Source organism: Bradyrhizobium sp. Ken64 (assembly GCF_055807555.1).
Window position 1 is genome coordinate 165,544 of sequence record NZ_JBVVPA010000011.1, and the last position, 56,923, is coordinate 222,466.

A 56,923-nucleotide genomic window follows, 5' to 3' on the forward strand; every position below is an offset into this window, starting at 1 on the left:
CGGGATTGTGAAAAGGTATGATACCTACTTCGCCGATGCTGCGCCGAACTTAGTGAAGGTCGAGAAGACCACTAATTACTTCGAGAATGAAGATGCGCGCATGCGGTTCGCGCGCTTGCTGCCGAAAGCCAAGCTGATCATATTGCTGCGCAACCCCGTCGATCGCGCCTATTCCAACTGGCTGTGGTCGCGTAAGAACGGCCTTGAGACCCTGAGTTTCGAGGAAGCGTTGAATTTGGAGGGCAGGCGGTCCAGTCCGTTGCCGCCAGGCCGCGAAGCGGCACGGCCGTTCGACTATACGACGCGCGGCCGGTACGGTAGCCTGGCGAGAGCCTGGATCGACGCGTTGGGCGGCGAGCGCATCGGCTTTTTTATCTTTGAAGATATCCTCTGCCGTCCGGAGCATTTCGTTGCGGGAATCCAGGCGTTTGCGGGACTGGAGCAGCTGCCTTGGTCCGCGCTGCAGACAGGTCGCGTCAACGCGACGGAATCGGATAAACCCATCGATCCCTGGACAGCCGAGCGGCTTCGTGAACGCTTCGCATCGGAAATCAAGGATTTTCACGAATTGACAGGCGTTGATGTCTCCGCCTGGAGCGTTTAGTCGATGACCTACTAGCCTGCAACCGGCACGCGCTCGCAGCGAACCGGTCTGACTGCTAAATTGATACCTGCGCATCGCGCGCTGAGGTGGATGGCGGTACAATGACAATCGGAATTGGACTGGTGGGCTATGGCTACTGGGGGCCAAACCTATTTCGAAATTTTCGCAACAATGCGGATTGCCGGGTCATCGGAATTGCCGATAAGAAAGTTGAGACCCGCGAGCATATAGCGGCTGCATTTCCGGATATCTTGGCATTCGAGGACGTGGAGATGCTCATCGCACTTCCTGGGGTTGACGCTGTTGTTGTTGCTACTCCTGTCGCAAGCCACTACGATATCGCGCGCCGCGCGCTCGATGCCGGGAAGCATGTGCTGCTTGAGAAGCCGATGTGTGCAACGTCGGACGAGGCCAGCGATCTTATTGAGCGGGCGAAGTGGAAGTCTCTCGTCTTGATGGTCGACCACACCTTCCTGTTTACCGGAGCGGTTCAGATGATCAAGGAGCTGGTTGCTCGTTCTGCCCTTGGTCAAGTGTGCTACTTCGATTCGCTCCGCGTGAACCTCGGTCTTTTCCAGCCAGACGTGAATTGCCTTTGGGACCTGGCGCCTCACGATCTGTCGATCATCAATTATCTGATCGATGACGAGCTGATTGATGTCGAGGCTTCTGGCTATTGTCACGTAAATCAGGTTGCGCCGGACATGGTGTATCTCACGCTGCATTTCCGGAAGAATTGTATCGCGCATCTGAATCTGAGCTGGATGTCTCCTGTCAAGATCCGCCGCTTTACGATTGGTGGAACCGAAAAGATGCTCGTATGGGACGATCTGGACGAAGACCAGAAGATAAAGATTTACAGCTCTGGCATCCATTTTCAGCCCGAAGAGCAACGCTCGATGATCATTCCGCAGTATAGAATCGGCGACATTCATTCACCGCGGTTGCGAAAGACAGAGGCGCTCAATGGCGTTGCCGAACACTTTGCCGACGTTATTCAGGGCAAGGTGCCGTCGATCATGGCCGGAAACGAAGGCTTGAAAATCGTGCGGACCCTGGAATTAGCCCAAGCGCGCCTTGACAACAATTTGGAGCGGGTGCGATCGCAGCGGGATAAGCCGCTATGACCGCGCGAATTCTCGTAACCGGCGGGGCCGGATTTATTGGAAGTCACCTCGTCGATCAGCTTGTGGAACAGGGAAGGCCGGTGACTGTCCTCGACGATTTCTCTGTCGGCCACGAAAGCAACCTCGTCGAGGCGAACGGGAATGGTGATGTTCGCATTGTGCGCGGCTCCGTGACGGATCGCGAGGCGGTCGCGAATGCATTCCAGGATTGCGAGGTGGTCTACCATCTTGCAACACAATGTGTCCGTCGGTCCCTCACCCGGCCGATGGAATCGCACGATGTGAATGCGACCGGAACGATCACTCTTCTGGAGGAAGCGCGGCTGCGCAGCATCCGTCGCTTCGTGTATTGCTCCAGCTCGGAAGTTTACGGAAACGCGTCTCGCGCGGAGTTGCGCGAAGACGTTACGGTCTGCTGTCCGATGACCGCTTATGGCGCGTCGAAGTTGGCAGGCGAGTTGTATACCGAAGCGTACATGCGGACCTACGGTCTGCCCACGACCGTTGTGCGCCCCTTCAATGCCTATGGTCCGCGCGCCTATCAGACCGGCGTTCGCGCCGAAGTCTTGCCGCGGTTCGTCGGCCGAGTGCTGAACGGGCTCCGTCCGGTTGTGTTCGGAGATGGCACCAACGCCCGCGATTTTACCTATGTAACTGAGATTGCACGCGGAATCAGGCTTGCCGGCGAAGCCGGTGCCGTCGTCGGTCAACGAGTCAACATCGCACGCGGGATACCCGTCACGCTGAACGATCTGGCCCGGGAAGTCCTGACGGCCCTGTCGCGGAATGATCTGACGATTGAATATCGCGGTGATCGTCCGGGCGACGTGGCCTATCTACACGCCGACACTGGCAAGGCAAAGAGCTTGCTTGGCTATAGCGCGGAAATTGGGCTGCACACGGGCGTGCGCGACTACATCGATTGGGTTCTAGCGACGATCAATTCAAAGGATCTGTTAGAAGAAAAGATCGAAAATTGGGTAATAGATGGCGATGCCGATGTCATCCGCTCCTGATCTTGCATTCAGCCGCCCGTGCTTCGGAATTGAGGAGGAAGAGGCCGCGGCATTAGCGATCCGCAGCCGGTGGGTGGTTGGTGGACCTAGCCTAGCCGAATTCGAGAAACTGTTTGCCAAAGCCTGTGGCGCCGAGAACGCCGTGGGGGTTTCGTCTTGGACAACAGGGGCCTTTCTGCTGCTGAAGGCGCTAGGCATCGGTCCAGGCGATGAGGTCATCGTACCGTCGCTGACGTTTATCGCCTCCGTCAATGTCATTGTGCACGCCGGCGCCACACCCGTTTTCGTGGATATCGATCCGGCGACATTCAACGTCGATCCGAATGACGTCGAGCGAAAGATCACGCCGAAAACGCGCGCCATCCTCCCGGTCGATCAAATCGGCTTGCCGTGTGACATCGACCGCTTCTTAGCGCTCGCGGCTGCCAAGAACCTCATCCTCATTCAGGACGCCGCCTGTTCATTCGGGAGTAAATTCCGCGGGATGCCCGTCGGTTCGCATTCGCCGTATTCGGTTTTCAGCCTTCATGCCCGCAAAGTGATTACGACAGGTGAGGGCGGCATGATCGTTACCAATGATAGCGAGCTGTCTGGCAAGCTGCGCCGTCTCCGCCATCAGGGAATGTCGCTCAGCGACTATCAGCGGCATGCGAGTTCGCCGACCACATTCGAATCCTATCCGGAAATCGGCTATAATTTTCGAATCACCGATGTCCAAGCCGCGATCGGAGTCGCGCAGATACGGAAATTCGCCGCGTTTCTTGCGCGCCGCCAGGCAATAGCGCAGGCGTACCTGAGTGGATTAAAGAATCACACTATCGTCGTCGCTCCGAGTGTTCCGCAGCACGTCACCCCGAACTGGCAGTCGTTTCAGGTCAGGGTGCGCGACGGCAAATCAACAACGCGAAACGCACTGATGGAGCACTTTTATCGACGTGGCGTGGCAACGCGACGTGGCGTAATGGCCTCGCATCTTGAAGAACCCTATCGTCATATGAATGCCAGGCTGCCTCATACCGAAGCCGTGGCTGCTTCTTCGCTGCAGCTGCCGATTTTCCCCGAAATGATGGACGCGGACGTCGAACGGGTTCTGAAAGTGCTATCGACTTTCGCGAATTGATTGCGGCGACTCGGCGCGTGCGTTCGGCGCCGCCTGATTACCTTTCACTCGCCGACATCTTTCGCATGAAAACCAGCAGGCGATGGATCGGCTTGAGGATCGATGCCCGCGGCCAGTTTATATCTTCGACCAAATCGAGGCCTGCGGTTTGCATTTGCCCAATCCATTGGGGTCCGTGCAGACGTTTAGGAATGATACGTAGATAGCCAACGCGTTCCGCGATGATCTGGGCGGGCTCTCTGGGGTGGATGGTCCGAGCGATCCGGACGGCGAGCGAGTCGGCGGCTGGCGGCATTGCGCGCCAGAGATGTCGTTGTAGGATCAAAATCCGATTCGTTAGATTGTCCTGCGGCATAGTCGCGATGATGACACCACCTGGAGCTAGGTCCGTCGCAAGCTTTGCAGCAAGCCGGTCGTGATCACCGACGATGAGGTGGAGCACGCTTTCCGCTAGGATCACATCGAACCCATCGAATCGAGCTTGCAGATAGTCGGAAGCCTCCAATCTCAAATCCCCATGGCCGTTCGGGTCAGCTTTTGCTCGTGTTACGGCGGCCTGGATATTCAGAGGCGAGATGTCGACGCCGGTCAGGATGGCGCGAGGCCGGTCGCGGCGAAGCGCGAGCAGAAGATCGCCGGCGCCGCACCCCAGATCCAGAATACGAAGCGTGTCGCTGTCCGGTAAGCGCTCGAGTGCGGCATCGAGGAACAGGCGAATGCTGTCCTCGCGGCCGGAGAAGGCCGCTTTTTCAAACGATCGCCCGGCTTCGCCCCTCACGCGGATTGCCGATCCAAGCGTTCGACAAGATCAATCGGCCGCAGGAATTCGAAGCTGCTATCAGCCGCCATTCGTTCGATGAATTCCCGATAGATATTGAGCATCGGAGGATTTCCGGAAAAGCCGCGCTCGCAATGGGTTAGGAGACACACGATGCCGCCGCTGCTAGCGATCAGGCGCGCCCCGTCGATCCATGTCGACATGATCCTGGCAGGACTGTAGCCGAGAAATTGCAGGCTGCCGTCGCGTGGCATCGACAGCGGAAGCTCCCACATGGTTCCGATTTTCCATGGCCGAGCGCTCGCGCACCCGTTGTTGGGAACGGGAAATAGCCCACCGGATGTGGGGATGCTGCTGTCATATCGGTAGTGTGATGCGAGCTCCTCGATCATGAGCTTGGTACGCACCAGCGACGGTGCGCGATAACCGGCTGTCTTGAATTCAGCCCCGACTTGCGCTCCGGCGGCGAGGCGTGTGTGCCGTTCTGCTGCAGGCGCGAAGGGCGTTCGGTTCGAATGGTCGTACCCATGAATACCGATTTCGTGACCGCGACTGGCGATCTCCGAGGTCAGACCTCTATCGATCGGCCAGGCACATGGCACGATATAATTCGCTGACCGTGCACCGTTGACTTCTTCGATCGGCAAAAACAATTTGACGAGGTTGGTCAGCCCTTCCGCGCTATCGATATCGTGGGTAAGGAGCACTGGCGTGCGCGGCGGCCTTTGAAATGGCAGGCCGCCGAGATCGGCTGCCGCATCGGCCGAAAGGTCCACCGGCCAGCCCGGGAAGCGCGCCCACTGGGACTGCCGGTAGCGCTGCATCCGTCCAATGCCGCGTCCAATCGCGCGCCGGAGCGGCCCCGGAATAGTTCGGTAGTTCACCGGTAATCGTGCCGATGTAGGAGGCCTCGACAGGTAGGCGTTCCGTTCTCGGAGATGCACCGCGCTCTCTTGCGCTTGCGACCGCACCGCGTCCTCGCTCCAGTCGACGCCGCCATTGCCGAAGAGGGCGGCCATGTTCGCCGGCAACATGATATCAAGTCCATCGGCCCAACGCGCCGCCGCCGGCAGCTCACGCGCGTTTAGCCGGACCTTGATCAGCGAGGTCTCAGACATCGGTCGGTAATCGTCTGGTTCGCTTTGAAACAAAATAAAGCGGACGCCTCTTCGTCTCAATGAAGATGCGGTACAGATACTCCGCAAGCATGCCGACCATCATGAACAGCAATCCGAACAGCACGGTCATCATGGTCATGATCCCGGTCCAGCCGGGTTCCACATCGGTCATCGACCAGCTTATCAAGAGGTAGAGCAGAAACAGGATGCTGCCGGTGAAAACTGCGAACCCGAGCATAGCGACGAACTTTGCGGGAACCGGTGAAAAGCCTATAAAGACGTCATACGCAGTATTCAGCATCTGGCCGAACGACCATCGCGTGGTACCGTGGACGCGAGCTTTCCGGTCATAGGGAACGGTGGCTTGGTTGAAACCGGTCCAGGCGACGAGTGCAAAAGTGACCCGGTTATGCTCGCGGTATTGCAGAAAGCAGTCGAAGGCAGTGCGATCCATTAGCAGGAAGCTGCCTGTCCTGAAGCGCGAGTTCTTCGGCATTGCATAGCGCGTCAAAACATAATTCAGAATATGCGACGCAGTTTTGCGCGACCAGCTATCGGCCCGCTCGCGGCGCGCGCCCCAGACGATATCGGCGCCGTGACGCCATTCCCGCATGAAATCGAGAACTGTTTCAGGCGGATCCTGCAGGTCGCAAGCAAGCGTAGCAACGGCGTCTTGATCGGGCTCGACATGATCGAAGCCAGCCGTCAGCGCGTAATGGGCGCCGAAATTCCGTGACAGCCGAACGCCTGAAAACCGCGACGAGGTCCGGGCTAGCGCTTCGATTTTGGCCCAACTGTCGTCAGATGATCCATCGTCAACAAAAATGACGTGGGCGTAGATGTCGGGATCGGCGAAGATAACACGGGTGACGGCCTCCGCGCATAGATCGATACTGGCCGATTCATTGAATACCGGCGTGATCAAAGTCAGCCGTCCTGGGCGTGGTCGCTCGCTGGTCATCATGAACCGTACGGAATGTACCTTGGCGGCCTCTGGAATGAGCCTCTGCATAACTTTCAACTGCGGCCGAGTCCATCGCCTTAACGGCACAATCTTTGTACGCGCTAGGCGCTCTTGATTCGCGGGAGCAACCATGCTGCAATGCGAGATGCGGCTTCGGTCACGTCTTCGGATTTCCTGATGTGGATGTCCGGCCTTTCCGGCGGTTCATAGGGCGAATCCACTCCCGTAAAGTTTTTGATCTTGCCGGCAAGGGCTGCCGCGTAGAGTCCTTTTGGGTCGCGCTGGATGCAATCCTCGATCGGCGTGTCGACGAATATCTCGACCAGTTCATCCGGGCCGACGAGCTCACGTAAGCTGTCCCGCTCGGCCCGGAACGGCGAAATGAAGCAGCAAATGACGATCAGACCGGCATCCAGCATAAGCTTGGCGACCTCCCCGACACGTCTGATGTTTTCCACGCGATCAGCGTCGGTGAACCCGAGGTCGCGATTGAGGCCGTGTCTGATGTTGTCCCCGTCGAGCAGGAACGTGTGATAACCGAAGTCGTGGAGTATCTTCTCGAGCTGATTCGCAATCGTGGATTTCCCCGAACCGGACAGTCCCGTGAACCAGAGAATGGTCGGCTTTTGCTGTTTGAGCGTCGCATGCTGGGTTTTGCCGATCAGATGATCATGATGGTGGATGTTGGTAGCCCGGCGAAGCGGAAATAATATCATGCCAGCGCCGGCCGTAGCGTTGGTCGACCGGTCGATCAGGATGAATGATCCGGTGCGCCGGTTATGGGCGTAGGGATCGAATACCAGTGAAGCCGATGTCGAGATGTTGCAGATTCCGATTTCGTTGAGCCTCAACGTACGGGCAGCTCTCTGATCGAGCGTGTTGATGTCGATCTGATGCTTCAGCGTTGTAATCCGTGCCGGAATCTTCTGGGTTCCGGATTTCAGAAGATAGGATCGTCCGGGTAGCATCGGGTCGTCATCCATCCAGATCAGCTTGCATGCAAACTGATCGGCGACGGCCGGTCTGTCCTGCGGGTCGACCAAAACGTCCCCGCGCGCAATGTCAATTTCGTCGCCGAGCACGAGAGTGATCGAGTCACCTGCTGCCGCCTCTTCGCGTTCGCCATCGAACGTGACTATTTTTGAGACGACTGTTTGGCGGCCCGATTTCGCCACGACCACGTCGTCGCCGCGGGCCACGGATCCGCTTGCCACAGTACCGCTATAGCCGCGAAAATCCGAATGTGGGCGGCTAACGAGTTGTACTGGCAAGCGGAATGGCTGAGCGTTGGCCTCCGCGGAGACATCGACATGTTCCAGATGGTCCAGAAGGCTAGGACCCTCGTACCAAGGGGTCAACGGTGATGGGCTAACGACATTTGCGCCGAAACGGCCTGATATCGGAATTGCTATGACTGAACCAAACTCGAGAGGCTGAGCGAACTTACCATAGGCCTCTACAATCAAGTCGAACGTTTCGCGTGAATAGCCGACGAGATCCATCTTGTTAACGGCGAGTACGACGTCCCGAATGCCGAGCAGCGAGCAAATAAAACTGTGTCGCTTGGTCTGAGTGAGGAGGCCTTTGCGGGCGTCGACCAGAATGATCGCAAGATCGGCCGTCGAGGCACCCGTCGCCATATTGCGTGTATACTGTTCGTGGCCGGGCGTATCCGCAACGATGAAGCTGCGATTGCGTGCCGCAAAAAACCGGTAGGCTACGTCGATCGTGATGCCCTGTTCACGTTCGGCCTCAAGCCCATCTAGCAGTAGCGCGAGATCGACTTCCTCTTCGTTTGTTCCATAACGGACCGAGTCGCGCTCAGCGGCGGACAACTGATCCTGAAAGATAGATTTCGAATCGACAAGCAGGCGCCCGATTAGGGTGGATTTACCGTCGTCTACTGATCCACACGTCAGAAGGCGGAGCAGTCCACGTCTAGGCGTGGGTTCGCCATCCGATGCTTCTTTAAAGGGCTTTATAATCAAAAATACCCCTCTCGCTTCTTCCGTTCCATCGATGCGGCCTCGTCGTAGTCGATGAGGCGCCCCTGACGCTCTGACATCGTCGAGGTCTCCATCTCGACGATGATGTCGTCGACGTTCACAGCTCGCGATTCCATTGCGCCGGTAAGTGGATAGCATCCAAGAGTTCGGAACCTAACGGGCATCATCTCAGGCGTTTCGCCCGAATTTAATGGCATGCGTTCGTCGTCTCTCATGATGAGAGCGCCCGAGCGACGAAGGACGGTCCTTAAGCGGGAAAAGTAGAGGGGGACGACCGGAATTTGTTCGAGCTTGATGTAAGTCCAAACATCCAGCTCGGTCCAGTTCGACAACGGGAAAACTCTGAGCGATTCACCTTCCTTAAGTCTGGTGTTGTACAGATTCCAGAGTTCGGGCCGTTGGTTACGAGGATCCCACGCATGAGAAGCGTTGCGGAACGAAAAAACCCGTTCCTTGGCGCGGCTTTTTTCTTCGTCGCGGCGGGCGCCGCCGAAGGCTGCATCGAACTTCCACTTGTCCAAGGCTTGACGCAGACCTTCCGTAGACATGACCTGTGCATGCGTGCTTGCACCGGAAGTGATCGGATTGATACCGCGTCGTAAGCCGTCTTCGTTGGTATGGACTCTCAGTTCGATACCAAGCGCGTCCGCGATTAGATCGCGGAACGTGATCATGTCCTGAAAATCCCAGGTCGTCGCGATATGCAGAAAGGGAAACGGCGGCTTGCCCGGGAAAAAGGCTTTTCGAGCGAGGTGAAGCATCACCGTCGAGTCCTTGCCGATGGAGTAAAGAAAGACTGGGTTGGTCATTTCGGCAACGACTTCGCGCATGACCTCGATCGACTCGGCTTCGAGCCGGCGGAGGTGCGGAGTGAGATTGCGACCGCGGGGGGCTTCTGCACCTTGCCTTGCATACCGACAGATAAGATCTGCAAGAGGCGTTTCCGCCGTCTGCAGTGTCAGCGGGTCCCGGCTGATCATGTGACTTCCACGTGCTTCGTCTTGCGCGTTACCGTAAAAATGGTGGGTGCAACCCGGAGCATGGAACTGCGCCCGACGAACGCAAAGTCCAGGAACTTGATGGGGAAAAAAAAGAGACAAAAAACCAGGTACAAGAGTGCCTTGAGCCGCTCACTGCCTAGTGAAAAAGTCGCGGCTAGTACCTCGATCAAAAGCAAAGTCAGCAAGGTAAAGGGCCCCGTCGCGTTACGTTGTTCCAGAAGTTCGAAGCCCGGAAAGAGATTAGCGGCGCCCACGTGAGTGAGCCGCTGATAATCATGAGGAGAGGCGTGGAAAGGAAACATAAATGGAATCAAATGGGCGGCCAAGCCGCCCTTGCGCGTTGCTCGTGCGAGATGTTTGCAAATTTCAGACAACCCGGGAACGTGCTCAAGAACGGAACGCGATATGAAGGCATCAACGGACTCATCCCGGAATGGCAGGTTGCTCAGGTCGCAAACGATGTCGGTCGCGGCGTAATCGAACAGGTCTATCGTAAGGATCCGCGGATCTATTCGATGGTTGCCCGCACCGATATCAACGACAAGCTGTTTGTCGGGGTCCGCTAGACGTAGCACCGCGGCACGATAGTTAAACGGAAAGGTCGGCGCGAAGATCGTGATTCCCCAGGCATAGTAGAACTTTCCCAAGGCTTTCTTTAGCCGATACTTAACAATGTCGAGTTCGTCCGTCGCTTCAGGAACGTCGATGAAGTAGATTTTTCCGCCTCTGACCGGGTATTCTGCTGAGCATGAGGAGCAGCGCAGGGATCCTGCTGTGTCGAAGAGATCGGCTCGGCAAGCGGGACAGCAGAGTGCTCGTCGCGCTTTGGCCATACGCACATCCTGTTTGCTGTCTCGCGTTTCCACTCGCAACGTTCAATTCCAATTTTCGCAGGGCTGCGCCTCGGTCCGGGCTGGCGGGAGCGGGCTAATCCTCGGCCAATACCACAGAATCGTTTGATGTGGAATATTTTGCAATCCGATTCATTTCAGCCTAACAAAGGCTCTACATTTAGCTCGGGTTGCTGTCGGGCGGCCGTGGCCGAGCCAGTCACGACAGGAATACGCGGCGTGGGTAAGAAATCGCATTCCGTTGAAGAACATTGGATTTGGAACTGCTGGCGTATCGCTGGCTATCTCTTTGCGGCCTTGAATGTTGTTCTGTTCGTCTCCCTCTTGACGCGTGGTCTCGATCTAACTGATGAAGGTTTCTATCTGAATTGGATCAAGAACCCCTGGGAGTATTCTTTCTTCCTAACGGCAACGGGCTTCTTCTTTCACCCGCTCGCGCTCATCTTTCCAGACAACATCGTCGCGTGGCGGTTAGTCGCGGGCGTGATAGTGCTGGGATTTGGCTTTGCGTTCGGCTGCAGCATTAGCGCATATGCATGCAGATGGTTGCCCGAGAAGCCGAAGGTCTCAGTGTCTGCGGGGTTGTTTCTATCGATCGCGGCGCTTTCTTTCTATAGCTGCTGGCTGCCCTCGCCGGGGTACAACCTCCTCAATTTTGCCGGCTGCCTCTCGTTCACCTCGGGCTTGCTGTTTAGCGCTGGGGGCCAAGTTGATGCCCACCGCCGCCGGATCGTGTCAAGTGCGGCAATGATCAGTTTGGGTGCGGTTGCAATCTGGATGGCTAGACCTTCGACCGCATTTCCGATGGCGCTCTTCGCCCTGATATTCCTTGTTGTTCATCGGCAACGCGAAGTCTTTTGGTCATTGATCTGGGCGGCGGTTTCGACCTTGATCGTCAGCGCGGCAATCGTGATGGTGATTGGCGGTACCTTTCAGGGTATGGTTGATCGCTACCGTCTTGGCTTCGAGCTGATAGGCCTCTTGAGGCCTCCGTTCTTGCTGTCCGTGAAGGATCAGTTCCGGGGCACGTTTTCGCATTTTGAATGGGCGTTCTTTCTCGTTGGGGGCGCCATCGTCGTTGCGATCGTGCAATTGGGTTGCCTGAACAGACTTCACCGAGCGCTCCATTTAGTCGTGGCGTCCGCCCTTATTGCAATAGGCATTTGTATAGGAGCAGAGATTGTTGCTGATGATGGTGGTCGATCGGTCGCTCGTTTATGGCCATTAGCAGCGGTGATCGCACTTCTCGTTGCATACCTTTGTCAGGCTCGGGTAACGGTTCTCGCTGTCACCCTTCCTGTGGTGTCGGTGCTAGTCTGGCAAAGCGTTTCGTCTGTGCTGACGATGGTAATCTTCGCTACGTTGATGCTTGGGATAATCGGTCGTTCGGTTGATAGCTGCAGAGCGCGAGCATGCTGGACGGCGCTCCTACTTTGCTGGGTTCCGATCGCTTTTGGATTTGGCAGCGGAAATTCCATTGAGCTCATGAGTGGGCTTGCTTCTGTATTCTGGGTAGCGGCCGTGATGCTAATGGTAATGACCCTATTTTCGAGCGTTCATGGTCGGCTCGTAGAGTGGATAGGAGTAGGATTTGTTTGCGCGACGTTTGCGGCGATGATCGGCGCGGCATCACGGCCCTATCGTTTGACGCACCCGCTGTGGCAGCAAACCGAATGCATCGTGATCGGACGTTCCAGTCTACCGATATGTCTCGATCCTGCCTCGGTCAGTTATTTGCAACGGATTAAAAAGGCTGCGCTTGAATCCGGGTTCATCAAATCTACCCCGATTATCGACCTGACCGGAACGGCCCCGACGACGATTTTCTTTTTGGAAGGGTTGCCAATCGGCTCGGCATGGCTGCTAGGTGGTTACCCAAATAGTGAAGAGTTCACGCGACGGGCGCTTGAGACCGTTCCGCGCGAAGACCTTAATCGCTCTTGGGTGTTAAGCGCGCCGAAAGGGCACCGGCCGATTCCCGCAATGGTCATGAGTTCGATGGGCTTGGACTTTCCGTCCGACTATGAGGAGGTCGTCCAGAGCCACACTGAATACGAGAATGAAATTCATATTCTTTGGAGGCCGAAACCCAAGTAGATTATGAGCATGGATGTCCACGTCAACTGCACACAACGATAGAGCGCTCCGCCTGCCCCGATTGCGGACAGGTTTGATCGCAAGGTGGCTTTGACGCGGGCATCGTCTGCAAAGCGGGCCCACAATGCTTACCGGTCTATCTCTGCTCTGGGTGCCGCGCTTGCAGTTCGCGCAGACCCTGCGGGTGCGGCCACCGATTGCCGTGCACCATTTCGAACGGGGAAGGTGAGCTAAACTGCAGTTTCCTGTCCCAAAACAACGGCCGATGCCTTCGCAACTATCGACATTCGCTGCGCTCTCATTCTACAGCTTTTGGTCGCTTCCACTATGCTGCAATTTACTTAATTCTCCTTTTCGCGGCTGATTTCCTCTTTAGTGCCGGTAATGCTGGCGGCTACTACTACTTACGATGTAAAGTCTTTATGTCGAACAGCGCGTCGTTGAATCTTCACTTACTCGAACGCTGAGCGGTAAATTCTTGTGGACATAGTCGTCGATGAAGAGGCGCCAAGTCGTTTCGCCATCCTCTTGCGTGCCGGCCTGAACGAAACCGAGCCTACTGAAATGATCGCGAACTAGGCCGTTCTTGGCGGTCGGAATGTAGCGCCCCGTGATCGCACTGATCCCCCTCAACCGAGCCTGTTCGACCAGGTATTGAAGGATGGCCTCCTCCACGCGTCGGCCGAGCACGCGGCACGACATGATCCAGCTGTCGACCTCCCAAGCTTGGCCGGTCCTACGGCATATAACCGTCGAAATCATTCCGCTGTCGCCGAAAATATCCTCAAGCCGGGCCTGTATCGTAAAGACGTCGAGCCTTGATTCCAGCGCTGCGATTTCGGCATCGCTGTAGCGACGGGTGGTCAGGTTAAACTGATTTGATTTCGAGATCAGTTGGGCAATCCGCTTGCGGCCGGCGCCGTCGAACGGCGCGATCGACAGCGTCATTCCAAGCGAACGCAGATAGTCGTTATGATCACCGATCCGCTCGAGCTGGGCGGCGCGAAGTGCGTTCGCTTTGTAGAAGCCTGCGCGGAGCTGGTCCTCTTTTGAAAAGCCGGCTTGCTCGAAATATCCCGCAGCCTGGAACACCGGGAGCCAGTCGCTTGGATCTTCCGGCAGTTCGGGCACGGCCACCGCCGGCAGCGCATCGCGGACGCGTTTCCGTTCGGCCGGGTTGTCGTCGAGGAACACAAAAGAATCGAGACCAAGGTCCAGCGCATCGGCGATCGCCTTGATATTGGCGGCCTTGTCTTCCCAATTGACTCGGAAGGCGACGATGTCGTCTTCCTTCAGGATCATTTCGGGGTGGTTGCGAAACGCGTCGAGCGCTATGGCTTCATCGTTCTTCGAGGAAACGCACAGGATGATCCCACGCTCCTTGAGCGAAAGTGCCATCCGCTGCAATGCCGAATGGGCTTCGCCGAGCGCGCTGCCATTGCCCAGCGCGAGCCCTTCGATGCCTTCGTCACCGACGATGCCGCCCCACATGGTGTTGTCGAGATCGAGAACCAGGACCCGACGCGACCGTCCCATTTGCGCTGCCAGGATTCGCATGACATTGTCGGCATAAAGCGGGATCATGGCGGTCGCGAACGGATACTTCGCGGCGTACCAATAGCGTCCGGCAGACCATGCCGACTGCCCGACTAGCCCGGCCAGCGCGTTCACGTCAAGCACCAGCCGGGATTCCTGCCGCGAAAGATGCGCTAGGCGGCGGTTGAATTCGCTGGCCAGATAACGCGGGCTGCCCGCCAGGCCAAGGTCCATGTTGAACTGAACGGCGTCAGGATCGGCGGCGAGCGTTTGCAGGATGATGGGACGGCCTGTCGCCGCCTCGGCCACTTCGGCAATTCTTCTGATCCGCCCGAGCGCCGCTTCGACGATCTGCGCCGCCACAGCCTCATCGCCGAGCGGAGAGGCGAGCCTGAGCATGCGATTGTCGGAAGCGACCAGCACGAAATCCGGCGGATTCTTCTTCAATGCAGCGCCGTTCCTGTCAAGCCATGGCTCCGGCTCTTCATACTCCGCGATCGTGACGTCGAGCAGGAATTTGAACCGGATCGCGGTCCCGATCAGGGCATCGGACATATGCGAGGCGGTGCTAGCCGACAGGATCAGTATGCGGACTGGCAGTAGGCCGTTCTTCCGCGCTTCAGCAGCGAAATTCGCGGGCGCAGACTTCAGAATGCCGTTGATCTTCCGGCCGAGAGCGCGGAGGTCGGATTCGTCCCACGCCGCCTGCGCGAGCGACTGCAAGAATTGCAGCGCCCCCAGAGGTTCGGCCGGCAGCGAAGCAAGCCGTTCGCGCATCTTTCCCGAAGGCCGCGTCAGCCAGGGCAGTGCCTGCAAGGACATTTTCGTCGCCCGGCTCGTCGAGACCTGCGGTTCACTCACTGCAAGCGTTCCTCAATCAGCTGAACAAACTGCCGGACCGACATGATCTGTTCGATCTCGGTGAGATTGAATTGAATATCGAACTCACTCTCGATGCCGCTCACCAGCCGGATATGCGCCAGGCTGTCCCAGGTCTTGAGAGTCTTCTGGCTCGTCTCCGGCCCGATCACCAGGTCTTCATCATCGAGTTCGGCGCGGAACACGTCCTGAACTCTGGCCAGTATGGCATCCGACGAATTCACTCTTTCAGACGCTTGCACCATCAGATCATCGACCCTTCGAAGAGAAAAAAAGTTCCGGCCTCGGAACGGGCTGGATATACATCGTGATACCCCTGCGACCAAGGGTGACCGCCCGTTCGATAAACGGCTTAGCATCGGCGGCAAGTATCCTCAAATTTGATAATTTGGCCTCGACGCAGATATCCGGGCCGAAATGCCGGCGCAGCCGCTGCGGCCTGATGTCGCCTATCCGCCGCATGTATTCGTGTTCGCCGGTTTCGCCGCCGGCTCTTTTCCAGCGGTATTTGATCGTGCCGTCGAAGACGCTCCGGAAGAACGGGACTTCGTCGAACAGCAGACATTCGGCGGTGTGCAGGTGAGTTAAGAAGTTGAAACCGGCGCCGATTCCGAGGATGCGCCCATCCAGCTCCGCCAGCCGGCAGAACGGGCTCTCCTTGCCCCAAGGCATCAAGGTGAGATGATGATCCCGCACTAGAAAATCAGCGTTGGGGCCGACCGCGCACACAGATGAAGACAGGTGTATGCTTCTGCGTGCGTCGGGAGAGCGACGGAAGACTTCGCATAGCAGGCCAGTATAGACCGGCGCCCTGTCGACGAGAAAGACCTTGTCGGGATTGTGATCCATCGGAAACGCGGGCATGGCAAGCGTTCCGCCCGGGCCGAGCAGGTCACGCATTAAATCAATTATTTCACTTGGGCGTAGGGCAACGTTGTAAAATTCGTTCCATGAGGAATGGACCCAGAGGGTCCTTCCGGGCGTCACCCCCAGATCGATCAATTGTTGTCGCAGTTTGGCGATCGAAACGGGGCGCCGGTAAATTTTTTTCGAAAGCCACAATTTTTGTTGGCGCAGGAAACCACGTACGTCGCTCCGGCCTATGAGCTTCTGGGCAACGCGTTTGACGGAGCTGCGGACGGTGCGAGACATGTTTGGAAGCACAATAGTTGGTTAATGCGCTGTATTTCGGGGGCATGATGGCGCTTCGGGCCGGAAGACCTCAGCCGCGCGGTGCCGGCTCAGGCCGCGCCGTGCGCTGCACCTCATATACAATGGGGAGCATCACGTCCAATGCGTTGTCGGCGCTCGCGACGCCAACGGTTGCGGTTTGATCGGTCAGGATGCGGGGCAAGCGGCGGGAGATGATGTGAATATTGCTCGTGAATTCATTCAGGTATTTCGCGAGGATTTCTCCGGCCATTTTCGCCATCGCATATTCCGCTGTAGTGCTGACGCCTTCGTCGATCGCAACGGTTGACGGGTAGAATAGAGCGAGCTTTGCCGGCCCGTCATGAACCAGGGCGGTGCACAGATCGAAGAAGCCGTCGGCATAAAAACGCATGAAGGTGCGCAGCTTGTCCGGCTCATAGAGTGCGGATTTGCGCTGAAATATTTTCGCCGTCGCGAAGTAGTAGCAGGAATCGACCGCGCCCAGCTGCTGTAGTTGTTCGCTCGCCGGCATCAGCGCGTCGTAACGCAATATCTCGCATTGGCCTCCGGCGCCGAGAATCTCGGCTGAGACCCGCTCGGCCTCATGTTGGCCGTCCCTGTAAGTAATGAGAGGGCGTCCGCCGCCGGCAGCGACGATCTTCGCCGTCACTTCGCCAAGGCCTCGCGAGCCGCCGACAATGAGTGATCTCTGTCCGGCGAAGGGGCTTCCAGCGACGTGCAACGATATCTCGGTCATGCTTGACTGGGACGGCGGAGTCGGCCGGGCAAAGGCATCCAGCCGGCCTGCGATGCCCGAGCCCGAAACGTCGATTTGCAGTGATCGAAACCGGGCGTCGACCTTCTTGACTGCATAGGCGAGCGCGCCATCCCGCTCGGTGTCCAGAGCGCAATTCACATTGAGCCCGGAGAACAGCGAGTGCAGTCCCGGGCACGCCATCCCAACAATTTGAGAAGTCGCAAGCAGCGCCTTGAGGGCCGCAATGCCGATCGTTTCCGAAAGCGCGGGGAATGGCGATTGGACGTCGCCATCCCCCGTCGCTACCGTGCCGGTCTGATCGGCGAGCTCGTCGAAGCGGAGATCGGCAGGCTGTGAAATCTGCGCTGGCACGGACGGTGCCAATAGTGTGCTTCGGGCCAACGCCTTTCCGGGTTCGGATGAAAGCCTGATCAGCGCCACCACCGTATTTGCGGCGACGACCTCAAATTCGACGTGCCGGTCGCTGCGATCGCGAATTCGGACCGATGCAAGCTCGTTGAGGTACAGCGGCTGGAGAAACCGGGCGCGGATATTGGCAACCTTGAAGGGAAAGCGAAATAGCACGGCATCTGCCGCCCATGCGAGATTGTGAATCCCATGCACCACGGGCGTACCCACCTGGGTGCGACGCGCGAAGGCTTCATCCAGATGCATCGGATTCCAATCCCACGAGAGCCGGGCGAATGCGATCTGATCGTTCAGGCTGAAGCTTCGGCTGGCAAGCTGCTCGTCACTCATCATGGCCCTGCAGTTCTCTCAATGCGCTGGCGAGGGCGCCGATTCTACCAAGCGCTGCTTTGGGTGCTCCAAATCCTCAAACGCGTTTCTTACGCACCCGGCAACGGCGGGCCCGATCTGGCCGGGCTCAAAACGACCCGACAAGCCGAAGAATGGCTGGAATCCCTCGACTTCGTAGCCACCTTCCGGAACCTGTGTTGTTGTGGGAAGATAGCCGAATAACGCGCCTAGGTATCCTGAATAAAGGCGTATCAACCCGGATCGGGGCGGCACCGCCTCATCCAGAATGCGTTCCCATTCGACGCTTGGCTCCGCGGACAACGCCACAATCTCCAGTTCCTGATCAATTCTGATGACCTGGGCCACCAGCATCTTGTCGGGAAAGGAGCCCTTGAAAAAGTCGCCGAGCGGAATTCGGGCTGATCCAGTCTGAAGGCGTGTGGGTGAAAACGTTTTGACGGGATTGCCTTGTGCGATGTCGCCCACGCCGGCCGCCAGGCCGCGGCTCCAGCGCATCCAGTCTCCGGTCGACAGGGTCGGAAATAAATTGCCGAACGCCACCACGCGGATTAGTTTGCGAAATCGCTCGCGTAAGCCGATCTTTTGCGGGGAAGCTTGGATATTCGGTCTGATATTGCCGCAAAACCCTTGTATAAACAGGCATGGAATATCGCCAAAGCGCTCGCGTAGCGCCTGGCGCACCGCGCCCGGATAGTCTGCACTGATGACATTGTCCGGCATAACAGCAGTCGGGTGGCAGGTGTAGTGCCAGATCGCGCCGAGCACGCGCTGGTCGTCGGCCTTCCGCAAAAGGATAACGGTCGCCCACTCGTCCTTGGGACCTGAAGGGTTTGGCGAGAAAGCGATGCTCGTTAGCTGGAAGCCATGCATTCGTCCAATGGTCGGAAACGGCCAATAGCGCCGTCGGTTGATGGAGTGGTTCAGCTGTCCCTGAGAGACGCTCAGACTGACTTCTGAAGGTTCTTCTTGTTGAATTTGGCGCAGCAGAGTTTCCGCCGCTTCGGCGACGCTGTTCACGAATGCGAGGTCCGGCGTTCCCAGAGGCTCGCAAGCCCGGTCGGTAGCGGGAGCGTTATGGGTGTGCGACGCCAGCAGCACGACTTCGTCGGCCCTAAATCCCATTCGTTCGAGCTTCATGAGGATCATATTTTGAAGTTCCGAGCCGACGATCATGAGATCGAAGCTGAAGAGCAGGCAGCGTCCCTCCGAGCATTCCAGCAGCACCGCTGACATTTCGATTGGGTCGAGGACCTCCGAGACCGGCGCCTTGCGCAAAGCATAGCCTGCCAGCGGGACCGGATGGTCGCGCGGGGTCAAGTCGCATGAGGCTGAGCGTGCAAACAATTTCGCCGCGGCGCCCTTTTGATGGTAAAACTGTGCTTTCGCGGGCATCCTTCGAATCTATGAGCTTATGGCGCTGGAATAGAGGGCCTCTTGCCTACTACCGCTTCGCACAATAATGCTTGGTCTTAGGTACCGGCCATGAGGACATATGTCTAGCAAACGTGATCTAGTCGGACGCCTTTTTCCGAAGGGCGTCCCTTTCTCCGAGAGCATAAACGACAATGCGGTGTTTGTTGCCGTCCGCCGGGAGCGGTTCTCGAACTGCCCGGAGTTCGGCGTCAGGCTCGACCTTTACAAGCATCTTGCTTCGATCGTCGGCAACGATCCGATCGACTACCTCGAATTCGGGGTCTGGAAGGGGGATGCCATTGATGCATGGCGAAAGCTCAATAAGGCAGCGGAAAGTCGTTTTGTGGGGTTCGATACGTTCGAAGGCCTGCCGGAGGATTGGGAAGAAGGGCATCCCAAGGGAACATTTTCGACGGATGGCGCGACGCCCCGCATTGACGATCCACGAGTTTCGTTCGTGAAGGGGTTGTTTCAGAAAACGCTGCCTGGTTTTCTGGAGAGGGTAAAACTGCAGAACAGGCTGGTCATCAACGTCGACTGCGATCTTTATTCGGCGACGCTGTACGTGCTAACGATGCTGGATAGATATTTTCAGCCTGGTACGATCATCATCTTTGATGACTTTTACTCAATGAGCCACGAGTTCAAGGCCTTTGTCGATTACGACAGATCGTATGGACGCCAGTGGCGCGCGATTGGGCGCATGCCTCATTGCATGAAGACTGCGATCGAGATTTGCTCGTAGTTGGCCGAGCAATGCCGGGCAGATGGTCTGCGACAATAATTTCTGCGAGGACATGTGACGGTCCCGACCTCGAGCCGCGCGCGTCGTATTTTTGGCGGATGGTCAGCCAGCGTCGTGCAGGTGTTGCTCGCCCTGACGCAGCAAATCGTTCTCATTCCAATATTTTTGAAATACTGGACAAGCGATACCTTATCCGCCTGGCTGATAATTTTTGCCGCGGGTAGTCTCGTAGTTGCCGCTGATGCCGGCTTGCATGCTTGGTCGGTGAACCGTTTTCTTTCATTCAAATCGCGGATTGATTGCGACCGTCGGACCAGGCGATATTACGGTGCCACATTTCGGCTTTTCGTCTGGTTCACCGCGCTGATGGCGGTTTTGCTCCTGACGGTGGTTCAACTGGTTGCACCTTCGAGCGTGCTTGGATTTTCTCAAGAGCCGAATTTCGACCTTGCTTTTGCGGTGATGACCTTAGGTCAGATTTTGACACTGCCGACGAATTTGGCCGGCTCGCTATACCGCGCGCGCGGGCTCTATGGACGAATAGTGATGGTTCAGGCGTGGGGCACCGCGCTCGGACAGCTCGGCCAGCTCGTTGGAGTAGTCGCAACCAGCAGCCTGTTGGTTGTCGTCACAGCATATGTTGTGGGTCAAATTTTGACGATGATATACATCCTGTTCATCGATCTACACCGGCAATTCCCATTTATCAGAGATATTCGTCGTCGGATCTCCTTGCGCTGGACGATTGGACAGTTCGTTGGTTCCTTCCCTTTTGCAGTGATGAATTTTGCCGAGATCGGACTTACCTATGTTTCCGTCTTGTTGATTGGCGCCTTCGTCACAGATCGCATTGCTATTGCCCAGTGGGGACTGACGCGCACAATCGTCGGCTTGCTAAGAGGCATTTGTCATCAGATGACGTTGTCGCTGGCGGCCGAACTCGGACACGATCATGCCATTGGCGCGCGAGACAGCCTGCAACGGCTCTATGCCAGGGGATCAATCCTCGTTACGCTATTTGCGAGCGCCACCACATCGGGCGCGCTGGTGTTTTGGCCGGACTTTTTTGAAATCTGGACCCATGGCGCCATTCCTTTCGATGCGACTCTTGCGTTCATCCTGCTTTTGGGCATGTGTGCCGGAGCGCCGTCCATTTTGGCCCTCAGCTACGCCAACTACAGCAACCGCGGGACCTTGCTGCTTTGGACCAAGTCTCTGCAACTGGCGATATTTTTGTTTCTGTCGTTCCTGCTGATCCCGCGTCTCGGACCTTTGGGAGCGGCAATTGCCCTGGTGTCGAGCGATCTAGTTGCCCAAGTTGGCGTTCTATTTATCATCATTGTGCACGAAACCTTGACACGCCCGGTACGACACACCTTGCTCCTGATCGTGACGATGGTAACGGTCGTCTCGGGTGGATTCGGTATCGGCGAGGGCATTCGCTATTTGCTGCCTGGAGCGGGAATTGGACATTTCCTGACGGAGTGCGCGCTATGGCTGGCGGCAGTCGCTATGCTCGCAAGCCCGCTGATGCACAAACCGCTTCGCGACAAGTTAGTGCACGCGATTCCCCACTAGCAGCCGATTTCTGGCGCTTAGCGAAGGGATCGTGCCCCGGTGAGCCCTGGCTTGTAAATTAAAGCTGGGGGGACCTGTGTCGGCGTGACGAAGCCCTAAGTAGATTGTCTTGATGATACGCTCGGTGAGGAGCGTCCGCTATTTCGTGGCGAGCAAGGCGACGCCGCTGCCGAGCTTTCTGGCAAACGGGATACAATTGCATATCGCGTCGTCGATATCGGCAACCCAACTGGCCTGCGGAACTGAAAGCACGATACCCGCTTTTTGCGCCACAATGGAAGGATAGCGCGTCAGAGTTCCGTGTTGAATGCATTTAGCATTGCTGAAAGCGCTGTAAATCGGGGATACGCGGGCTTTGTCGAGCGGCGAACAATAGGCGTTCGGCTCGCGCTTTCCGAATATTTTTGTTCCCCAAGTATAGCCGGGAGCTCGCCAGGGTTCGATAGCGGCGAACTTGCCGCCCGGTTTCAGAATTCTCGCGATCTCCAAAAACGCGATCTCGGTGCGCATGTGGTGCACGCAGCCGCCGACATAACACACATTCAGATACGAATCTTCAATCGGAATTTCCTCGGCAATGCCGACGATGCAGCGAAGCCGGTCCTCGAGTCCGAGCAGGCTTGCCAACGCGTTGGCGACGCACGCCTCACCGTGCATGGGCGTGAGGAGAATTGATTCAGCGGCGCCGGCCAGCAGAAGCAGGACGGCAACCGAGCCCTTGCCGCCGATCTGGATAACGCGCTTTCCTCTGACTGATCCAATGTGACGATAACAGTCACGTTCTGCAGCGACATCGATAGTTTCGCAGTACCAGAGGTCGGAGTCCGGGAATGGTCCTCGCTCTGCTTCAGAAAGTTTGGCGATCGAACCCAGATGGCGAAGGGCCGCCGAGTCGCTGGTGTCGAGGGATCCAGTTTCTCGAATTTGCTTGGCGTGCTCGTACCCAGCCAAGTTGTAGAATTCCATCTCCTTATAGGCTTCGTCATACTGGGGCTCCCTGAGATTACGCGGCCACGGCGCTTGTTCGGTGACGGCCTCGGGTCCAAGCAGGATCGGGATTTCGTCTTTTACAGGATAAAAAATCGTGCCATCTGCGACCGCCAAATGATCCCCGCTAAGCGCCGTCAGTGGCCGCTTGGTGATGGGACATACGAGGCCAGAAATATTCATCGGAAGTCCTTCGACTGGCGCGGATTGAGACCAATGGAAAATCGCGACAGCTACCATTTTCGCCAATAGTGTCAAGGTCTTTGAGCGTTCTGCGATCAGAAAAAGCATGGATCTGCGGCACAACTCAAGACAATCTTGGAGCAGTCCCTATGTTAATGCCTTTATCAGCCCAAAGCTGGTTCTTGCAGGCCATCGACGATCATTTGGATCGCGCCCGTAGCGCGATCCCGTCTTCGAAACTGCCGACCAGTTCCAGATGTTCATTGCGTGGGTCGAACAGCGCCCACGGCGACTATCGACATTTATCCGTGCGGCTGGTACCTGCCGACAGATCACGGCTGTTATTGGCGGATGCGATTTCTAGCTTTCCAGGGCGTCCAGCAATCGCGATATGGGCCATGCGAGATCCCTCAGGATGAGACTATTCCAAAGTTTTTGCTACTATCCGTCGTATCGGCCGCGCCTGCGACGGTTGGCCACCAACGCCGCGACTTTCAGGCAGCAGATCGAGGTTTTCTTTGCCGACAAGTACGGAGCGTCGCATATTCTGCTTCCGGTCACTCGCGCAGATCCGGATGCATTTTTCACAAATTGGGACGACGATGACCTCCAGCGCGCCTGGGCGCACGAAGCCGGAATGGGGAAAAGCGCGTCGCTGGAGGATATCCTGCTGGCACAGATCGAGTCCCATCGCACCGACATCTTTTACAATATCGATCCCGTTCGTCTTGGGAATGAGTTCCTGGCGCGGCTGCCGGGCTGTGTCAAGAAAACCATTGCGTGGCGCGCCGCGCCATCAGGCAACGTCGACTTCTCGAAGTACGATTTGGTCGTCTGTAACTTCCCCGCCATATTGGCTGACTTAAACCAGCGCGGCTATAGAACGGCCTATTTTGCACCGGCGCACGATCCGGCGATGGATCCGTTTGCCGATAACAGCGAGCGTCCGATCGACGTGATTTTTGTTGGCGGCTATTCGCGCCATCATTTGCGTCGTGCGGAAATATTGAATTCAGTTGCAGGCTTGGCGGACCGGTTCAGGATTGTATTTCACCTCGATCCGTCGCGATTATCTCGACTTGCCGAGTCACCCATCGGATTCCTGCCGCCCCTGGCGCGGCATCGTCGACCGCAAAACGTCCGCTCCGTTTCGAAGCTGCCGGCATTCGGTCTCGATCTCTATTACGCGCTGTCTCAAGCCAAGATCGTTCTCAACGGCGCGATCGATATGGCTGGAAACGACCGTGGCAACATGCGCTGCTTTGAGGGCATGGGCTGCGGTGCCCTGCTGCTCTCCGACGATGGGAGATATCCGGAGGGCATGGTTTCCGGCAACACGTTGCTCACATACGGCTCCGCCACTGAGGCGATTGCGCAGATTCGGCGGCTGTTGGCAGATGACGATCAACGCAGAGCGATTGCGCGCGAAGGTCATAAAATGGTATCCACGAGGTATTCCAAGGGGATCCAGTGGCTGCGGTTTCAAGAACTACTTTGATGGGCTCCAGTCACTTCGGCAAACGCGAACGAGAACGAGCGTCACGATGGATAGTTATATTCCGATTTCACAGCCCTCAATCGGCGCACGAGAACGGGAGCTTGTGCTCGATGCGGTAAATTCCGGCTGGGTATCTTCCATTGGAAAATATATCGATGAGTTCGAAGCTACGTTTGCGCGATACTGCGGGACCGAATTTGCGTTGGCGGTGAGCAACGGCACGACCGGCCTTCATTTGGCCCTGGTGACACTTGGCCTTGGACCTGGCGACGAGGTGATCATACCGGACCTGACATTTGTCGCGACGGCTAACGCCGTAGCCTATACGGGCGCGACTCCCGTTCTCGCTGATATCGATCCCGATACGCTATGCATGGATCCAGCGTCAGTCGAGTCCCTGGTGACGGAGCGCACAAGAGTAATCATGCCGGTTCATCTTTATGGGCATCCGGCAGACATGGACGCGCTTGCGGCGATCGCCAAGCCCCGTGGTATCGCCGTCATCGAAGACGCTGCCGAGGCCCACGGTGCCGAATACAAGGGACGGCGGGTTGGGGGATTAGGTCAGTGTGGCGTATTCAGCTTTTATGGAAACAAGGTCGTGACCACCGGCGAGGGGGGCATGCTAACGACCAATGATCGCTCTTTTTACCAGCGGGCAAAACGGTTGCGGGATCACGCGATGTCGCCCGAACGCCGCTACTTCCATGACGAGTGCGGGTACAACTACCGCATGACAAATCTGCAGGCTGCTTTGGGCGTCGCGCAAATGGAGCGCATCGATGATTTCCTGAAGGGTCGTGAGGAAATCATGGCGTGGTATCGTTCGGCCATTGCTTCAAGCGAAACCGTTCGCTTGAACCGCGTCAAGAACTGGGCAGCCAGCGCATTCTGGATGGTGTGTTTGGAGGTCGACGGGTTCAACGAGGCGCGACGCGAAGCATTCATGGGGAAGCTGAAGCAGCGGGGTATCGATTCTCGTCCGTACTTCTGTACGATGTCCTCGTTGCCGATGTACCAGCAGAAGCCGTTGTCCGTCGCGGCGCGGAAGGCCCAATCAGGCGTCAATCTGCCATGCTTTTTCGGCCTCAGCAAAAAGGATGTCGAGCGCATCGGCAGCGTCGTCAACGAACTGCTTGCGGACGTTGACTAGAGATGAAGGACGCGCCACCACCAATCATGAATCGAATAGCCCGAAAACTGAAATCGTTCTCGATGCGCTCCGAACTTCGCGCATATCAAAGTTCGATGTCGGCGGACAACCCGTTGCGGGGATTGCCGGCGCACGTTGTAGGCGATGCGTCGGCGGATCCGACGGAATTCTTCACGCACTACGACGCCTTTGGTTACTGGATGGCCGAGAAGCTTGCGCGCACAAATCGACGCCGGCGAATACTCGACATCGGCAGCCCCAAAACGCAGAATGCAATCCTTTCCACCTCGCACGACGTGACGGCTGTTGTTCTCGCCGACTGCTCTGACAGGTTCAGCGCCGTCAAATACGTCGAGCACGATGTGACGCAACCGCTGCCGTTTGAGGCCGGATCGTTCGACTGTTTTACATCGGCCGCGGCGCTGCAACTCATCGGATTGGGTCGGTATGGAGACCGCATCGATGCAAACGCCTTGCCAAATCTGGTATCGGAGCTTGGTCGCGTCATGTCGGATGACGCCGAGCTCTTTCTAAGCATGGCACTTGGCCCCAACATACTTATGTTCAACAACCATTGGTGCCTGGATCTAGAGACAATCCAGCGCGTGTTCAGCCGCTGGCGCCTCGTGGATGCAGTGGCTGATAACTGGTCCTCGCCGAAAGTTCACCCCGCTGCTGACGCCTCGAAAAGATTCCTGAAACCGGAGCAGCTTCCCATCATCCAGAAACGTGACTATCGGGTTGTCTTCTGCGCGTTTGTTCGAAATTCCTAACAACCCACGAGAGGCGACCACGACCAGGAATGAGGGATTGAGCACGAACCCTTCCCATCTCGGATAAATACAATTTTAAATCGGTGCCTTGATGTTACAGGACAAAAAAGCAGCCCGGTATAGCTGGGAAGAGGCGATCAATATCCTTCGAAAGGATCCGCAGCATCGTGAGTTGATTTACAACGCATATTTGACGGCTGATTTGCACGATAATTGCCGGCGTTTTGCTGAAAGCGCCGAATTTGCTGAAGTTCTCAAGTTGATCGAGGCTCATAGGTCGGATGCGCGCGACGTCCTGGATGTTCCAAGCGGCAACGGCATCGCAACTTTTGCATTCGCGCGTGCGGGCTTCAAGGTGGGCGCGGTTGAGCCGGATCCTTCGGATTCAGTTGGTCGTGGTGCGATTGCCACATCCTTGTCGTCAGAAAACCTTGAGGCCAGGATTGTTGATGCGTATGGCGAGAATCTGCCGTTCGCCTCTGATAGCTTCGACGTCGTCTATGTCAGGCAAGGCCTTCATCACGCCATGGATTTGAAGGCCATGCTGGCCGAGTATGCGCGTGTACTGCGTCCTGGCGGGCTGCTGTTGGGTTGCCGCGAGCATGTGGTCGACGACTATGAATCCAGTTTACAGGAATTTCTCGACGCCCAGGTGGATCATCAGCTTTATGGCGGCGAGAACGCGTTCACGCTGTCCGACTATCGTGCAGCTTTTGTGGATGCAGGACTTCGCATCATTGAGGAAATCGGACCTTACGATTCACCGATCAATCTGCACCCCAATACGCCGGAGCTTCTTGCTGCCAAGATCTGCAAATCGGTGCCAGGCAGAATCCTCAGTTCGATTTTGCCGGAATCTACCGTTTTCAGACTTGGCTTGTGGCAGTTGAAACGATCAAACCGCCCGGGGCGACTTTACTCTTTCGTCGCTTTGGCCTCATAGCAGTCAATCGAACAATGCTCCAGCGCCTTCTTCCCCTTGTCGTAATGCTTCGCGAGCGATTTCCGCCCGCTTACGATTTTCTGGTGCGATTGGCCAAGCGCTTGATGGGGGGCGTGTTTGGCGTCTATCCCCGTACCTTGGCGAATGAAGTGGGCGCTGTCACGGAAATCCTGCGAAGCTCGCAGTGGAACATGGCCTACGGACGGGGGCTCGCGCATGAGCGCCTCGAAAACGATTTCGCCGAAGCCGTCGGCGCCCGCCATGCGATTGCGGTCGCGAGCGGAGGCGTAGCGCTGCAAATGTCGCTGCGCGCAATGGGGCTAAAACCGGGCGACGAGGCGATCCATCAGGTCGATACCTGTTCCGCAACCGCGATGGCTTTGATCAACGCGGGTGTTACGCCCGTTTTTGCGGATATCTCGGATTCCACGTTCATGCTCGACTGTTCCGATGTCCAGCGTCGGATCGGGCCACAAACGCGGGCACTAATTGCCACCCACATGTGGGGGAATCCCGAAGATGTCTCCGCGCTGCGGACTTTGGCGCGCGAGCACGGGCTGAAGTTGATCGAAGATGCTTGCCTGGGCCTTGGCGCCGTCGCGGACGGAAGACCTGCTGGCTCCTGGGGCGACGTCGGCGTGTTTTCGTTCGGGTGCATCAAGCCGATCCAAACCGGCGAGGGAGGGATGATCGTCACCGATGACGAAGCGCTGGCAAGGGAACTCAGGTCGCTGCGTCACTGGGGCGATCGTACCATCGAATTTGGCGTTCGTGACGCGACACAGTTGGCGTGGAACGGCCGCATGTCCGAAATTCTTGCCGGCGTCGCCCGCGAACAGTTGCGCGGGTATCCAAGGCACCTGAAGGAAGTGCGCGACGCCGTCGGCGAATTTCAAACCTTCCTTGACGGTTTTCCGGGCCTGTCGCTCGTGCTCGGCACGGCTGACTCGGTTTGGAGTTGCGCCTTCACCCAGGCCGTCCTGCGCGTTGACGCGGCGTCGCTGGGCTTTGGCAAGACGAAGCTGATGGCGGAATTAACGAGAAATGGAGTTGCCAATTGGCATGCCAACTTCGAACTGATCAATGGCCTTTCTTTCTTCCGCGCCGGAGGATGGCGAGATTGGATTTTACGCGGTGATATTGACCGCGTGGGAGAGAACAACAATGGGCCGTTTCCGGCAGCCGAGCGGGTATATGCGCATGACGGCGTTGGCCTCGGCAAAATGAACTTTCTTTCGCCTGGCAACCGCAAGCACCTGGAGTCGGTTCTCCGCTCCCTGACAAAAGGGAGAGCTGTTTGACAAAACTTGGCGTTGTGGTGCTGGCGACGCCGGACCTCGGAGGAACATACCAATATTCGCTGTCGATGCTGGAAGCGCTCCGCCACACGCAAGCCTATGAAATTACGCTTTATGCCGACCCTTCGAACAAGGATCTCGTGAAGCTGGGGTATCCAATTTGCAAATTTACCGAGCCCCGCTGGAAGCAATTGATGTACGTGGCGGCCGATGCGCTGGGCCTGAAATTGCAAGATCCGTTCGTTGACGAAGATATCCTGATCGCTCCGATATATTCTCTGGCTCTGCTCCAGACCGCGAAACCATTTGTCTATACACTGCATGATCTGCAGGAGTTCTACTATCCGCAGAATTTTTCTTGGGCACAAAGACTCTGGCGCCGCAGAGTCCATGTTTGCCTATCCCGCAGGGCAGCTCGCATCATCTGCGAGTCGGAATACGTGAAATCGGATATCGTCCGTTTCTTTGGCGTGCGGGATGAATGGGTCGCGGTTATTGCAGCTCCGCCGTTGCAGCAGAGGATTGCGGAGTTCGACGCAGCGGAACTTGAAAAGGTCCGTGGTCGCCTTCGTCTGCCGGATCGCTTTATTTTGTACCCCGCGCAGTTCTGGCCGCACAAGAATCATCTTCGCCTGATCCATGCATTCAGGCAGGTCGTCGCCAACGCGCCTGAATTGAAATTGGTCCTGACCGGGAAAAAGCGCGACGACTATGAGGTCGTGATGAGGGCGGTCGGGGAAGCCGGGCTCGAAGGCAATATTTTGCATCTGGGCTACATTGAGCAGTCCGATTTGCAGGCGATCTACCATCTTGCGGCCGCGCTTGTGATGCCATCCCTGTTCGAAAGCGTCAGTATACCCATTTATGAAGCCTTTGAGGCGGGCACGCCAGTCGCAGCCTCCAATATCCTTTCGATTCCGGAGCAAGTGGGAAGCGCGGGTTTGCTGTTTGACCCTTTTTCAAGTTCTTCCATAGCTGAAAGTATATTAAAACTTGCCCATGACCCGGGACTTGCGAAGAGGCTAGGAGCGCTGGGGCGCGATAGAATCGCGTCAATGACGCCGCAAACCTATTGCAGTCGATTGCAGAATTTGTTGACACAATCGCAAACGCGAAGGTCATCACAGCGAGATGACTAGAATCTTTTCTCGCGTGGGGTTAGCTAAAACACACGGCGGAGCTGAAACTCTTGATCACAATCACGGATTGTTCGCCACCGATCTTCTATTGCTGAATTGTGCAGGGGTGCAAGGTTTCCTTTTTTCCCGCGCCGCGGTTCACCACGGGACGTAAGTATGGCCGAAGCGCCTCCTGAGCGATCCGATTGTTCGACAAGTTTCCTCTCGGTATATTGGCCGTAGGAGGGCATCCCCAGTCTACTCTTGATCTTGGTTTCGGGCTTCGAGGCGTTCTTCCTGGACTGATTACCTAGGCATCCAGGGAGACACCTTGCACTACATACACCGGATAACTTTCGCTAGTGCGCTAACGCGTCACGGTCGTCAAGGAGCAGCGTCTAGGCCACCGATTTGGAGTTTTGCTCTCGACGGCCCAAGCACCTCTCTCTCGGAGACGATTCTGCCTTTCTGGTGGAAGCCATTGTGAACGTCGCGCTGTGAGCTGAACCTCGCTTTCGGGTCCATGAACAATGAGAATCTGTGACCGAATAGCTTATGCTATGCATCGGCTCCTCGCCAAGAGACGAATTCGGGGGGTTTTAGCCGTGGGTTTGTGGTGGTACCTAAGCCCGTAAAATTCGAGATGGCTATGCTATTCAACTCTTACGGATTCATATTCCTCTTTCTGCCCGTAGCATTCGTCGGCTTCTTCGTTTTTGGTCGGTTCGGCAGTCTGTGGCCTATCGGCTGGCTGGCGCTCGCGTCGCTAGCCTTCTATTCGTTCAGCAATTGGCAATTTGTGTCATTGCTGCTGGTTTCGATCACATTCAACTACGGGATCGGCTATTTTCTGATCGTGTGGAAATCGCGCGTCCGTTTGCGCCACGCTATGCTTTTGGTTGGCGTGGCCTGCAATTTGCTAGTGCTCGCGATCTTCAAATATGCCGGCTTTGTTGCCCTCAATCTCAATGCGGTGTTAGCAACTCACTTCGTCATCGACATCCTGCTGCCGGTCGGCATCTCCTTTTACACGTTCACCCAGATCGCGTTCCTGGTCGATGCGTATCGTGGTAATGTTGCACGCTACGCGCTGCCGCATTACGCGCTGTTCGTCACATATTTTCCCCATCTGATCGCCGGACCCATCCTCCACCACAAAGATATAATCCCGCAGTTCGAGCGCGCCAAGGCCAAGCGCCCGGATCCGCATCTGATCCTGTGCGGCCTGATCATTTTTGCGATCGGCCTGTTCAAGAAGACATGCCTGGCCGATGGCGTCCAGCCACTGGTCGCGCTCGCCTTCGGGCCGAGCTTGCCGACCTTCGATCAGGCCTGGATCGGGGTGCTGGCCTATACGTTCCAGCTCTATTTTGACTTCTCCGGCTATTCGGACATGGCGATCGGGATATCGCTGATGTTCGGCATCTTCCTGCCGCTGAATTTCAATTCGCCTTACAAGGCGACCTCGATCATCGATTTCTGGCGGCGCTGGCACATGACGCTGTCGCAGTTCCTGCGCGACTACCTCTACATCTCGCTCGGCGGCAACCGCCATGGGTCGATGCTGCGTTATGTCAATCTTGGAATCACCATGTTGCTGGGCGGCCTCTGGCATGGTGCGGCGTGGACGTTTGTCGTCTGGGGCGTGCTGCATGGCGCCTATCTCTGCATCAACCACGCCTGGAACAATTACGGGCCGAAGGCGTCACCGCGCGTCGCGCCGTTGGCCAATCTTGCCGGGCGGATTTTGACATTTCTTGCCGTCGTCGTCGCCTGGGTGTTTTTCCGCGCCGACACCCTGATAAGTGCACTCTCGGTGCTGTCGAAAATGGCCGACCCCAGTAATATCGTGTTCGGCCGCCTCGAGATCGTGCAAGCTGTTTTCATCCTCGCTTATGCAGCACTCGCCTGGTTTGCGCCGAATACGCAAACAATTATTGGCTACGACCACGCAAATCGGAAGGTCGGCGAGAGACTTGGTGCATGGAGGATGAGCCCGCTATTGATCTACGTAAGCGGGGCGGTACTGGCTTTCGGGATTCTCGGAATCCAGCGACATAGCGAGTTTATTTACTTCAGATTTTAGTGCCTGCTCAAGCAGTTTTAGATTGTAAAGCAGGTACTGTGCCGCGTTTGCCCGCAAAAACGCGGGCCTTGGCAGCTTCACAAGTGGCTGCGGTCATCTATTGCTCGCTGTGGGGCGGGATGGTAGGTCTTGCCTATGCGAAACTTAGCCGTTCTTCTCTTTTTAGCGCTGGTAGGAGCGTTCAATGTGAACGCCGATTGCAATCGGGCTGACGATGACCGGCCGAAGGTTGGGTACAAGCGGTTCGCAGGGGGGGCTCCGCAACTGTCAAAGCTTGGCCGTAAATGCAGCACGCGTACCTAATCAGATTTCTTTGCGCGACCGCCGCTATCACGGGCCTGCTTGCTGGCTTCAATTTCGTCGTTGATCCCTTGCAGATATTTCATACGCCTTGGGTCTCCCCAGCGCGTTACTCGTCAAACCCACGCATTGGTGACGCCGGGCTGATCCGCAGCCAGCACTTCGATACGGTGTTCATGGGCACTTCGCTCGGCGTTCGCTTTCGACAAGCTGAAATTGACGAGCGCCTTAGCGGGAAATCTCTCAACCTCGCGTTCTCGGGGGGAACATCAAAAGAGCAATACGTAGTCTTGTCGGCTGCACTGAGCCGCGATCCCAAACGCATCATCTGGCAGATGGACGATTGGATGTTCCGCGATTCCGCTGTTGAGGCTGACCTGTATATGCCCGCTGACCTCTATCGCATGAATTTGAAGGGCTTCGCCGGATACCTGTTCAGTCTCGAAACAGCGCGCGAGTCGGCTTGGATTGCTCTTTCCCGCTGGGATTCGATGCAGAGACTATCTCGCGGGCTTTTCGCGATGGGCTTCATCAAATTTGACCAAGTGGACGTAAACGAAATAAACGCTTTCCCGTCCCATATAGAACCAAACTCGGTGTTCAACGCCGCCAACGCGAAGAAAGCATTTGAGCTGAATCTGAAATCGCCGCACGCCATTTCTGTTGGCTTCGACTACGCCGCGATGGTTGCCAACTTCGATCGCGACGCGCTCGGACTGATCAAGGACCACCCCGACACTCAATTTATCGTCTACTTCCCGCCCTACTCCATCCTCCATTGGGTTGCATTGCGTGATGTTGCGTCGAAGGCGTTGCAGGAAGTTTACAAATTTAACGAATACCAGCTTAATCAGCTATCCCGTTTACCGAATGTTGAAAGTTACGATTTCCGCGACGTTGATCGGATTACGCATGATCTCGACAATTATCTTGACACCATCCACCACTCACTTGAAGTCGATCGACAGATACTCGCAGCGATTGCTGTCGGCGATCATCATGTAAACCGCTCGCAACCGTCTTTGGCCCTTGAGAAGCTCAAGCAGCAAGTGGAGAAATATAGAGTTGCGAATTGGGTCCCAGTTTCGCGATGATTGGGATGAAAGTTGGGGTAGCTGGTGAAAACATATTACCGATGCCTCGGCAAAGAGTCGGCATAATCGCGATCCGACTGGTCGGCGGTCGTCGCCATGATGCGTTTACACCATGCGTCGCGGCATCCCAGGAGCGCGACATGCATACGAGATTCACTGTGCCGCGTTTCAACTCGCCTGGATTGGCGACGCGGTCTGGACGCGCTTCCAATCCAGTCCTTTCGAGCAAGGCTGACAGCTGCGCCGCGGTCGAATGACGCCGTCCTGCACGTGGGGCCAGCAGAACGAACCGGTCTCAAGCCACTTGGCTAACAGGCACACACCCGTGCCGTCCCAATAGATCAGCCTCACCCGGTCGGCGCGCTTGGCGCGGAACACATACATGGCGCCGGAGAACGGATCGGCCTGCATGCTCTCAGCACCAAGGCCGCGAGCCCTTCGGCACCCTTGCGGAAGTCGACCGGCCTGGTCGCCACCATCACTCGCACCGCGTCCATCGGACCGATCACGTGCAGGTCTTCAGCGCATGGATCACGGCCGCAATCGTCGCGGCATTCGCGCCGCGGCCGACCCGGACCGCGACGCCGTTGATCTCGATGATGCCGCTGCTCTCGGCACCCCGCCGAGGGCGTCGGCGCTGCCGCGGTGAGCGCTCCGACGGCGTGCACGATGGGGGAACGACAGCCGGCACGAACGTCTGCGGCTCGGAAGCCACCAGGGATCGCAGCCGCCTGCGCATTTGCCGGCGCCACGTAAACCGCTGTTGCGGCGACAATCCGTGCCGCCGCGCGACCTCCAATACCACGTGAGCGTCACGATAGGATCACCGGTGCCCGGGCTTGACTTGCGCGGAATGCTCTGGATAGCGCGGTCGGGATGATTGACGCCGCCGGGGCGCGGTGATGGGGTGATCCCGGTTCGGAGCGGGCAACGGGATCAGAATGAACAGCGAGTCGCAGCTGCGCGAGAAGCTTCGGAAGATCGAGGCGTTGTTCGTGGGGGCCGGAACTGCTGGTGAGCGCCTTGCGGCGGAAGCCGCGCTGCAGCGGGTGCGGGCCCGGGTCGAGGAACTCGCTCGCCACGATCCACCGATCGAACAGCAATTCTCACTTCCCGACCAGTGGTCTCGGCACCTTTTTCTGGCGCTTTGCCGCCGATATGGGCTGCGGCCGTTTCGTTATCGCCGGCAGCGACGCAACACGGTGATGGTCCGTGCGTCACGGGGCTTCGTCGATCGAGTCCTGCTGCCGGAGTTCACCGAGCTGGAGGGTGCGCTGCAAGTGTATCTGCACGAGGTGACGCTGCGCGTGATCCGCGAAGAGATCTACGACGACGCCAGCGATGCGCAGGAAGTTCCAGATGCGCTGCCGTCGAACTGATCAGGCGGCGAGCTTTGCCTGCGAACTATCGCGCTCGGCCTTCCAATTCCACGGCAACAGCATGTGCAGCTGATTGATCTTTGTACGTCCGGAGACGATGCGCTCGAGAACATCGGTCAGATAGTGCCGCGGGTCGATGTCGTGCAGCTTTGCCGTGTTGATGAGCGATGCAAGGGTGGTCCAGGTTTCGGCGCCGCCCTCACTGCCGGCGAACAAGTAATTCTTCTTTCCCAGGCCTATCGGCTTGATGCTGCGTTCGACGTATTGCTGTCGATCTCGATGCGCCCATCATCGATGAAGCGCGTCAGGCCTTCCCAATGGTTGAGGGTGTAGCGGATCGCCTTGCCAAGGCCGGATTTCTTCGAGACTTCCAGTAGCCGCGCCTCGAGCCAGGGTTTGAAGTCCTCGATCAACGGCCTGGTGTCGGTCTGCCGCACTGCAGCCCGATGCGCCGCCGGCAGACCGCGGATGCGATCCTCGATGGCGTAGAACATCGCGATCCGTTGCAGCGCTTCCGCAGCAATCGGCGACTTCGTCGCGACGTGAACGTCCCAGAACTTCCGCCGCGCATGCGCGAAGCAGAACGCCAATTGCACCAGATGGCCGCCGTTCTTGATCAGGCCCTTGTAGGCGGCATAGCCGTCGACCTGCAGGATGCCGTGGTAGTCCCCGAACAGCTGCTTGGCGCGGATCGCCTTGCGATCCTCAGCAAACATGTAGACTACCGCCGGCGGTGCCGGGCCGCCCCACGGACGGTCATCGGTGGCGATCGCCCAGAACTGGCAGACTTTGGTCTTGCCACGGCCGGGATCGAGAACTGGCAGCGGCGTCTCGTCGGCAAACAGCCGCGGGTAGGACATCATTGTGTCGCGCAACAGCGTGTGAAGCGGCTTCAGCCACCAGGCGGCGCGGCCCATCCACGAGGCCAGCGTCTGCCGATCGAGCGTGATGCCTTGCGCGGCGAACATCTGTTCCTGCCGATACAGCGGCAACTGGTAGCCGTATTTCATCACCGCGATGTGGGCCAGCAAGGCTTCCGTCACCATCCCGCCATCGATCGCCTGGGCCGGCGCAGGTGCCTGCATCACACCCTGGCGGCATCCCCGGCAGCCATACCGCGGACGCACAATGCGCTTGACCCGGTACTGCATCGGAACGACGTCGAAGGCTTCCTTGACGGTCTCCCCGATCTTGTGCAGCCGCTCGCCGCAGCAAGGGCAGATGTGGCTCTCGACATCGATTACGACATCGATGCGCGGCAAATGCTCCGGAAGCTTCCCCCGGTTGCGTCGCGCCGGTCGCTTTCCACGGCCCTCCGCTCCATCAGGCAGCCTGCCTCCGGTTACGTCGTCGTTGGCCGCGGCACGAGCCGCCTGTGCCGTGATGGTGAAGAGAGGCAGCTGTCCGGGATCCAGTGTCTCCGAGCGGGGACCGAAGATCGTGCGCTTGAACTGGGACAGGATCATCAGGAGCTTGTCGTTCTCCTGAACCGCAGCGTCGCGTTGGGCGATCGCCGCATCACGCTCGGCCGAAAGCGTGCTGCATTCCGCCGACAACGCCGCAAGCCTTGACGACAGCGCCATCACGGTGTGTCGGAGCAATGCTGGATTGGAAGGCAAATCACTCATGCAGAGTGATTTTACAACAACTCCGCATGAGTGACGAGCTACTCTTGATACGGATCAACCAGCCCGCGCTGGCTGATCCACAACCCGCATCGGCACACGCTTCCAGTCTGAGCCATCGAGCAGCACCGAGAGTTGAGCATGAGATAGCGGCATGACGCCTTCCTTGATCGGCGGCCAGGTGAACTGCCCCTCGATTCTTTTGTAGTAAAGGACAAGGCCGCTTCCGTCCCAGGTCAGGATCTTCACGCGATCTCGGCGCTTGGACCGGAAGACATAAAGTCCGCCGTCGTACGGATTGGCCCCAAACGCCTCGCTCACCAGCATCGCCAGTGAGTCCATCCCCCGACGGAAATCGATCGGCTGCGTCGCGATCCAGATCGACAACCCAGGTCGGAGCCCGATCATCGGCCAACCGTCCCGACTGCCGCAAGCACCTCGCACAGCGCCCGCCGGTCGACCGTCCCCCTGACACGGATGCGAACCGCGCCGACTTGGATCTCAATTGCTGCCTGCTCTTCGCGCGATGACAATTCGCCGCCGCAACCAGTGATCGCGACCGGCACAAAGCCAGGTGGCACATCTCCGTCCCGGCGCTCCGCGAGCTTCACCCGCGTGGTCTGACGACGCCACAGAAACAACAGGCTTGGGCTGATGTCGTGTCCTCGTGCCACCGCGGACACGCTTGCACCCGGCGCGAAACTCTCCGCGACAATCGCCGCCTTCGCATCGGTCGACCAGCGCCGACGCCGGCCCGTCCCGGTGATGATTTCGACACGCCGCAGCGTGTCGGCGCCGTGTTCGAGGATAGGCGTATGCCTATCCTTATCGCTATCCTTACGACTATCCTTCGACATTGTGACCTCGCGACCAACCATTCCGCGAGATTCTTCTAGCCGATCGGATCAGCCCTTAGCGCGTGGTCCCTGCATGACGCTCACAATACCACGGCCCGGAACCAGCGTCTCTCCACAAATCGCGCCTTGTCGTCGGCCGAGAACTGCCGGCGTCGGCCGCTCTCCGTGATGACCTGGACCCGACGAAACGAGGCCCTCGGCTCAAGCATACGTCAACCTCAGACACAAGCCGATCTCCAATCAGAGATCGATCATTCCTCGCTCGACGCCTTCAATGGAGGGGGACCGAAAACAGCGCTTACCAACAAACTCTGACCCTTGCTCGCTGGGCCAGCCCTCTTCAAATTTTCTGTGCGCGACGCGTTCAATTGCCGCGTTCGCACGGCTGCCTTGCTTGCCCTCACGGTCTCATGTTGCGCGTAGGAGGGGGGACCAGGCAAGGAAAACGAGTACCAGATAGAGGGCGAGAACGAGGCTGCACCGGCGAGAGGCCCAGTCGCTTGAAGATGAGACGGTCTTAACGTAGATAATCAGCGACAAATGAAATAGTTGTTTGTCGATCTTCGTTCGAGAGAAACTATCCGGTCCGTTGTTTGAACATTGTGCGCGGCGTTACGTACCACAGTAGGTAGAGAAGCGCGCCCCCATTCGTCAGCAGGGTGGTGGTAAGGGGCACGTTCAAAAGCAACTGCGGGAAGATCCCACCCGATAGCAGGATGAAACTTGCGGGCAAACCTGCAGATAGACGGTTTCCCAGTGCGACTACAAAGCCGCATGCGAGGACGGCAAATGGCGCCAAAAGCGGACCGACAGACGCAATGCCTTCCGTCGCGAATAAAGAGGCGTTTAAGTTTCCCAGTTGATAGTTCTTTGCCATCACGATCGACAGCTGGTCGCTGTAAGGGCATTGGACGAATGGCTTCAAAAACGAAATTTGGCAGAAATACGTGTAGTCATGCCTCGAAAAAAAATCATTGTACACATCAATAGCAGCGGAAGGAAAAGCAATCATCCTAAAGTTTATTGACCCGAAGTACTCTATAAAATGTTGATAAGAAATCGCTCCGGACTTGTACAGAACGGACAAGGCCAGGCCGGTCGACAGCGGAAGAAGTAGTGATAGCACCACGGCAATGCGAGGGTTAAACCTGGATAGCAATGTGAGAAGCAGCAGCCAGAACGGCGCAAGGAGTGTCAGCTTTGTGAGTGCGATTGGGTAGCACAGCAGCATCAGCAGGAGCGCTGCGCCGGCTCGTCGATGATTTCGGCGGGTCACGAAGCATGCAACTGCGAAAGGCAGCAGCGCGTTCGGGGTTATGCCGATTGCGTATCTCATAAAGGCGGGAAGGTCGAGTTCGCTGCGAGCGCTATACATTTCAGCGAGGCCGACAAATCTAAAATTGTAGATGGCGCCGGTTATGACGACCGCCATCCCCAATACGAGTATGAATGACAACAAGCGATCAAGCGCTTGCTCTGACAATACCAGCCTTTGCTTGATCGGCGACGTCAGGAATAGCGCCGGCGCGAGGAATGCCGACGCGCAGGAAAAAGCCGAAATGGCGTATAAGACATGATCGTATCGGAATAGCGAAAACTCGGCGAGCCAAAGATACCCGAGAACCATCGTGTAGAGATAGAACCCAACAAAATAGCCGAAGCTGAAGCGGGCAAACACGAATAGCGCAGAGACAACTGCAAACGGCGCAACCATCATAATGGCGCCGTAGAGGCGCGTCTTGTCGAACATAATCAATCTAAGATATGCGTAAGAATCCGCGACGAAGATCAGCGACAGGCAGCACGCGACGATGTGGAGGCCCAATAGTGTGCCTAGCCAGAGTTGGACGCGCCACCGCACTAAAAAACTCAGAAGTCTGTCAGACACGTTGCTCATACTCGCCTAGACAGGATTTCAGGGGGAGCGTTCAGCGCGCTGAAGCATCCGGATGATGCTAGACGTGAACGATGAAAGCGTGAACTGCACTGGCATGATTCGCGCTCGGCAACCCTGGGCCGCCTTGGCGGTTCATTCAAGATGCTGTCCATCCCAGTGCGAGCAGTTTTCTAGGCTTCGCAATCAGCGGACAGCCAATTCGGTGCCAAATCGAGCTTTGGCCGCCAGCCTTAAGGAGTACCTTAAGCCATAGTTCGGGAACTGGTATTAGCCAAGGAGGTCGGTTCAGGCTGGCTCGATAACGCGTAATCACATCGGAAACAGTAAGCGGCATCGGATCCGATACGATGAAGGTTTCACCGCGGGCGCGGGGATTGACCAGTGCAGTTGCCACGGCGGAACAGAAATTACCAACCGACAGCACCGACCGTCGAGCCGTTAGCGCTCCGAATGGCAATGGAAGCGGTAGGCGCGAGATTCTGTGAACGGTCGCAAAGTTGCCTTTCTCGCCGTCCCCGTAAATCGCAACAGGGCGTAAAATTGTAAACGAGACACCTGTCGACCGTACCGATAGCTCGGCGGCCAATTTTGACCGTCCGTAGGCGTTGCTTGGCCTAGGCGCATCATCCTCAGTCAATTCGCGATCGGAGAATGAGCCAGCCTGCGCGGCAATGGATGAGATCAAAACCAGATGACTGCCGGACCGAAGCGCCGCTCGGGCAAGATCTTCAGCTGCCTGGTGATTGACGCGGTCATACAAGTCTTCGTCGGCAAATGTGTGAGCTATTCCGGCGAGGTGGACGACGGCATTGCAATTCCGCAGTAGCGGCGTCCAATCGAAAGGCGCGGCCAGATCGGGGAGCGGCACTGCGACGACGTTGTGGCCCTGGGCCCTGGACGTTGTCCTGGAGGCCGCCACCACCCTGAAGCCTTGCTCGGCGAGATAGGGGACCAGATGGCGTCCAAGAAAGCCGCCCGAGCCGGTCACGAGTACGGTGGATTGATCATTCATGAGTAAAATGGCTCCGGGCGCTGCAATCACCGACTGCCGTGTGGGGTTTGGTAGAGCAGTTCGCCGGTTATTTGCCGCCCGTTTAGCGCTGCCGTCCCGTCAACTTGCGGCCGCCGTTCGTTTTCCAGCATCTGGTGAGAAAATTGTGCGGGGCGTTATGTACCACAACAAGAATAGAATGGCCGTTCCGTTGGTCAAAAACGCGATCGTGAGCGGTACGTTTAGAAAAACTTGCGGAAGCATGCCGATGGACAAAAGGATGAATTTAGGCGGCAAACCGCAAGACAGGCGGTTGCCGAGAGAGATTAGAAGCCCACAGGCCAGGACGGCCGCCGGCGCCGCAATCAGTCCTACCGAAGCGATTCCTTCTGTTGCGAACAAGGACGCATTGAAGTTGCCGATCTGATAGGTCCTTTGCATAAGGAGCGCTAACGGTTGATTGTATGGACAATTTCCCAGTGACTTCAGATAAGTGATCTGACAAAAATAAGTAAGATCGTGCGTCGAAAAGAAAGCAGAATACAAATCCAACCCGATGGAGGGTAGGGCGATCATCCTGAAATTGACGGTACCAAAATATACCGCAATTTGCGAGTGCGAGAGCACTTCGGCCTGGAACAACCATACCAACATGACCCCAATCGACGTAGGGAGAAGTAATGATATGACGACAGCGGCTCGAACCTCAAAGAGCCGGGATAGTAGCGCCAAAAATAGCAGCCAGAATGCCGCAAAGAGCGAAGCCTTGCTGAGGGTGATCGGGTAAAAGAGCGAGAGAAGCAGGATGACGCCCGCCGCTCGAAAAATTTGCCCGCGGGCAAAGAAGCATGCAAAGGCGAATGGCAACAGAGCATTCGACGTTACCCCCATCGCATATCCCAGCCACGTCGGAAAATTCAGTTCAGCTCGAAAGTTGTAGATTTCCGTTATGCCAACCAGCCTGAAGTTGTGAACAACACCAATTGCTGCAATCGCCGCCGCAAAAATCAGGATTGAGAGCAAGAGCCTCTCGAATGCACGGGCGGAGAGGACGTATCTTTGCTTGACCGGAGAGGTGATGAACAGTGCTGGCAGAAGAAATGCCAGAGCCGAAGCAAATGCTGACAAGGCTGCCAGTGAATGATCGTACTGGAATTTTGAAAAGACCACGAGCCATAGATAGCCAAGAACCATCGTGTAAAAATAGAACCCCAAAACGTAGCCGAAGCTGAATTCGGCGAATGTGAAAAGGATCGATACAAGGGCGAATGGAAAAATATTCAGCGCCGCCGACTGCAGGCGAATTTCATCGAACATGATGATCTGGAGATAGCCATAAAGTTCCGCGACGTAGACCAGCGATAGACAGCATACCCCGATATGAAAATATATCAGGAACGCCGGCCCAAGCCGGGGGCGTGGTGCCCCGAAGAAACTACGTGGGGCATCATCGGTTAGGTCGGTCATGCCGATCTCGTCAGAACGTGATGCTGGCAATCCCTGTACAGAAAATCGCGCCTGCCGTTCACGTTTTTCTCTCAGTAATATTTTGAACCAGCACAACAGATCCGGATGCGGTCAGAATAGAAATTGCGAGTGCGATAACTAGCAAGCTTGGTCGATCCCAGACATTCTTTACCGGCATCAGCGTCGGTATTTGTGACACCTGAGGCTCCTTGAAGTTACTCTGTTCAAACTGGGCGGCGACGAGAGCCGCCATCTGCGCACTGTGCTGCCGCTCCGCTGTCGTAAGATCGCGAACAAGTCTTGATCGCTCGAGCGCCAGTTCCCCCGCCAACGTCCATTGATTTGAAATCGTTTCGCGCAATTCTCGGGCACGTGCTTGATCGGCGTTGATTTCATCCGTTTGCGATGCCGGTGGGTCTCGCGTCGCCAGATTTGCCTGGGGAGATTCCAACTGGCGCTGAAGGTTGCTTGTAAAGGTATCGACGCGCTCGATCTCCCGCGCGGTATTCTTGACCTGCTGTTCAAGTTTTTCGGATGCTTTGGTTCCCAAGGTAATTCGGGACGCGATGTTTTCACGTAGTGCGCGAGCATGAGGTGCCAGATCCTTGATTACCTGGTCGGTGATGCTCTCCTGAAACGCCTTGGCATCGCTCTCGAAATCAGGTGGTATGGTGTTAATGATCAATACAGAACCGCCGTAGCCATCGACGATCGGATTTTGCAGACTTGCCAAAACGGAAGGGTTTTTAACTTTTCCAGCGATTGCCAACAGTGTAGCGGGTACATAGACGCCGGTGATCCGCCTCGCGACCAGGTCGGGCGCTTCAACGGCAGTGCCAATTTCGATCGATGATCGAATCTGCACGCGCTTGGGCATTGCGAAAATGGCCGTGGCAAGCACAGCAAATGTCAGGCCCATCACTCCCAGAAACAGGAATCGGCGCGACCAAATACTTTGCAGGATTGGAGCGGTCATCGGCTGGAGTCGCTTCTAGGCAATGGATCGGCACAAATTGGAATATCGAGCGGCTAGTCTCCTGTTCCTAAGGGTTAAGCGAATTGATCGGTCAAGTCTATCATTCGGGTTGGACTTGTTGTCTCTCCGAAAATTTCTAATCGACGATGGCGCTTCCAATGCAGAATTGGTTCCGAAACGACTTGATTTATATGGGCTTTTCCGAATATAGACACGGCGTATCGACCCGCACTCGCCCTGTGCGGGTATGACCTAGAGTCGGCTGCCGCCCTGACCGGATAAAGGAACTGCCATGATCAGATTTGGCTTGCTCGGGTGCGGGCGCATTGCCAAGCGTCACTCCGAACTGCTGGGCGGCGGTCATATCGGCCAGGCCAGTCTCGTCGCTGTCTGCGATCCCATTCGGGCACGCGCGGATGCAATTGCGTCGAAGTTCGGCGTTCCGGCACACTACGATATCGATGGCTTTCTTGCGCGGAACGACCTTGATGCGGTTGCGGTGCTGACGCCCAGCGGCATGCATCCCCAACATGCAATTGCCTGCGCGAAGGCGGGCAAACATGTTGTTGTCGAAAAGCCAATGGCGCTTCGGCTGCAGGATGCAGATGATATGATGCGCGCTTGCGACCAGGCCGGCGTCAAGCTTTTCGTCGTCAAGCAAAACCGCTTCAACGTTCCCGTGGTCAAGGCGCGCGAGGCGCTGGAAGCCGGTCGCTTCGGTCGTCTGATCCTGGGGACGGTGCGCGTGCGCTGGTGCCGCGATCAAAGCTACTATGATCAGGACGCCTGGCGCGGCACCTGGGCCTATGACGGCGGCGTCCTCACCAATCAAGCCAGTCATCACATCGACATGCTGGAGTGGTTCTTCGGGGACGTGGTGAGCGTTCATGCCCGGGCCACGACTGCCCTGGTGAAGGTCGAGACCGAAGACACCGCCGTGGCGACGGTGAAATTCCGCAACGGCGCATTGGGGATCATCGAAGCCACCACCGCGGTTCGGCCAAAGGATCTCGAAGGCTCTCTCTCCATCCTCGGCGAGAAAGGCACCGTGGAGATCGCAGGTTTCGCAGTCAATCAGATCAGGCACTGGAATTTCGTCGACGCGCTGCCGAGCGACCAGGTCGTCATCGAGAAGTTCTCGGTTAATCCGCCAAATGTCTACGGCTTTGGCCATCAGGCCTATTACCAGCACGTCGTCGACTGCCTCTTGCATCAGCGCGCCGCGCTGGTCGACGGCTTGCAGGGCCGCAAAAGCCTCGAACTGATTTCAGCCCTCTACGAGTCGATCGAGACGGGGCAGGAGGTCGCGCTTCGCTTCGAGCCCCGGCGGAGCAGGCTCGGAGTGATCTCGTGAGCGGTAAGCCGGAAGTGCACCAGGTCGGCGTGCGCGAGGTGAAATTCGGCCAGCGGGTCAAATTGGTGGAGCCTTGTAATCTCTACGGTTGCGAGATCGCAGACGACTGCTTTGTCGGCCCGTTCACCGAGATCCAGACGGGTGCGGTCGTCGGGGCGCGGAGCCGCGTGCAGTCGCATGCCTTCATCTGCGAATTGGTGTCGATCGGCGAAGATTGCTTCGTCGGGCACGGCGTGATGTTCATCAACGATACGTTTTCGACCGGCGGTCCGGCGCGCGGGCGCCGGGACTTGTGGCGTTCGACGAAGATCGGCAATCGGGTTTCGATCGGTTCCAACGCGACGATCATGCCGGTATCCATCGCCGATGATGTCGTGATCGGAGCCGGCGCGGTGGTCACCAAAGACATCGCCGAAGCCGGCAGCTATGCCGGAAATCCCGCCCGTCGTCTCAAGGGCGACACCTAGGGAGTAGCTATGCCAGTACCTTATGCGGATCTCGGGCTTCAGTATCAGTCCATCAAGGATGAGATCGACAGTGCGATCGCTGCGGTCATTCGCGATAGCGCCTTCATCCGCGGGCCGTATGTCGACGCCTTCGAGCGGGAGTTCGCGGCTGCTGCGAGCGTCAAGCACTGCGTGTCCTGTGCGAACGGCACGGACGCGCTCTACCTTGCGATGGCCGCGCTCAAGCTCAAGCCGGGAGACGAGGTCATCACGACCGCACATTCTTGGATTTCGACCTCCGCGATGATCACGCATGCGGGCGCGCAGGTCGTGTTCTGCGATACCGACGGCGAGACCTTCACGATCGATCCGGCGGCAGTCGAGGCGGCGATCACGCCCCGGACCGTCGGGATCATCCCGGTGCATCTCTACGGTCAGCCGGCGGATATGGACCCGATCATGGCAATCGCGCGCAAGCACGGCTTCTGGGTGATCGAGGACTGCGCCCAAGCCCATCTGGCGCGATACAAGGGACAGCCGGTTGGAACCTTTGGAGCGGCTGCGACTTATTCGTTCTACCCGGGTAAAAATCTCGGGGCATTCGGCGATGCCGGTGCGGTTGTGACTGATGACGCGGCCCTTGCCGAGCACATGACCATGCTGGCCCGTCACGGCGGCTTGGTGAAGCACAAGCACCTGATCGAAGGCATCAACAGCCGCCTGGACGGAATGCAGGCGGCGATCCTGTCGACGAAGCTGAAGCATCTTGAAGCCTGGACCAAGGCGCGCCAGGACGCCGCGGCGGTCTATGATGCAGGCCTCAATCAGATCGATGGCCTTGAGATGCCCCAAGTCGCGCCGGATCGCACCCACGTCTTTCATCTATACACGATCAAGCATAAGAAGCGCGATGCGCTCGCCTCGTACCTGAGCGCCAACGGAGTGCAGACGGCGATCAACTACCCGACCGCCCTGCCGCTGCTGCCCGCATATGTGCGCTTAAGGCACCGCCCCGAACAATTCCCGAGAGCTTTCGACGATCAGAACAAGATCCTTTCGCTGCCGATGTTCGCCGAAATCACGAGCGAGCAGCAGGACGAGGTGATCAGGCTCATCCGGAATTTCTAGCTGAGCCCACGATTGTGCGTCGAGACACGTTCCTGTCCAGTGGGAGTACGCATTCCGGCGTGGGTTCGGTGAGCCTTGCGTCATCGGCATCCGCAGACCCGTTGACTGCAGGAACTGAGTAGGCTCCTCCGGTGTGACAATCGAGCCAAGTGATTTCCGCGCGACCGCCGAACGCTGCGATTCACTTTGCAAATCAAGCTAAGCCTTGTCGTTTGAGGACGTGCAGAGCCCGCCCTGGAGCCGGCCGGACCCACAATGCTCGGGTAAAAAATTGAGCGAGGGGTTAGATACCACAGCAAAAAGGTCAATGCTGCACCATAAGTTACGAACGAAATTGTTAGCGGCACGTTGACCGTCTGTACGAGAACGCCCGTGGACAGAAGCCCAAACCTCGAGGGCAGGCCCGCGGATGCGCAATTTCCGAGCGCTATAATCGCCCCACAGAGCAGGGCGGCGACGGGAGCCCAAATCATCCCGACCGAAGCGATGCCTTCGGTTGCAAACAGGGACGCATTGAACTGGACGGGCCACCATCCTGAAGTTCACCAAGCTGAAATAAGCAATACACTGCTGATACGAGATCGCACCGGCTTCAAATAGTCTGGCCAGAAGCACACCCAGCAAGACGGGCAACAGGGGGGAAAGCACGACGGTTGTTTTGATTTCGAAAAACGCGATCCCAGGGTCAGCAACAGCAGCCAGGCGGGTGCGAACAGTGCAAGTTTGCTCAACGTGATCGGGTAGAACAGCAGCAAGACCACCAGCACCGACTCCGGCTTCCACGGGTTCTTCTGTGTGAAAAAGTATGCGAGCGCAAACGGCAGCAGGACGTTCGAGGTGATGCCCATTGCATACTGTAGCCAACTTGGAAACTGGAGCTCGTTCCGAAAGCTGTATATATCGGAAACACCAACCAGCTTCAGGTTGAAGAAGGCGCCCCACCCCACAATGACCGCCTAGGCGATAAGGAGCGCGGTCATCAGCCTCCGAAAAGAAACCGCCGAGACGACGGGCCGGGGCTCGGGTGGCAGAGGTAATGAATAGTGCAGGAACGAGGAATGCGAGCGCTGATGTAAAAGCAGAAACGTATGCCGGGGAATGATCGCAAGGAAATTTCGAAAGTTGGATCAGCCAAAGAAAACCAAGGATCATGGTGTAGAAGTAAATCCAAGCACATACCCAAAGCTGAATCGGGCAAGAGAAAAGAGAATTGAGATGGGGGCGAACGCGGCGACACTCAAGCTGGCCGCGAACAGCACGTCGGCAGTTGTCTCAGACAGCCTCAATGATGCGATCAGCGATACGATATGAACGTGCGTACTACTGAGGGTTTGGGCATTTGTTGTCGGTGGTGTTTCGCGATCAGCTTCGGAGTGGACTTCGTCCAACTATAGTCAAGCGTGAGGATATGGTCGAGTCGGATCGACTTCCAGTAGTCGATGAACGTGGCAAGTTCAACGTCCGCACTGTCAAGTTGCGATCCAGCGGGGCCTCACTGGCAGCTCATTGAGCAGCTCGGGAGGACAAGCCTTGCAGAATGGCTCGATAGGTACTGGTCGAAGCTTCCTTGGTATATTTGAGGGCGGCTTTTGCCGCTCGACGGCTCCTTTCATCTGTGATTGCCCGACTTGCCGCCGCCTCGCGCACCGCCTGGGCGAGCAGAGGCGGGTCTTCCGGGGGCACAATCCAGCCAATATCTTCCTCGGCTACAGCCAGTGCGACCTCGGAATGCGCTTCCGTCGCAACGATAACGGCACGTCCCACCGCGAGAAAATTGTAGAGGCGACTTGGGATGGAAACGCCGGCGACATTTTGTCGATAAGGAATAATCCACACATCGGCAGCCGCCAGAAAATCGGCTAGCTGATCCTCCGGTACCGGATCCAGCAGGGTGACGTTCTCGAGCTTTTCGGAGTCTTGAAGAGCCTTTAATTCCGTCCAGCCGATTCCCCATCCGGAGAGAACGAAATGGATGTTCTGCTCCTTTCGCAGCAGCCTTGCAGCTTCGAATACGGTGCGAGGTGCGTGCGTGAAGCCGAGATTGCCGCATAGTCCGACAACGAATTGCGCGGAAGAGGCTTCTCTGAAAGGATTCTCATCATCGAGCTCGCGGAACCCAATCGGAAGCAGCGTCCAGTTCGGCACAAAATGGATATTTTCCGCGCTTACACCCCTGTAACTCAGCAGAAGCGGAGGCACGTCACGGCCGATCACAAATATTGCGTCCAAAGACGCAAAGAGCCAAGCATTAGCAAGGCGCAAGGCGCGTGCGACGAGGGAGGTTCGCCTCACAATGCCGGCTGCGATGAGCGCCTCCGGATAGAGGTCGTAGATCAAGACTGCGGTTTTGGCACGTCGCAGCCTCGCGGCGAGCGTGATCGCATAGGGCAGGGTGAAAGGGCTAGTAACCGACATGACGACATCGCCCGCTCTTGCACGGCGGTAAACCGCGCAGAACATCCGGATCGCAAGTGCCGAACTTGCAAACAGGCGCCTGCCGAGCGCGTGCTTGGGTGGCTTCCAGTTGGTGATCTCGACGACATCGTGCATGCTCTTTTCAGGCGCTTCCTGCCTGGCCGAGCCTGCCGTTCCTGAGAGCACCACAGCCTTCATATCCAAAGCAACGGCCTGGGCAATCGCACCGAGATAGATTGCCGTCGTGGTTTCGTCGGGCGGATAGAACTCGGTCGCAAGTATAAAAGTCGGAGACTTCCGCACGTCGCTATCCAATCTGCGCGACAAATTTGTCGATCTCGAACGCATATTTGCTGTCTACGTTCAAAACGCCGTCACGGTCGAAAAAGACTGCGGGGCGGAGCACCTGGCCCATACCTGTGCTTTGTTGATCTCTGCTCATTCCCGCCTGGCCTTGGGTCATTTAACGATTGAATTTATTCCATGTTCACGCTTAACACGTTCCAGAACGGCCAGCTATCTCGATTGGAACGTATCCGGGACGCTGCCTCTGAGTGGCGGCGTCTACCGGACGCCGGTGTCTATGGCGCCAGGGGTTGACCCGCGACTCCTGATAAGTGCAAGAAGGTCGCAAGAATGCGTTCTGCGCGGCGCTTTTTTGGGTGCTTCGCGCTCGAGTTCACAGATAGTGGGAACAAGGAAGATGAGTAAACGGATCGCTCTCATCACCGGTGTGACCGGTCAGGACGGCGCCTATCTGGCCGAGTACCTGCTCTCGCTCGGCTATGTCGTGCACGGCATCAAGCGGCGTTCGTCCTCGTTCAACACCGCCCGGGTCGATCATCTCTACCAGGATCCACATGTCGGGAGCGTCCCCTTCCTGATGCACTACGGTGACATGACGGATTCGACCAATCTGATCCGTCTGGTTCAGCAGATCCGGCCGACCGAGATCTACAATCTCGCCGCCCAGAGCCACGTCGCCGTCAGCTTCGAGAGCCCCGAATACACCGCCAATGCCGACGGCATCGGCGTCCTGCGCCTGCTGGAAGCGATCCGCATCCTCGGCATGGAGAAGGAGACGCGGTTCTACCAGGCTTCGACCTCTGAGCTCTATGGCCTCGTGCAGGAGATCCCGCAGAAGGAGACCACGCCCTTCTATCCTCGCTCGCCCTACGGCGTGGCAAAGCTTTACGGCTACTGGATCACGGTGAATTACCGCGAGGCCTATGGCATGTTCGCGAGCAACGGCATCCTGTTCAACCACGAGAGCCCGATCCGCGGCGAAACCTTCGTCACCCGCAAGATCACGCGCGCTGTCGCCCGCATCGAGGTCGGCCTGGAGGAGACGCTCTATCTCGGCAATCTCTCCGCCAAGCGCGACTGGGGCCATGCGCGCGACTATGTCGAGGGCATGCACAAGATCCTGCAGGCCGACAAACCCGACGATTTTGTGCTTGCCACCGGCGAGATGCATTCCGTGCGCGAGATGGTCGAGCTGTCGTTCGCGCAGGTCGGCCGCCGCATCGCATGGCGCGGCGAGGGCGTCGAGGAAACCGGCGTCGATGAGAAGAGCGGCAAGACGGTCGTGAAGATCGATCCGACCTATTTCCGTCCCACCGAGGTTGATCTCCTCGTCGGCGACGCCAGCAAGGCACGCGAGGTGCTTGGCTGGGCGCCGAAGCGGAGCTTTGCACAACTCGTCGCGGAGATGATGGCGAGCGATCTGGCGGGCGCAAAGCGGGATGCGGCGAGTGGCAAACGCACCGTTTGAGCTGAAAGGCAAGAGCGTCTACGTCGCCGGCCATCGCGGCATGGTCGGCAGCGCGATTGCGCGCCGGCTGGTGCGGGAGGACGTCAAGCTCGTCACCATGGACCGGCGGGAGGTCGATCTGTGCAACCAGGCCGCTGTGTTCGACTGGTTCGCGAAGGCGCGGCCGCAGGTGATCTTCCTCGCCGCGGCAAAGGTCGGCGGCATCGTCGCCAACAACACGCTGCGCGCCGAATTCATCTACGACAACATCGCGATCGCGGCCAACGTGATCCAGGCCGCGCATCAGAACGGCGCCGACAAGCTGATGTTTTTGGGCTCGTCCTGCATCTACCCGAAATTGGCGGCGCAGCCCTTGCGCGAGGACTCCGTGCTGACCGGCCCGCTGGAGCCGACCAACGAGCCTTATGCAATTGCAAAAATCGCCGGGATCAAGATGGCTGAGGCCTACCGCAGCCAGTACGGGTGCGACTTCATCAGCGTGATGCCGACCAATCTCTACGGCCCCGGCGACAATTATCACCCCGAAATGAGCCACGTGGTCGCGGCCCTGATCCGCCGCTTCCACGAGGCCAAGGTTTCGGGCGCGGAGAATGTCGTCGTCTGGGGCACCGGCACGCCGCGGCGCGAGTTCCTTTATGTCGATGACATGGCCGATGCCTGCGTGCACTTGATGAAGACCTATTCGAGTGCCGAGCTGGTCAACATCGGCACCGGGGAGGACATCACGATCGCCGAGTTCGCGCGGGTCGTCGCCGAAATCGTCGGTTACAGCGGCGAGATCAGTTTTGACAGCTCGCGTCCCGACGGCACGCCGCGCAAGCTGCTCGACGTCAGTCGCCTCGCAAAACTTGGCTGGCGCGCGACGACGTCGCTCACGGAGGGAGTGAACTGTGCTTACGAGGCCTACTTGTCAAATAGATAGATTGCGTCTGTCTCCGCCATATCATTCTCTCTGTTCATGGCGAGCCGCTTTTCAATCGGCCATGCTGGAGCTGTTGCAGAGGTCGCGGCCCCATATAGTCCGTTGACGTCGAGCTCGGGCGGGTTCGATCATAAGCAGATGACTCTGATCGCGCGGAACTCTAGAGTATCCGCAGGCCCTATTTAAAGCGGAGGAAGGTCTGCGACTCGCAACGATCGACGGCGGCTGAATATCGGAAATTATTCATCTCGTTGTCTATGAAGAAAACACTGTAAGCCCAGCGTTCCGTGGCTCCGCTTCGCAGGCAGACGATCCACGGGATGGACGAGTTCGCGGGCGCTGGGATTGGTGCCGATATTTCGAGCGGTGGTTGAAGCTTCCGCCTGGGCTGCCGCGGCTTTGAGATAGTTGATCACAGTTGGGGCCGATAGATCTGGGGGGCTGTTTGGGTAAGCTGCGGAAGGTCGGCAATGGATGAACAGGCTGCCAAAGAGGCAGCGACTGCGATCGCGAACAGGGTACCAGACCAGTGACGGCGGCCATGGCTGGCGGTGTCCGGTCGAATCGAGGACATGAGATCTCCCACCGATTCTGGTTGGACATACAACAGAGCCCATTTTGAACGATACTGAATGATCAAGTGTGTCTCTCTCGCAACATCAGAATTGTTCCGTCGATCGTCGAACGGCCTGTGCCTTCACAGGGAGCCGAATTCGGCCTTTGATGATGGCCGACCCGGGGAAGAGATTTACCGGACATCTTTTTAAGTGAGGCTCAAGAGGCCGTTTCTTCAGTGCAAGCGGTCCCTTGTTTGCGGGAGGGGCGTCGATGCCAACGCAGATACGGACTGTCGCCACATCAATTGCCTGGACCGTGATCGTGGGCGTCATCATCCTCTATTTGATTCTCGGTCCGAGCTAAGCTGCCCGCCTATGTTTCGATGATAGCATGCAAAGCGTCACTGATATCGAGAGATGCAAGGTGACGGAGAAAAGCCTCCCGACAGCGGTACAAGGCTGTTTCATGTCAATGGGAGTTGGACTGGGACCCCCGGCGTCCCAAGGGGCTCTTATGGAACTTTGGTGCAGCCGTGGTCATCCTGGGACGGACGGTGATCACGGTCGCGGCGCCGTCACAGTCGGGGCCCTCCACATCAAACCTGCGAGGAACCAGGGCGGACGGACGTAGGGCTCGCTGCGTCAGGTTGATTCCTTTGTGAAAGCAACGCGAGCCGGCTTGAAACTCATCAGAGGTGAGTCAGCGCCCTTGTTCCACGCCGAAACACACTTTCCGCCTTCATGGTCGCGAAGCACCGCCGGATTGGTTCTGCAGCAGCGAACTGTACCTCGTTCTCGATCGGATATTCGGTTGACCAGGGACGAAGTTGGCCGGGTCCTGCATTCGACGACGGCTGCTGATCTCCTTCAACAAGAACAGCCGTCTCAACTGTGCTGCGTTCATTAGCGTTTCGAATAGCGTGAACATCTCGCGGGCCTGCACGTAAACTTCCACGCTAATGGTGTGCTGATCGAAGCCATACGATGCGAGACGTGCTTCGATTTCGTCTGCCGCAATGCGATCGAGCCGCCAATCAAGCGCGTTCTGAGTGATGTAGCGTTCGGCGTCATGTTTGAAGTCAGGCACGATGTCGGGCACATCTATCCGACGAAGCGTAATCTCTATTGCTTTTTGTCGATATGATTCCAGCAGCTTATGCCGCAGAATTCGGTAGTGCTGCATCTCCCAGGACAGCTCCGCAATATCAATGGCAAGCAGCCACTCGATCGCCGATTGGGGGGCTATGTCGCGGAAGATGACGGCCTGGAGAGCGCGATACTTCTCGATGCTTTCGCCGGGCAGAAGTTGGGGAGCAGGACACAGGACTTGAAATTCGACCGGAATAGCGGATGTGGTGGCAGGCGTGGCGTTGCTGAAGGGGCCATTCATTGACGTGTGACCTCCGGTCGGACCGGCGATGAAGCATCGAAAGTGGCCACGTTCGGACTAGCGTGGTCATGAACGGGGCTTGCTGCCCATAACTCGCTCGCGGCAGGCAAAGGCGATATCTGCATATCCTCCCACCATGCCTTTTCGTTGCCATACCGATGGAGAGCCTGATGGTGAGAGCGGCATAATGGGACTGTGAATTCGTCGCTCACCTTGCGCCCGAGTGTTCGCGGCTGGGCGAACTTGAGGTGGTGGGCATCGGATGGAGCCTGCTTGCAGACCAGGCAGGGCTGTGCCCGGATAAAAGCAAGGTGGGCCTTGCTCCGCTTGCGAGGGGGCTCTTTGGGGAAGGCGAGGCCGCCCCCTCGCTGATCCGCCGGCCCACCGGAGCTTGAGCCTGGGCTAGCGGCTTGGGAGAGGGAAAGTTCTTCCGTCGGTTCCTGTCCGGGGGCGCGCTCAGCCTCGGATGGTGGCAGATCGGCTTCGGTCTCAAGGTGGGCCGTCTCCTCGAACCTCACCTGATAGGCCGCCTCAAGCACCCGGGCGTCGGCCTCTAGGAGGGTGTTCTTCAGGGGAAGGCTGGCTTTGGCCCAAGCCAGGAGGTCGTCGCTATTCCCAAAAGCTACCGCCAGCTCGGCCAGCAGCCGCTCCCGTAGCTCAGCGGATTGCTAGGGCTTCAGGACAGCCGCTCGGTTCAAGACGGCTTTGGCGGGCTTTGCTTTCGGACCGGGAGCCATTTGCGGCTGGGCGGCCGCGGGAGGTCCGGCAATTGCATCAGGGGCGTCGAGGTCGTCCTCACCGGCAATGCCAACCAGAGCAAATAGGGCGTAGCGGCGCGCATACGTCAATGAGGCTCCCATCCGATGCGGCGCTTCGATCTCCTTTGCGGCGCAGACCGGCCAATCGGAGGAGATCCATTCGCCGGAGGCATGGGCCAGCAGGGTCGTGAGACGCACTTGACCGCTGCCGGAGTCGATCCGTGTGGTCTGGACGGTTGCGATCTCCTGCTGGCTCAGCGTCTTGCGGACGATGTCCAGGCCCGAAGCCAGGGAGGCGTAGCGGAAGGTCCGGTCGTCCTCCCGGGGGAAGGGGGACCGGATTACCGCCGTGAGGGTCTTTTCCGGGTTGGTAAGCTCGGCCTGCGCCCGGGCGAGGGCGCCCGCGATCGCCCCGATCCGCTCACTGGATTGATGCATCGGACCCCTCCAAGACGAGAGCGTCGAAGCTGATGGCGCCGGACTTGGAGCGCTTGGCCTTGATCCCATGCCCGCTTGCCTCCTTGGCATCCTCGGGCACGAGCTTCTTCAGCTCAGCTTTGGAGAGCTCGTGCTCCCCGTGGGCGTCCTTGGTGCGGAGATAGGTTGCAGCGAACTCGCCCCAGGCATTGGACGAAGCCATATCGACGACCTTAACGGTCTCCAGCCTTGGTCGCGGCGTTTCGATGTTGAAGAGCAGAGGCGCATCGCCGCTCTGAACGCAGCGCCAGAACTTCTTCTCGGCGGTGAGCAGCAGATGCTGATAGAGCGGATCAGCGTGAATCTTGATCTCAACCCATTTGCCACCGCCGGTGATGATCGAGAGTACGGACGAGCGAGCGGCGACCACCCACATATTATGCTGCAGCTGTGCCATATGCTTTTCGGCGGCGGCCTCCTCCGTGAACGCCCAGGGCAGCATGAACTTGGCCTCGAACACCGCTCCAGTCTGCTCGACCATGCCATCGAGTGTTGCCGACATCCATTTGTGCACGGGATGCCGAACGCGCTTCTGGATGTCCGAGATGGTTTGTCCTGTCGAGCGCTGGTACCAAGCGCGATTGAGAACCTCTGTTATCGTGCCGAGCTGGACGATGAGATTATCCGAGAGATCTTCTCGTGCGACCTCTCCACGTTTCTCTTGCCAAAGGCGGGTGAGCTTGTCCTGGTCGTCGCCCATGATGACACGCGCATCTGAGCCGCCGATGAAGTGGCGGCGGTCATTGGGGTTGAACCTGATGATGTGATTGGGCGCATCGACGCCGTTTGCTTGAACTGTTGTCACCGGTATCTCCTATGCAAAAACAAGCGGCTTCACTTGCCGCACTGCCTGAAGCCCCGCGTCTGCGAGGCGAGATACCGGCGCTAGGATCGAAGGTGGCACCCGGTAGAATCAGTAACGCTCCAATCGCGGATGAAGGCCAGTCCTTTCTGCAGCAACAATCTTGCTCGTTTTAGCGGCAGGAATGGCTCTTGTTCTCGCGCGCTTAGGGCAAGGAAGGGACGAGGCTGACCGGTAGTACAAAGACCGACAAAACGAAGCCAATTCACGATGGACAGCAAAGACCTGGATGCAAAAGGCGCGCTTGCAGCGAACGATGTTGTCCGCTCCCATGACCGATTGAAATCAAGCCGTGATTGTCGGAAGATTGGCGGGTACCCTCCCAACTTGGGCCTGTGAGATTTGAAGCGTCCGGCAGTATTTTTCGACCGTGATGGCGTCCTCAATGAGGACGATGGCTATGCTTTCGACCCCGGCAAGATCCGGTGGGTAGAAGGAGCTCGAGAGGCCGTCAAGGCAGTCAATGACGCCGGGTATCTTGCGTTTGTCGTGACCAACCAATCAGGAATTGCGAGGGGGCTATACGAGGAGCGGCATGTTCGCGATCTGCACGAATGGATGTCGCGTGAACTCGCTATCGTTGATGCCCGTATCGATGCGTTCGAATTTTGCCCACATCACCCGGACGGTCTGATTGAGCGTTACCGTGTCCTCTGCGACTGTCGTAAGCCGCAGCCGGGCATGATCAGAGCCCTCCTTGAGCGGTATCCGGTGGACATCGATGCTAGCTTCCTGGTCGGTGACAAGCAGAGCGATCTTGCTGCGGCGCAAGCGGCCGGAATAGCAGCCTATCTGTTTGATGGATCAAACCTCCACACGTTCATTGCGCCGTTATTGACGGATTCGTCGTATCCTCCGGAGCGGTCACCATCGCATCGTGGAGAAGCCGGAACCGAGGATTGAGGCTCGGCCTTGCCGGCAAATGGATTGCTCGATTGTTAAGTAGAGAAATCAAGGAGGTAAGTTGGCGTCAAAGCGACAAATCGAAGCCAATCGCGCAAACGCAACGAGGAGCACCGGGCCGCAAACAAGCGCCGGCAAAGCAGCATCGAGCCGCAACGCCTATCGGCATGGCTTATCTCGTTGGGACGAACCCGCTGGTTCTGATTTCGCTGGCTTCGATGCAGTTCTTGCGGAAGACTTCAAAGGTACGGACATGGATGTCGCAGTTCAAGATTTGGCTCAAGCTAGGAGTCGCCAGGATCGCCTGCGTGCTCTTAGGCTAATTCTGATCTTGGCGGTGATCGACGGCTCGGAACCAAAGCAAATGAGATATCTCTCGAGCTTGGAACGGTATGAGAAGGCTGCTCTCTCGCGGCAAAGGCGGGGGCTCAAACATTTGAAGCGGAATGCCGGATGAGAACCACGAGCTGAGAAGGATATTGGCAGGGTAGGGTCTCAGGCCGGGGAGCGTCGCGCCGAGTGGACGGGCTGCTAGTATTTTAAAGTCTTGGAGGCTGCATGAACTACATTTTCCCACTGCTGGCTGTCGCGATCACCATCGGCCTGTTTGTGCTCTACGCGATGGGGCGGCAGAACTTGCGTCGATCCCGCCGCTCCGATGAGGTTCCTCACCGGCCGGATGCGAGCCTGAGATAGCGATCCGCCGTAGAAGCGTCTATTCCCATACGCAGGCGCATCGAAAAACCGAAAATGAGCTTGCGCCGTCGGGCAAAGCAACAGATAGAGCCTCCTTGGAAGTAGCCGTTTTCGGTCGAGGAAGAGATGAGACGAGCGCTTGCCATAGTGATGATGCTAATCTTGCCGACGTCGCTGAACGCCGGATCAACGATCGTGGGGGCGGGCTCGCAATCTTGTACCGCTTGGTTGAATAGGAAGAAGAACTTAGTTGTTAAGGCAGCCTTTGAATCCTGGGTCGTGGGCTTCGTCAGCGGGCTTAACGTGAGTGCCGAGAGAGACATTGTCGGCGGCGGCGATTTCTCCGCGATCGTTGCTTGGATGGACCGGCGCTGCAAATCTAATTCTTCAGATCAAATCGGAGTTGCAGCTCTGGATCTAGCGATGGAATTGGCCGGTAACGCGACGAAGCGCTGATCAGCTAGACACGCCAGTTGAGGCCGCTAACGTCCTTAGGCCGGGCGGAGCCGCCCGTATTCGCGGAGACACATGTGCGGATCAAGCTACCCGAGACAGACCTAAAGTCAGTGCAAAGCCTTGGTAGCATTGAGCTCAAAGACGAAAGGGGCGGACACGTCGGCCAATACTTTTTCGGAAAGGGGCACGGCCGGACCGTCTTCCTATTCGGGAAGTACAAGGGCACTTTCAAGACCCACGCTGAGTGTCAAGCGTTCATCGATGGCGTTACCGCTGTGATTGATGACAACCGCAGTTCCCGCAGCAAGGAAACTGAAGCGTGATGGCAATAGCTTCGATAGCTTGAGTTTTGCGGCAGTTCGCGCATTCTTCTGGCGCGCCAATGGCAGCGCAGACCCGAGCAAGTGTTTGAGCTTGGTAAAGACCTGTTCGATCGGGTTCAGCCGGGTGAGTATTTTGGCTGACACGCATTCCTCGCGCCAGCCATTCCGGCTTACGGGAAAGGGCCAGCCCGTATGGCTGGCCCTTTAAGTATATTACGTAAGCCGTCAGTAACGAGAAGCCGACGCGGCGCCCCAATTGAACCGGTAGTTCAGGCCGGCCTTGATGGTGTGCTCGTCATTGCGGAAGCCGACGGC

50 protein-coding genes and 3 pseudogenes (1 of these 53 cut by a window edge) are annotated in these 56,923 nt (G+C 57.4%); 26 read left to right on the forward strand and 27 right to left on the reverse strand.

Translation table 11 applies throughout. From position 1 onward, the window contains the following. From AC0L2F_RS19880 to AC0L2F_RS19895, 4 genes are all read left to right on the forward strand, one after another. Positions 1–604: the 3' portion of a sulfotransferase family protein gene (locus AC0L2F_RS19880; protein WP_473249546.1), read on the forward strand. The gene continues 155 nt to the left of window position 1, outside the view; only the last 604 of its 759 coding nucleotides appear in the window; its start codon lies off the left edge, out of view; it ends in the stop codon at positions 602–604. A 101-nt stretch (positions 605–705) separates the two neighbouring features. Further along, complete coding sequence (locus AC0L2F_RS19885; protein ID WP_473249547.1) at positions 706–1,731, forward strand: Gfo/Idh/MocA family protein; 1,026 nt, start codon at positions 706–708, stop codon at positions 1,729–1,731. After that, the gene (locus AC0L2F_RS19890; protein WP_473249548.1) at positions 1,728–2,747 is read left to right on the forward strand and encodes an NAD-dependent epimerase/dehydratase family protein; all 1,020 of its coding nucleotides are present in this window, start codon (positions 1,728–1,730) and stop codon (positions 2,745–2,747) included. Before AC0L2F_RS19885 ends, AC0L2F_RS19890 begins: the two co-directional genes overlap by 4 nt. After that, on the forward strand, positions 2,719–3,867 hold the full coding sequence (locus AC0L2F_RS19895; protein ID WP_473249549.1) for a DegT/DnrJ/EryC1/StrS family aminotransferase: 1,149 nt from the start codon (positions 2,719–2,721) through the stop codon (positions 3,865–3,867). The genes AC0L2F_RS19890 and AC0L2F_RS19895 overlap by 29 nt, the downstream gene beginning before the upstream one ends. A 37-nt stretch (positions 3,868–3,904) precedes the next feature. Here the strand turns inward: AC0L2F_RS19895 and AC0L2F_RS19900 are convergent, their stop codons facing one another. The 6 genes from AC0L2F_RS19900 to AC0L2F_RS19925 all read right to left on the reverse strand — a co-directional run bounded on the left by AC0L2F_RS19900 (position 3,905) and on the right by AC0L2F_RS19925 (position 10,567). Beyond that, positions 3,905–4,645 (reverse strand): class I SAM-dependent methyltransferase, encoded by a 741-nt coding sequence (locus AC0L2F_RS19900; protein ID WP_473249550.1) that lies wholly within the window; start codon positions 4,643–4,645, stop codon positions 3,905–3,907. Then, on the reverse strand, positions 4,642–5,763 hold the full coding sequence (locus AC0L2F_RS19905) for a polysaccharide deacetylase family protein (protein ID WP_247460601.1): 1,122 nt from the start codon (positions 5,761–5,763) through the stop codon (positions 4,642–4,644). The genes AC0L2F_RS19900 and AC0L2F_RS19905 overlap by 4 nt, the downstream gene beginning before the upstream one ends. Beyond that, the gene (locus AC0L2F_RS19910; RefSeq protein ID WP_473249551.1) at positions 5,756–6,688 is read right to left on the reverse strand and encodes a glycosyltransferase family 2 protein; all 933 of its coding nucleotides are present in this window, start codon (positions 6,686–6,688) and stop codon (positions 5,756–5,758) included. Before AC0L2F_RS19910 ends, AC0L2F_RS19905 begins: the two co-directional genes overlap by 8 nt. A 140-nt stretch (positions 6,689–6,828) precedes the next feature. Further along, positions 6,829–8,715: a sulfate adenylyltransferase subunit CysN gene (cysN, locus tag AC0L2F_RS19915; RefSeq protein ID WP_473249552.1), complete on the reverse strand. Its 1,887-nt coding sequence runs from the start codon at positions 8,713–8,715 to the stop codon at positions 6,829–6,831. Beyond that, a complete protein-coding gene (gene cysD, locus AC0L2F_RS19920) occupies positions 8,712–9,713 on the reverse strand; it encodes a sulfate adenylyltransferase subunit CysD (protein ID WP_473249553.1) in 1,002 nt (333 codons plus the stop codon). The genes cysN and cysD overlap by 4 nt, the downstream gene beginning before the upstream one ends. Continuing rightward, a complete protein-coding gene (locus AC0L2F_RS19925; protein ID WP_247460607.1) occupies positions 9,710–10,567 on the reverse strand; it encodes a methyltransferase domain-containing protein in 858 nt (285 codons plus the stop codon). The genes cysD and AC0L2F_RS19925 overlap by 4 nt, the downstream gene beginning before the upstream one ends. A gap of 237 nt (positions 10,568–10,804) precedes the next feature. Between AC0L2F_RS19925 and AC0L2F_RS19930 the strand changes: the two genes are divergently transcribed. Next, positions 10,805–12,682, forward strand: a complete 1,878-nt coding sequence (locus AC0L2F_RS19930; protein WP_473249554.1) for a hypothetical protein — start codon at positions 10,805–10,807, stop codon at positions 12,680–12,682. Positions 12,683–13,102: 420 nt separating this feature from the next. Here the strand turns inward: AC0L2F_RS19930 and AC0L2F_RS19935 are convergent, their stop codons facing one another. The 5 genes from AC0L2F_RS19935 to AC0L2F_RS19955 form a co-directional block, all read right to left on the reverse strand. Next, on the reverse strand, positions 13,103–15,034 hold the full coding sequence (locus AC0L2F_RS19935) for an HAD-IIIC family phosphatase (protein ID WP_473249555.1): 1,932 nt from the start codon (positions 15,032–15,034) through the stop codon (positions 13,103–13,105). Positions 15,035–15,075: 41 nt separating this feature from the next. Continuing rightward, a complete protein-coding gene (locus AC0L2F_RS19940) occupies positions 15,076–15,342 on the reverse strand; it encodes an acyl carrier protein (protein WP_247460613.1) in 267 nt (88 codons plus the stop codon). Between the two features lie 4 nt (positions 15,343–15,346). After that, complete coding sequence (locus AC0L2F_RS19945) at positions 15,347–16,249, reverse strand: AAC(3) family N-acetyltransferase (protein WP_473249556.1); 903 nt, start codon at positions 16,247–16,249, stop codon at positions 15,347–15,349. Positions 16,250–16,319: 70 nt separating this feature from the next. Continuing rightward, on the reverse strand, positions 16,320–17,768 hold the full coding sequence (locus tag AC0L2F_RS19950) for a MaoC/PaaZ C-terminal domain-containing protein (protein ID WP_473249557.1): 1,449 nt from the start codon (positions 17,766–17,768) through the stop codon (positions 16,320–16,322). A gap of 15 nt (positions 17,769–17,783) precedes the next feature. Next, on the reverse strand, positions 17,784–19,178 hold the full coding sequence (locus AC0L2F_RS19955; RefSeq protein ID WP_473249559.1) for a hypothetical protein: 1,395 nt from the start codon (positions 19,176–19,178) through the stop codon (positions 17,784–17,786). A 178-nt stretch (positions 19,179–19,356) separates the two neighbouring features. Here AC0L2F_RS19955 and AC0L2F_RS19960 point away from each other — a divergent pair, with 178 nt between their 5' ends. Both AC0L2F_RS19960 and AC0L2F_RS19965 read left to right on the forward strand, forming a co-directional pair. Beyond that, the gene (locus tag AC0L2F_RS19960) at positions 19,357–19,944 is read left to right on the forward strand and encodes a TylF/MycF family methyltransferase (RefSeq protein WP_247460623.1); all 588 of its coding nucleotides are present in this window, start codon (positions 19,357–19,359) and stop codon (positions 19,942–19,944) included. A 54-nt stretch (positions 19,945–19,998) separates the two neighbouring features. Further along, the gene (locus AC0L2F_RS19965; RefSeq protein WP_473249560.1) at positions 19,999–21,522 is read left to right on the forward strand and encodes a lipopolysaccharide biosynthesis protein; all 1,524 of its coding nucleotides are present in this window, start codon (positions 19,999–20,001) and stop codon (positions 21,520–21,522) included. A gap of 138 nt (positions 21,523–21,660) precedes the next feature. Here the strand turns inward: AC0L2F_RS19965 and AC0L2F_RS19970 are convergent, their stop codons facing one another. Next, complete coding sequence (locus tag AC0L2F_RS19970; RefSeq protein WP_473249561.1) at positions 21,661–22,800, reverse strand: methyltransferase domain-containing protein; 1,140 nt, start codon at positions 22,798–22,800, stop codon at positions 21,661–21,663. A 307-nt stretch (positions 22,801–23,107) separates the two neighbouring features. Between AC0L2F_RS19970 and AC0L2F_RS19975 the strand changes: the two genes are divergently transcribed. The 8 genes from AC0L2F_RS19975 to AC0L2F_RS20010 all read left to right on the forward strand — a co-directional run bounded on the left by AC0L2F_RS19975 (position 23,108) and on the right by AC0L2F_RS20010 (position 32,955). Next, the gene (locus tag AC0L2F_RS19975; RefSeq protein WP_473249562.1) at positions 23,108–24,190 is read left to right on the forward strand and encodes a glycosyltransferase family protein; all 1,083 of its coding nucleotides are present in this window, start codon (positions 23,108–23,110) and stop codon (positions 24,188–24,190) included. 46 nt (positions 24,191–24,236) lie between these two features. Beyond that, positions 24,237–25,343, forward strand: a complete 1,107-nt coding sequence (locus AC0L2F_RS19980; RefSeq protein ID WP_473249563.1) for a DegT/DnrJ/EryC1/StrS family aminotransferase — start codon at positions 24,237–24,239, stop codon at positions 25,341–25,343. 2 nt (positions 25,344–25,345) lie between these two features. Then, on the forward strand, positions 25,346–26,116 hold the full coding sequence (locus tag AC0L2F_RS19985; RefSeq protein WP_473249564.1) for a DUF268 domain-containing protein: 771 nt from the start codon (positions 25,346–25,348) through the stop codon (positions 26,114–26,116). 91 nt (positions 26,117–26,207) lie between these two features. Beyond that, positions 26,208–27,059: a class I SAM-dependent methyltransferase gene (locus AC0L2F_RS19990; RefSeq protein WP_473249565.1), complete on the forward strand. Its 852-nt coding sequence runs from the start codon at positions 26,208–26,210 to the stop codon at positions 27,057–27,059. Between the two features lie 14 nt (positions 27,060–27,073). Next, positions 27,074–28,360 carry a DegT/DnrJ/EryC1/StrS family aminotransferase gene (locus AC0L2F_RS19995; protein WP_473249566.1) on the forward strand — a complete coding sequence of 429 codons (1,287 nt, stop codon included), beginning with the start codon at positions 27,074–27,076 and terminating at the stop codon, positions 28,358–28,360. Next, positions 28,357–29,496, forward strand: coding sequence for a glycosyltransferase family 4 protein (locus AC0L2F_RS20000; protein WP_473249567.1), 1,140 nt, complete (start codon positions 28,357–28,359; stop codon positions 29,494–29,496). Before AC0L2F_RS19995 ends, AC0L2F_RS20000 begins: the two co-directional genes overlap by 4 nt. A gap of 622 nt (positions 29,497–30,118) precedes the next feature. Further along, the gene (locus AC0L2F_RS20005) at positions 30,119–31,561 is read left to right on the forward strand and encodes an MBOAT family O-acyltransferase (protein ID WP_473249568.1); all 1,443 of its coding nucleotides are present in this window, start codon (positions 30,119–30,121) and stop codon (positions 31,559–31,561) included. A gap of 284 nt (positions 31,562–31,845) precedes the next feature. After that, a complete protein-coding gene (locus AC0L2F_RS20010) occupies positions 31,846–32,955 on the forward strand; it encodes a hypothetical protein (protein ID WP_473249569.1) in 1,110 nt (369 codons plus the stop codon). A 168-nt stretch (positions 32,956–33,123) separates the two neighbouring features. Here AC0L2F_RS20010 and tnpB (AC0L2F_RS20015) read toward each other — a convergent pair. Further along, positions 33,124–33,452: pseudogene (gene tnpB / locus AC0L2F_RS20015) on the reverse strand (IS66 family insertion sequence element accessory protein TnpB). Between the two features lie 8 nt (positions 33,453–33,460). After that, entirely contained in the window at positions 33,461–33,760 is a 300-nt protein-coding gene (locus tag AC0L2F_RS20020) for a transposase (RefSeq protein ID WP_473249570.1), read from the reverse strand. 136 nt (positions 33,761–33,896) lie between these two features. On the opposite strand from AC0L2F_RS20020, the gene AC0L2F_RS20025 reads away from it, so the two are divergent. Then, positions 33,897–34,334 carry a hypothetical protein gene (locus tag AC0L2F_RS20025; protein ID WP_018457659.1) on the forward strand — a complete coding sequence of 146 codons (438 nt, stop codon included), beginning with the start codon at positions 33,897–33,899 and terminating at the stop codon, positions 34,332–34,334. Here AC0L2F_RS20025 and tnpC read toward each other — a convergent pair. The 7 genes and pseudogenes from tnpC to AC0L2F_RS20060 all read right to left on the reverse strand — a co-directional run bounded on the left by tnpC (position 34,335) and on the right by AC0L2F_RS20060 (position 42,147). Then, a pseudogene (gene tnpC / locus AC0L2F_RS20030) lies at positions 34,335–35,917 on the reverse strand (IS66 family transposase). It lies immediately after the preceding gene. 99 nt (positions 35,918–36,016) lie between these two features. Then, positions 36,017–36,367, reverse strand: coding sequence for an IS66 family insertion sequence element accessory protein TnpB (gene tnpB / locus AC0L2F_RS20035; RefSeq protein WP_038952245.1), 351 nt, complete (start codon positions 36,365–36,367; stop codon positions 36,017–36,019). Beyond that, positions 36,364–36,816 carry an IS66-like element accessory protein TnpA gene (gene tnpA / locus AC0L2F_RS20040; protein WP_148745815.1) on the reverse strand — a complete coding sequence of 151 codons (453 nt, stop codon included), beginning with the start codon at positions 36,814–36,816 and terminating at the stop codon, positions 36,364–36,366. Before tnpA ends, tnpB (AC0L2F_RS20035) begins: the two co-directional genes overlap by 4 nt. A gap of 577 nt (positions 36,817–37,393) precedes the next feature. Further along, positions 37,394–38,566 (reverse strand): hypothetical protein, encoded by a 1,173-nt coding sequence (locus AC0L2F_RS20045; RefSeq protein WP_473249571.1) that lies wholly within the window; start codon positions 38,564–38,566, stop codon positions 37,394–37,396. Positions 38,567–38,849: 283 nt separating this feature from the next. After that, entirely contained in the window at positions 38,850–39,725 is an 876-nt protein-coding gene (locus tag AC0L2F_RS20050) for an NAD-dependent epimerase/dehydratase family protein (RefSeq protein WP_473249572.1), read from the reverse strand. Positions 39,726–39,824: 99 nt separating this feature from the next. After that, positions 39,825–41,171, reverse strand: coding sequence for a hypothetical protein (locus tag AC0L2F_RS20055; protein ID WP_473249574.1), 1,347 nt, complete (start codon positions 41,169–41,171; stop codon positions 39,825–39,827). A 58-nt stretch (positions 41,172–41,229) separates the two neighbouring features. Then, positions 41,230–42,147: a hypothetical protein gene (locus tag AC0L2F_RS20060; RefSeq protein ID WP_473249575.1), complete on the reverse strand. Its 918-nt coding sequence runs from the start codon at positions 42,145–42,147 to the stop codon at positions 41,230–41,232. A 292-nt stretch (positions 42,148–42,439) separates the two neighbouring features. On the opposite strand from AC0L2F_RS20060, the gene AC0L2F_RS20065 reads away from it, so the two are divergent. From AC0L2F_RS20065 to AC0L2F_RS20075, 3 genes are read left to right on the forward strand one after another with little or no spacing between them, the layout of a single operon-like run. After that, a complete protein-coding gene (locus AC0L2F_RS20065) occupies positions 42,440–43,501 on the forward strand; it encodes a Gfo/Idh/MocA family protein (protein ID WP_473249576.1) in 1,062 nt (353 codons plus the stop codon). Further along, complete coding sequence (locus tag AC0L2F_RS20070; RefSeq protein WP_473249577.1) at positions 43,498–43,968, forward strand: acyltransferase; 471 nt, start codon at positions 43,498–43,500, stop codon at positions 43,966–43,968. The genes AC0L2F_RS20065 and AC0L2F_RS20070 overlap by 4 nt, the downstream gene beginning before the upstream one ends. A gap of 9 nt (positions 43,969–43,977) precedes the next feature. Further along, positions 43,978–45,075, forward strand: coding sequence for a DegT/DnrJ/EryC1/StrS family aminotransferase (locus AC0L2F_RS20075; RefSeq protein ID WP_473249579.1), 1,098 nt, complete (start codon positions 43,978–43,980; stop codon positions 45,073–45,075). A gap of 542 nt (positions 45,076–45,617) precedes the next feature. Here AC0L2F_RS20075 and AC0L2F_RS20080 read toward each other — a convergent pair. Further along, entirely contained in the window at positions 45,618–45,923 is a 306-nt protein-coding gene (locus AC0L2F_RS20080) for a hypothetical protein (protein WP_473249580.1), read from the reverse strand. 274 nt (positions 45,924–46,197) lie between these two features. Between AC0L2F_RS20080 and AC0L2F_RS20085 the strand changes: the two genes are divergently transcribed. Beyond that, a complete protein-coding gene (locus tag AC0L2F_RS20085; RefSeq protein ID WP_473249581.1) occupies positions 46,198–46,386 on the forward strand; it encodes a hypothetical protein in 189 nt (62 codons plus the stop codon). A gap of 192 nt (positions 46,387–46,578) precedes the next feature. On the opposite strand, the gene AC0L2F_RS20090 is transcribed toward AC0L2F_RS20085, so the two are convergent. Next, entirely contained in the window at positions 46,579–47,793 is a 1,215-nt protein-coding gene (locus AC0L2F_RS20090) for a glycosyltransferase family 4 protein (RefSeq protein ID WP_473249583.1), read from the reverse strand. A 400-nt stretch (positions 47,794–48,193) separates the two neighbouring features. Between AC0L2F_RS20090 and gmd the strand changes: the two genes are divergently transcribed. Both gmd and fcl read left to right on the forward strand, forming a co-directional pair. Continuing rightward, on the forward strand, positions 48,194–49,264 hold the full coding sequence (gene gmd, locus AC0L2F_RS20095) for a GDP-mannose 4,6-dehydratase (protein ID WP_473249584.1): 1,071 nt from the start codon (positions 48,194–48,196) through the stop codon (positions 49,262–49,264). Continuing rightward, entirely contained in the window at positions 49,245–50,186 is a 942-nt protein-coding gene (fcl, locus tag AC0L2F_RS20100; protein WP_473249585.1) for a GDP-L-fucose synthase, read from the forward strand. The genes gmd and fcl overlap by 20 nt, the downstream gene beginning before the upstream one ends. Positions 50,187–51,482: 1,296 nt before the next feature. Here fcl and AC0L2F_RS20105 read toward each other — a convergent pair. The 3 genes and pseudogenes from AC0L2F_RS20105 to AC0L2F_RS20115 all read right to left on the reverse strand — a co-directional run bounded on the left by AC0L2F_RS20105 (position 51,483) and on the right by AC0L2F_RS20115 (position 54,173). Continuing rightward, complete coding sequence (locus AC0L2F_RS20105; RefSeq protein ID WP_473249586.1) at positions 51,483–52,133, reverse strand: hypothetical protein; 651 nt, start codon at positions 52,131–52,133, stop codon at positions 51,483–51,485. After that, positions 52,130–53,329: pseudogene (locus AC0L2F_RS20110) on the reverse strand (ERF family protein). The gene AC0L2F_RS20105 and the pseudogene AC0L2F_RS20110 overlap by 4 nt, the downstream one beginning before the upstream one ends. After that, positions 53,313–54,173: a YqaJ viral recombinase family protein gene (locus tag AC0L2F_RS20115; RefSeq protein WP_473249587.1), complete on the reverse strand. Its 861-nt coding sequence runs from the start codon at positions 54,171–54,173 to the stop codon at positions 53,313–53,315. The pseudogene AC0L2F_RS20110 and the gene AC0L2F_RS20115 overlap by 17 nt, the downstream one beginning before the upstream one ends. 399 nt (positions 54,174–54,572) lie before the next feature. Between AC0L2F_RS20115 and AC0L2F_RS20120 the strand changes: the two genes are divergently transcribed. The 4 genes from AC0L2F_RS20120 (at position 54,573) to AC0L2F_RS20135 (ending at position 56,285) form a co-directional block, all read left to right on the forward strand. Beyond that, a complete protein-coding gene (locus tag AC0L2F_RS20120; RefSeq protein ID WP_473249588.1) occupies positions 54,573–55,133 on the forward strand; it encodes a D-glycero-alpha-D-manno-heptose-1,7-bisphosphate 7-phosphatase in 561 nt (186 codons plus the stop codon). A 61-nt stretch (positions 55,134–55,194) separates the two neighbouring features. Continuing rightward, positions 55,195–55,590 carry a hypothetical protein gene (locus AC0L2F_RS20125; RefSeq protein WP_473249589.1) on the forward strand — a complete coding sequence of 132 codons (396 nt, stop codon included), beginning with the start codon at positions 55,195–55,197 and terminating at the stop codon, positions 55,588–55,590. A 101-nt stretch (positions 55,591–55,691) separates the two neighbouring features. Then, positions 55,692–55,829 (forward strand): hypothetical protein, encoded by a 138-nt coding sequence (locus AC0L2F_RS20130; protein WP_473249590.1) that lies wholly within the window; start codon positions 55,692–55,694, stop codon positions 55,827–55,829. 126 nt (positions 55,830–55,955) lie between these two features. Further along, positions 55,956–56,285: a hypothetical protein gene (locus AC0L2F_RS20135; RefSeq protein ID WP_473249591.1), complete on the forward strand. Its 330-nt coding sequence runs from the start codon at positions 55,956–55,958 to the stop codon at positions 56,283–56,285. A 203-nt stretch (positions 56,286–56,488) separates the two neighbouring features. Here AC0L2F_RS20135 and AC0L2F_RS20140 read toward each other — a convergent pair whose 3' ends face one another. After that, a complete protein-coding gene (locus AC0L2F_RS20140) occupies positions 56,489–56,752 on the reverse strand; it encodes a hypothetical protein (protein WP_473249592.1) in 264 nt (87 codons plus the stop codon). Positions 56,753–56,923 lie beyond the last annotated feature (171 nt).

Bases quoted from the DNA above. Each gene is read 5' to 3' on its own strand.
- AC0L2F_RS19995 (WP_473249566.1), top strand. From the start codon at position 27,074: ATGCTCCAGCGCCTTCTTCCCCTTGTCGTAATGCTTCGCGAGCGATTT.
- AC0L2F_RS20065 (WP_473249576.1), top strand. From the start codon at position 42,440: ATGATCAGATTTGGCTTGCTCGGGTGCGGGCGCATTGCCAAGCGTCAC.
- AC0L2F_RS20055 (WP_473249574.1), bottom strand. From the start codon at position 41,171: ATGACCGACCTAACCGATGATGCCCCACGTAGTTTCTTCGGGGCACCA.
- gmd (WP_473249584.1), top strand. From the start codon at position 48,194: ATGAGTAAACGGATCGCTCTCATCACCGGTGTGACCGGTCAGGACGGC.
- AC0L2F_RS19955 (WP_473249559.1), bottom strand. From the start codon at position 19,178: ATGCCCGCGAAAGCACAGTTTTACCATCAAAAGGGCGCCGCGGCGAAA.
- AC0L2F_RS20025 (WP_018457659.1), top strand. From the start codon at position 33,897: ATGAACAGCGAGTCGCAGCTGCGCGAGAAGCTTCGGAAGATCGAGGCG.
- tnpA (WP_148745815.1), bottom strand. From the start codon at position 36,816: ATGTCGAAGGATAGTCGTAAGGATAGCGATAAGGATAGGCATACGCCT.
- AC0L2F_RS20050 (WP_473249572.1), bottom strand. From the start codon at position 39,725: ATGAATGATCAATCCACCGTACTCGTGACCGGCTCGGGCGGCTTTCTT.
- AC0L2F_RS19975 (WP_473249562.1), top strand. From the start codon at position 23,108: ATGAGACTATTCCAAAGTTTTTGCTACTATCCGTCGTATCGGCCGCGC.
- AC0L2F_RS19890 (WP_473249548.1), top strand. From the start codon at position 1,728: ATGACCGCGCGAATTCTCGTAACCGGCGGGGCCGGATTTATTGGAAGT.
- AC0L2F_RS19970 (WP_473249561.1), bottom strand. From the start codon at position 22,800: ATGCTTTTTCTGATCGCAGAACGCTCAAAGACCTTGACACTATTGGCG.
- AC0L2F_RS19905 (WP_247460601.1), bottom strand. From the start codon at position 5,763: ATGTCTGAGACCTCGCTGATCAAGGTCCGGCTAAACGCGCGTGAGCTG.
- AC0L2F_RS20135 (WP_473249591.1), top strand. From the start codon at position 55,956: ATGAGACGAGCGCTTGCCATAGTGATGATGCTAATCTTGCCGACGTCG.
- tnpB (WP_038952245.1), bottom strand. From the start codon at position 36,367: ATGATCGGGCTCCGACCTGGGTTGTCGATCTGGATCGCGACGCAGCCG.
- AC0L2F_RS19895 (WP_473249549.1), top strand. From the start codon at position 2,719: ATGGCGATGCCGATGTCATCCGCTCCTGATCTTGCATTCAGCCGCCCG.
- AC0L2F_RS19945 (WP_473249556.1), bottom strand. From the start codon at position 16,249: ATGTCTCGCACCGTCCGCAGCTCCGTCAAACGCGTTGCCCAGAAGCTC.
- AC0L2F_RS20010 (WP_473249569.1), top strand. From the start codon at position 31,846: ATGCAGCACGCGTACCTAATCAGATTTCTTTGCGCGACCGCCGCTATC.
- AC0L2F_RS19985 (WP_473249564.1), top strand. From the start codon at position 25,346: ATGAAGGACGCGCCACCACCAATCATGAATCGAATAGCCCGAAAACTG.
- AC0L2F_RS20060 (WP_473249575.1), bottom strand. From the start codon at position 42,147: ATGACCGCTCCAATCCTGCAAAGTATTTGGTCGCGCCGATTCCTGTTT.
- AC0L2F_RS19980 (WP_473249563.1), top strand. From the start codon at position 24,237: ATGGATAGTTATATTCCGATTTCACAGCCCTCAATCGGCGCACGAGAA.
- AC0L2F_RS19990 (WP_473249565.1), top strand. From the start codon at position 26,208: ATGTTACAGGACAAAAAAGCAGCCCGGTATAGCTGGGAAGAGGCGATC.
- AC0L2F_RS20005 (WP_473249568.1), top strand. From the start codon at position 30,119: ATGGCTATGCTATTCAACTCTTACGGATTCATATTCCTCTTTCTGCCC.
- AC0L2F_RS20080 (WP_473249580.1), bottom strand. From the start codon at position 45,923: ATGGGCATCACCTCGAACGTCCTGCTGCCGTTTGCGCTCGCATACTTT.
- AC0L2F_RS19925 (WP_247460607.1), bottom strand. From the start codon at position 10,567: ATGGCCAAAGCGCGACGAGCACTCTGCTGTCCCGCTTGCCGAGCCGAT.
- AC0L2F_RS20130 (WP_473249590.1), top strand. From the start codon at position 55,692: ATGAACTACATTTTCCCACTGCTGGCTGTCGCGATCACCATCGGCCTG.
- AC0L2F_RS19950 (WP_473249557.1), bottom strand. From the start codon at position 17,768: ATGATGAGTGACGAGCAGCTTGCCAGCCGAAGCTTCAGCCTGAACGAT.
- AC0L2F_RS20075 (WP_473249579.1), top strand. From the start codon at position 43,978: ATGCCAGTACCTTATGCGGATCTCGGGCTTCAGTATCAGTCCATCAAG.
- AC0L2F_RS19885 (WP_473249547.1), top strand. From the start codon at position 706: ATGACAATCGGAATTGGACTGGTGGGCTATGGCTACTGGGGGCCAAAC.
- AC0L2F_RS20105 (WP_473249586.1), bottom strand. From the start codon at position 52,133: ATGAATGGCCCCTTCAGCAACGCCACGCCTGCCACCACATCCGCTATT.
- AC0L2F_RS20045 (WP_473249571.1), bottom strand. From the start codon at position 38,566: ATGTTCGACAAGACGCGCCTCTACGGCGCCATTATGATGGTTGCGCCG.
- AC0L2F_RS19940 (WP_247460613.1), bottom strand. From the start codon at position 15,342: ATGGTGCAAGCGTCTGAAAGAGTGAATTCGTCGGATGCCATACTGGCC.
- cysD (WP_473249553.1), bottom strand. From the start codon at position 9,713: ATGATCAGCCGGGACCCGCTGACACTGCAGACGGCGGAAACGCCTCTT.